The organism is Gordonia tangerina, from assembly GCF_021556435.1.
Taxonomy (GTDB): domain Bacteria; phylum Actinomycetota; class Actinomycetes; order Mycobacteriales; family Mycobacteriaceae; genus Gordonia; species Gordonia tangerina.
This window is the reverse complement of sequence record NZ_JAKGCU010000027.1, coordinates 1-57,671: the sequence shown is the minus strand read 5'-3', so window position 1 is coordinate 57,671 and position 57,671 is coordinate 1. Positions and strand designations below refer to the sequence as shown.

At 67.5% G+C, this 57,671-nt stretch carries 45 protein-coding genes and 1 pseudogene (1 of these 46 running past the window's edge); 22 read left to right on the top strand and 24 right to left on the bottom strand.

What is annotated here, in order from left to right:
* On the bottom strand, window positions 1–503 hold the 5' portion of the coding sequence (msrA, locus tag L1892_RS21060; RefSeq protein WP_235725698.1) for a peptide-methionine (S)-S-oxide reductase MsrA. The gene continues 214 nt to the left of window position 1, outside the view; 503 of the gene's 717 nt are visible here — the first part of the coding sequence; its start codon is at window positions 501–503; its stop codon lies beyond the left edge, outside the window.
* A gap of 131 nt (window positions 504–634) precedes the next feature.
* Here msrA and L1892_RS21055 point away from each other — a divergent pair, with 131 nt between their 5' ends.
* Complete coding sequence (locus L1892_RS21055) at window positions 635–787, top strand: hypothetical protein (protein WP_235725692.1); 153 nt, start codon at window positions 635–637, stop codon at window positions 785–787.
* A gap of 194 nt (window positions 788–981) precedes the next feature.
* Complete coding sequence (locus L1892_RS21050; protein WP_235725690.1) at window positions 982–1,611, top strand: superoxide dismutase; 630 nt, start codon at window positions 982–984, stop codon at window positions 1,609–1,611.
* An 80-nt stretch (window positions 1,612–1,691) separates the two neighbouring features.
* On the opposite strand, the gene L1892_RS21045 is transcribed toward L1892_RS21050, so the two are convergent.
* The gene (locus L1892_RS21045) at window positions 1,692–2,441 is read right to left on the bottom strand and encodes an energy-coupling factor transporter transmembrane component T family protein (RefSeq protein WP_235725689.1); all 750 of its coding nucleotides are present in this window, start codon (window positions 2,439–2,441) and stop codon (window positions 1,692–1,694) included.
* Window positions 2,438–4,498: an ABC transporter ATP-binding protein gene (locus L1892_RS21040; RefSeq protein WP_235725735.1), complete on the bottom strand. Its 2,061-nt coding sequence runs from the start codon at window positions 4,496–4,498 to the stop codon at window positions 2,438–2,440. The genes L1892_RS21045 and L1892_RS21040 overlap by 4 nt, the downstream gene beginning before the upstream one ends.
* 270 nt (window positions 4,499–4,768) lie before the next feature.
* Between L1892_RS21040 and L1892_RS21035 the strand changes: the two genes are divergently transcribed.
* The 3 genes from L1892_RS21035 to L1892_RS21025 all read left to right on the top strand — a co-directional run bounded on the left by L1892_RS21035 (window position 4,769) and on the right by L1892_RS21025 (window position 7,235).
* On the top strand, window positions 4,769–5,293 hold the full coding sequence (locus L1892_RS21035; RefSeq protein ID WP_235725684.1) for a peptidase: 525 nt from the start codon (window positions 4,769–4,771) through the stop codon (window positions 5,291–5,293).
* A gap of 457 nt (window positions 5,294–5,750) precedes the next feature.
* Window positions 5,751–6,119 carry a VapC50 family PIN domain-containing toxin gene (locus L1892_RS21030; RefSeq protein WP_372475357.1) on the top strand — a complete coding sequence of 123 codons (369 nt, stop codon included), beginning with the start codon at window positions 5,751–5,753 and terminating at the stop codon, window positions 6,117–6,119.
* A gap of 408 nt (window positions 6,120–6,527) precedes the next feature.
* Complete coding sequence (locus L1892_RS21025) at window positions 6,528–7,235, top strand: TMEM165/GDT1 family protein (RefSeq protein ID WP_235725683.1); 708 nt, start codon at window positions 6,528–6,530, stop codon at window positions 7,233–7,235.
* A 14-nt stretch (window positions 7,236–7,249) separates the two neighbouring features.
* On the opposite strand, the gene L1892_RS21020 is transcribed toward L1892_RS21025, so the two are convergent.
* Genes L1892_RS21020 through L1892_RS21010 form a run of 3 tightly spaced genes read right to left on the bottom strand, consistent with a single transcriptional unit; the run spans window position 7,250 to window position 9,453 of the window.
* Window positions 7,250–8,347 carry an MAB_1171c family putative transporter gene (locus L1892_RS21020; protein ID WP_235725681.1) on the bottom strand — a complete coding sequence of 366 codons (1,098 nt, stop codon included), beginning with the start codon at window positions 8,345–8,347 and terminating at the stop codon, window positions 7,250–7,252.
* Between the two features lie 2 nt (window positions 8,348–8,349).
* On the bottom strand, window positions 8,350–8,859 hold the full coding sequence (locus L1892_RS21015; protein WP_235725680.1) for a M78 family metallopeptidase domain-containing protein: 510 nt from the start codon (window positions 8,857–8,859) through the stop codon (window positions 8,350–8,352).
* Window positions 8,860–8,889: 30 nt separating this feature from the next.
* Window positions 8,890–9,453 carry an XRE family transcriptional regulator gene (locus L1892_RS21010; protein WP_372475356.1) on the bottom strand — a complete coding sequence of 188 codons (564 nt, stop codon included), beginning with the start codon at window positions 9,451–9,453 and terminating at the stop codon, window positions 8,890–8,892.
* A gap of 275 nt (window positions 9,454–9,728) precedes the next feature.
* Between L1892_RS21010 and L1892_RS21005 the strand changes: the two genes are divergently transcribed.
* Window positions 9,729–10,679: a hypothetical protein gene (locus L1892_RS21005; RefSeq protein WP_235725677.1), complete on the top strand. Its 951-nt coding sequence runs from the start codon at window positions 9,729–9,731 to the stop codon at window positions 10,677–10,679.
* Between the two features lie 4 nt (window positions 10,680–10,683).
* On the opposite strand, the gene L1892_RS21000 is transcribed toward L1892_RS21005, so the two are convergent.
* On the bottom strand, window positions 10,684–12,480 hold the full coding sequence (locus L1892_RS21000) for a TM0106 family RecB-like putative nuclease (RefSeq protein ID WP_235725730.1): 1,797 nt from the start codon (window positions 12,478–12,480) through the stop codon (window positions 10,684–10,686).
* Between the two features lie 166 nt (window positions 12,481–12,646).
* On the opposite strand from L1892_RS21000, the gene L1892_RS20995 reads away from it, so the two are divergent.
* Complete coding sequence (locus L1892_RS20995; RefSeq protein WP_235725675.1) at window positions 12,647–13,357, top strand: DUF6474 family protein; 711 nt, start codon at window positions 12,647–12,649, stop codon at window positions 13,355–13,357.
* A gap of 5 nt (window positions 13,358–13,362) precedes the next feature.
* Window positions 13,363–14,205 (top strand): hypothetical protein, encoded by an 843-nt coding sequence (locus tag L1892_RS20990; RefSeq protein WP_235725674.1) that lies wholly within the window; start codon window positions 13,363–13,365, stop codon window positions 14,203–14,205.
* Window positions 14,206–14,216: 11 nt separating this feature from the next.
* Here L1892_RS20990 and L1892_RS20985 read toward each other — a convergent pair whose 3' ends face one another.
* The 8 genes from L1892_RS20985 to lysX all read right to left on the bottom strand — a co-directional run bounded on the left by L1892_RS20985 (window position 14,217) and on the right by lysX (window position 26,197).
* Window positions 14,217–15,053, bottom strand: a complete 837-nt coding sequence (locus L1892_RS20985) for an alpha/beta fold hydrolase (protein ID WP_235725673.1) — start codon at window positions 15,051–15,053, stop codon at window positions 14,217–14,219.
* 104 nt (window positions 15,054–15,157) lie between these two features.
* Window positions 15,158–17,287, bottom strand: a complete 2,130-nt coding sequence (locus L1892_RS20980; protein ID WP_235725668.1) for an ArnT family glycosyltransferase — start codon at window positions 17,285–17,287, stop codon at window positions 15,158–15,160.
* Window positions 17,288–17,487: 200 nt separating this feature from the next.
* Window positions 17,488–18,288, bottom strand: coding sequence for a cyclase family protein (locus L1892_RS20975; RefSeq protein ID WP_235725667.1), 801 nt, complete (start codon window positions 18,286–18,288; stop codon window positions 17,488–17,490).
* 12 nt (window positions 18,289–18,300) lie between these two features.
* Complete coding sequence (locus L1892_RS20970) at window positions 18,301–19,503, bottom strand: PQQ-dependent sugar dehydrogenase (protein WP_372475354.1); 1,203 nt, start codon at window positions 19,501–19,503, stop codon at window positions 18,301–18,303.
* Between the two features lie 146 nt (window positions 19,504–19,649).
* Window positions 19,650–21,203 carry a succinic semialdehyde dehydrogenase gene (locus L1892_RS20965; RefSeq protein ID WP_235725666.1) on the bottom strand — a complete coding sequence of 518 codons (1,554 nt, stop codon included), beginning with the start codon at window positions 21,201–21,203 and terminating at the stop codon, window positions 19,650–19,652.
* Window positions 21,204–21,213: 10 nt separating this feature from the next.
* Window positions 21,214–21,738 carry a ribonuclease E activity regulator RraA gene (gene rraA / locus L1892_RS20960; RefSeq protein ID WP_235725665.1) on the bottom strand — a complete coding sequence of 175 codons (525 nt, stop codon included), beginning with the start codon at window positions 21,736–21,738 and terminating at the stop codon, window positions 21,214–21,216.
* Between the two features lie 125 nt (window positions 21,739–21,863).
* Window positions 21,864–22,772 (bottom strand): alpha/beta fold hydrolase, encoded by a 909-nt coding sequence (locus tag L1892_RS20955; RefSeq protein WP_235725664.1) that lies wholly within the window; start codon window positions 22,770–22,772, stop codon window positions 21,864–21,866.
* A gap of 5 nt (window positions 22,773–22,777) precedes the next feature.
* Entirely contained in the window at window positions 22,778–26,197 is a 3,420-nt protein-coding gene (gene lysX, locus L1892_RS20950) for a bifunctional lysylphosphatidylglycerol synthetase/lysine--tRNA ligase LysX (RefSeq protein WP_235725663.1), read from the bottom strand.
* A 58-nt stretch (window positions 26,198–26,255) separates the two neighbouring features.
* Here lysX and L1892_RS20945 point away from each other — a divergent pair, with 58 nt between their 5' ends.
* Window positions 26,256–26,483 carry an RNA-binding S4 domain-containing protein gene (locus tag L1892_RS20945; protein ID WP_235725659.1) on the top strand — a complete coding sequence of 76 codons (228 nt, stop codon included), beginning with the start codon at window positions 26,256–26,258 and terminating at the stop codon, window positions 26,481–26,483.
* 12 nt (window positions 26,484–26,495) lie between these two features.
* Here the strand turns inward: L1892_RS20945 and L1892_RS20940 are convergent, their stop codons facing one another.
* Window positions 26,496–26,648, bottom strand: a complete 153-nt coding sequence (locus tag L1892_RS20940; RefSeq protein ID WP_235725657.1) for a hypothetical protein — start codon at window positions 26,646–26,648, stop codon at window positions 26,496–26,498.
* 289 nt (window positions 26,649–26,937) lie between these two features.
* On the bottom strand, window positions 26,938–27,828 hold the full coding sequence (locus L1892_RS20935; RefSeq protein WP_235725655.1) for a cutinase family protein: 891 nt from the start codon (window positions 27,826–27,828) through the stop codon (window positions 26,938–26,940).
* A 164-nt stretch (window positions 27,829–27,992) separates the two neighbouring features.
* On the opposite strand from L1892_RS20935, the gene L1892_RS20930 reads away from it, so the two are divergent.
* Entirely contained in the window at window positions 27,993–28,427 is a 435-nt protein-coding gene (locus L1892_RS20930) for an SRPBCC family protein (protein ID WP_235725653.1), read from the top strand.
* A gap of 23 nt (window positions 28,428–28,450) precedes the next feature.
* Here the strand turns inward: L1892_RS20930 and L1892_RS20925 are convergent, their stop codons facing one another.
* The 3 genes from L1892_RS20925 to gltB form a co-directional block, all read right to left on the bottom strand.
* Window positions 28,451–29,662, bottom strand: a complete 1,212-nt coding sequence (locus L1892_RS20925) for a TetR/AcrR family transcriptional regulator (RefSeq protein ID WP_235725652.1) — start codon at window positions 29,660–29,662, stop codon at window positions 28,451–28,453.
* 204 nt (window positions 29,663–29,866) lie between these two features.
* A complete protein-coding gene (locus tag L1892_RS20920; RefSeq protein ID WP_235725650.1) occupies window positions 29,867–31,321 on the bottom strand; it encodes a glutamate synthase subunit beta in 1,455 nt (484 codons plus the stop codon).
* Window positions 31,314–35,900, bottom strand: coding sequence for a glutamate synthase large subunit (gltB, locus tag L1892_RS20915; protein WP_235725649.1), 4,587 nt, complete (start codon window positions 35,898–35,900; stop codon window positions 31,314–31,316). The genes L1892_RS20920 and gltB overlap by 8 nt, the downstream gene beginning before the upstream one ends.
* A gap of 359 nt (window positions 35,901–36,259) precedes the next feature.
* Between gltB and L1892_RS20910 the strand changes: the two genes are divergently transcribed.
* The 10 genes from L1892_RS20910 to L1892_RS20865 all read left to right on the top strand — a co-directional run bounded on the left by L1892_RS20910 (window position 36,260) and on the right by L1892_RS20865 (window position 51,158).
* Window positions 36,260–37,261, top strand: a complete 1,002-nt coding sequence (locus L1892_RS20910; protein ID WP_235725648.1) for an alpha/beta hydrolase — start codon at window positions 36,260–36,262, stop codon at window positions 37,259–37,261.
* A 319-nt stretch (window positions 37,262–37,580) separates the two neighbouring features.
* On the top strand, window positions 37,581–38,894 hold the full coding sequence (locus L1892_RS20905) for an aromatic ring-hydroxylating oxygenase subunit alpha (protein WP_235725647.1): 1,314 nt from the start codon (window positions 37,581–37,583) through the stop codon (window positions 38,892–38,894).
* A gap of 9 nt (window positions 38,895–38,903) precedes the next feature.
* On the top strand, window positions 38,904–39,965 hold the full coding sequence (locus L1892_RS20900; protein ID WP_235725645.1) for an FAD-binding oxidoreductase: 1,062 nt from the start codon (window positions 38,904–38,906) through the stop codon (window positions 39,963–39,965).
* 13 nt (window positions 39,966–39,978) lie between these two features.
* On the top strand, window positions 39,979–41,241 hold the full coding sequence (locus tag L1892_RS20895; protein WP_235725644.1) for a sarcosine oxidase subunit beta family protein: 1,263 nt from the start codon (window positions 39,979–39,981) through the stop codon (window positions 41,239–41,241).
* Between the two features lie 34 nt (window positions 41,242–41,275).
* Entirely contained in the window at window positions 41,276–44,587 is a 3,312-nt protein-coding gene (locus tag L1892_RS20890) for a sarcosine oxidase subunit delta (protein ID WP_235725643.1), read from the top strand.
* Window positions 44,580–45,146: a sarcosine oxidase subunit gamma gene (locus L1892_RS20885; protein ID WP_235725642.1), complete on the top strand. Its 567-nt coding sequence runs from the start codon at window positions 44,580–44,582 to the stop codon at window positions 45,144–45,146. The genes L1892_RS20890 and L1892_RS20885 overlap by 8 nt, the downstream gene beginning before the upstream one ends.
* Window positions 45,147–45,179: 33 nt before the next feature.
* Window positions 45,180–46,028 carry a formyltetrahydrofolate deformylase gene (gene purU, locus L1892_RS20880; RefSeq protein WP_235725641.1) on the top strand — a complete coding sequence of 283 codons (849 nt, stop codon included), beginning with the start codon at window positions 45,180–45,182 and terminating at the stop codon, window positions 46,026–46,028.
* 51 nt (window positions 46,029–46,079) lie between these two features.
* Window positions 46,080–48,536: a GcvT family protein gene (locus L1892_RS20875; RefSeq protein WP_235725637.1), complete on the top strand. Its 2,457-nt coding sequence runs from the start codon at window positions 46,080–46,082 to the stop codon at window positions 48,534–48,536.
* A gap of 13 nt (window positions 48,537–48,549) precedes the next feature.
* On the top strand, window positions 48,550–50,286 hold the full coding sequence (locus L1892_RS20870; RefSeq protein WP_235725633.1) for a BCCT family transporter: 1,737 nt from the start codon (window positions 48,550–48,552) through the stop codon (window positions 50,284–50,286).
* 77 nt (window positions 50,287–50,363) lie between these two features.
* Window positions 50,364–51,158 carry an IclR family transcriptional regulator gene (locus L1892_RS20865; protein ID WP_235725631.1) on the top strand — a complete coding sequence of 265 codons (795 nt, stop codon included), beginning with the start codon at window positions 50,364–50,366 and terminating at the stop codon, window positions 51,156–51,158.
* Here L1892_RS20865 and L1892_RS20860 read toward each other — a convergent pair.
* Complete coding sequence (locus L1892_RS20860; protein WP_235725630.1) at window positions 51,128–53,329, bottom strand: DUF2254 domain-containing protein; 2,202 nt, start codon at window positions 53,327–53,329, stop codon at window positions 51,128–51,130. The two genes, L1892_RS20865 and L1892_RS20860, sit on opposite strands and share 31 nt — an antisense overlap.
* 59 nt (window positions 53,330–53,388) lie before the next feature.
* On the opposite strand from L1892_RS20860, the gene L1892_RS20855 reads away from it, so the two are divergent.
* On the top strand, window positions 53,389–54,027 hold the full coding sequence (locus tag L1892_RS20855) for a response regulator (RefSeq protein ID WP_235725628.1): 639 nt from the start codon (window positions 53,389–53,391) through the stop codon (window positions 54,025–54,027).
* Window positions 54,011–55,303: a sensor histidine kinase gene (locus tag L1892_RS20850; protein WP_235725627.1), complete on the top strand. Its 1,293-nt coding sequence runs from the start codon at window positions 54,011–54,013 to the stop codon at window positions 55,301–55,303. The genes L1892_RS20855 and L1892_RS20850 overlap by 17 nt, the downstream gene beginning before the upstream one ends.
* On the opposite strand, the gene L1892_RS20845 is transcribed toward L1892_RS20850, so the two are convergent.
* The 3 genes and pseudogenes from L1892_RS20845 to L1892_RS20835 form a co-directional block, all read right to left on the bottom strand.
* On the bottom strand, window positions 55,294–55,722 hold the full coding sequence (locus L1892_RS20845) for a MerR family transcriptional regulator (protein ID WP_235725626.1): 429 nt from the start codon (window positions 55,720–55,722) through the stop codon (window positions 55,294–55,296). The two genes, L1892_RS20850 and L1892_RS20845, sit on opposite strands and share 10 nt — an antisense overlap.
* Window positions 55,723–55,726: 4 nt before the next feature.
* The gene (locus L1892_RS20840; RefSeq protein ID WP_235725624.1) at window positions 55,727–57,232 is read right to left on the bottom strand and encodes a SulP family inorganic anion transporter; all 1,506 of its coding nucleotides are present in this window, start codon (window positions 57,230–57,232) and stop codon (window positions 55,727–55,729) included.
* A 245-nt stretch (window positions 57,233–57,477) separates the two neighbouring features.
* Window positions 57,478–57,671, bottom strand: a pseudogene (locus tag L1892_RS20835) (IS110 family transposase); the annotation flags it as partial.

Here is a 57,671-nt window from a genome sequence, read left to right as displayed (position 1 = left end):
GCGTCGGTCAGGGTGTAGATCGCCGACCGGTACTGCGTCCCCACATCGTTGCCCTGCCGCATCTCCTGGGTGGGATCGTGGCTCTCCCAGAAGACCTTCAGGACGCCTTCGAGGTCGATCACCTCGGGATCGAACACCACGAGCACCGATTCGGTGTGTCCGGTGCGTGCGCTACATACCTCGTTGTAGGTCGGATTCGGCGTGTACCCGCCTGCGTAGCCGACGGCAGTGGTGTACACGCCGGGCAGCTGCCAATAGATCTCTTCGATCCCCCAGAAACACCCACCGGCCAGAATCACCGCCGACAGACCTCGGCCGAAGTCCCCGATGCCGAGATCGCCGTCGGGGAATTCCGGGTCGATCGCACCCCGGAGCGGGTGGTGCAGGAGCAGATGCTCATCGGCGACCGGGATTCCCTCGGCGCGACCCGGCAGCGCCCGTTCGGGCGAGATCATTTCCCGTTTGTGTGATCGCGAGGAAAGAAGCTGGTCAAGCCATGACATGAGTCCGATCCTACGCGTCGCCGGCGCCGCCACGGGTTGATGGATTTCGCAAGGTCTGCCTATCATGTCCCCCACGTCGGGGTTGTGATCATGGTCACTCCGGCTGGGATCAGCGACGACGAAGGGTGTTCATGGCAACGCACGCGAGTTCTGAACTCCGGCGGGCCCTCGGCTCTCGGCCGAGCACCCCGCGCGCCACCTATGACGTCCGGTCGGCGTGCGTCGGGACGGCCGCGAGCACCCTCGCACTGGTTGCCCTCCTCGTCCTGTTGATGCTGCTCTGAGCTACTTTTCCGGGCCGATTCTCGGCCCGCAGACTTCAACCACACTTGAAGTAGATTGTGCCGCAGTGTTTGCAATCGCCCATGTGGTGGGTAAGGGTGGAAGTACTCGCGCTACCCGACATCGGGCTCCGTTGTCCGATGCCTGTGATCCACGCGCGCAGTGACAAACGAGCAGCACCTCAGAGAGGATTATCGTGGCTGAATACACCTTGCCGGATCTCCCTTACGACTATGCGGCGCTCGAGCCGCATATCTCCGGCAGGATCATGGAGCTCCATCACGACAAGCACCACGCCACTTACGTCAAGGGCGCCAACACCACTCTGGAGAAGCTGGCCGCGGCCCGCGAGGACGGCACCATCGCCGACAAGGTGTACGGCCTGTCGTCGACGCTCGCTTTCCATCTCGGTGGCCACACCAACCACTCCATCTTCTGGAAGAACCTGTCGCCCAACGGAGGCGACAAGCCCGAGGGTGATCTGGCCGCCGCGATCGACGATCAGTTCGGCAGCTTCGACAAGTTCCAGGCACACTTCACCGCCGCCGCCACCACGCTGCAGGGCAGCGGCTGGGCGATCCTGGGTTACGACACCATCGGCGGCAAGCTGGTAATCCTGCAGCTCACCGACCAGAGCGGCAACATCCCCGCGGCCATCATCCCGGTCGTCATGCTCGACATGTGGGAGCACGCCTTCTACCTCGACTACCAGAACGTGAAGCCCGACTACGTCAAGGCCTGGTGGAACGTCGTCAACTGGGCCGACGCCGCGGAGCGCTACGCCACCGCGAGCAGCCAGGGCAAGGGACTCATCGTCCCGGCCTGACGCCCCGTCGGCAGCAGATGTGCAGCGCCGCCCGGTTCGGATCTCCGAGCCGGGCGGCGTTTATCTGTAGGGGGGCCTGCTCAGAGCAGGATCGTTACCGTGATCGCCGCGGCACACGCAACGCCGACCACCGCCAGCACCACCGCATCGGTGCGACCCGGCCGCGACGGGTAAGCCGCCAGCCGGCCGGTACCGCCGCGAGCGGTGATGGCCTCGGCCATCTCCGAACTGCGCCGCAACGCACTCGACATCGCGGCGGTGATCATGTCGAGCACGCCCATTTCCGCCGCCGGATGGCCGCTGCGCGGTGGCGCCGACGGCCGCAGCCGATGCGCTGCCCGCAACATGCGCAGTTCGTCGATCAGCATCGGCATCCCCCGCAGACACAAAGCGATGGCGACAGCCCACTCGTCGACCGGCAGCCGGAAGATACGCAATGGCCGCATCAGGGTCGCGATCGCCGGGGCGATGTCGGCCATCGGCGTCGTCCAGATCACCAGGATCGAACTCGCCACCAACACCAACCCGAGGGTGACCGCCCGCAGGTACACGATTAGCGCCGCTGGACCGAACATCACGTTGAGCAGGCCGCCGGCGATGATCAGACCCCAGAACCACCAGGGCGGCCGCGGGATGGCACCCAACGGGATGCCGGCGGCAATCGCGGTGATCACCACGAACGCCGCCACCATGCCCAGCGACGGCCACGACGGCAGCACCCACGTCATCACGCTGAGCAGCAGCACGACGATGAGTTTCGTGCCCGCCCACAGACGATGAACCATGGAGTCGCCGGGCACCTGGCGCAGCGGGATCGTACGCACACTCATTCGGCAGCCTCCCCGGTTGCACGCTGAAACGACTGCTGCCCGGAGATCCCCGGGGCGTCGACCACCGTCAACGTGCCGTCGGTGAGCCGAACCCGCCGACTGACCACCGCGTCGAGATCGGACAGATCGTGCGAGATGATCACGATCGTCATCCCCTCGGCACGCAGCCGTCCGAGCATCTCGACGATCTCGGCACGGGCATACGGGTCCACCCCAGCGAGCGGTTCGTCGAGGATCAACACCTTGGGTCGCCGCGCGATGAGCCCGGCGAGCACCACCCGACGCATCTGGCCGCCGCTGAGGGAATCGGTTCGGCGCGCGGCCATCTCACGCGGCAAGCCCACCGCCTCGAGTACCCGGGCGACCTCCGCGCTGCCGACCTCGATTCCGCCGGCGGCCATGATCTCGTCGCCGACGGTCTGCTTCTGCAACTGCAGGCGGGCGTGCTGGAACGCCAGTGCGACCTCCCCGACCTTGTCGGTACTCGGCGCGCCGTCGAGGGTCGCGGTCCCCTCCGACGGCCCGATCAGTCCGGCCATCACCCACGCCAGGGTGGTCTTGCCCGAACCGTTTCCGCCGACGATGAGCAGCCCGTCGCCGCGATGCACGGTGATCGACACGTCGTGCAGCGCGCGCACCGCCCACGGCGAACCGGCGAGATAGGTGTGCCCGACCCCCTGCAGCATCAGCAGCGGCTGCGCCGGCCGCGGACCGAACCCGCCGGCCTGCGCCACCGGCGTCGGCCGGGCCGGTTCCTCGACCATGCCGGGGCGCGGCACCCAGTGCGGCGGATGCGGGATCACCCGACCGTTGTGCAAGTGGATGATGCGGTCGGCGGCGGCGGCCTCGGCCCCCCGATGGGTGATCAGCACGACGGTCATGCCGCGCCGGCGCGGCAGATCGGCGAGCAGCGCCAGCAGTTCGTCCCGACCTTCCGGGTCGACCATCGAGGTCACCTCGTCGGCCACCAGCAGAGCCGGGTCACGCGCCAGGGCGGCGGCGATGGCCAGCCGTTGCTGCTGACCGCCGGACAGATCCGACGTCTCGCGATCCCCCAAACCGGCCAGCCCGACCTCACCGAGCAGACCCTCCACGTCCACCTCGGCGCCGAAGGGCAGACCCCACACGACGTCGTCGGCCACCCGCGAGCCGAGCATCTGGGTCTCTGGTCGCTGCAGCACCATCGCCGTGCCGCCGTGGCGTCCGAGACCGGCGGCGCCGGGCCGTGTCACCGAGCCCGTCGTCGGCGCCCGGCCGGCGAGGATCTTGGCCAGGGTGGACTTGCCCGACCCGTTCGCCCCCACCACTGCGACGAACTCACCGCTGCCCACCGATACGTCGACGGCGTCGAGCACCACCGGACCGTCCGGCCGGTAGCGGAACCCGACGTCGGTCAGGTGCAGGGGCAACGGCGCCACCTGCGCCGATTCGGTATCCACGGTGCCCGCGTCCAGGGTGTCCTCGCTCGGGATGTCGGCGAGCCGGGCGATGACCCCGCCGAGCAACCACCAGGCCACCGCCAGCGACATCACAGTCCCCAACGCGCCGGACACCCACATCCACACCCACCAGTGATCGACCATGCTGGTGCCGAGCGAGTCGACGGTGTCGGCCAGTCCGGACAGCCCCGGAACCTGGTTGAGCAGTTTCACCAGGCCGCCGACGGTATTGCCGAGGGCCTCCAGAGCCAACGTGCGCAACGGCACCAGGATGAGCAGCAGCAGCACCGAGATCCCGCCGATCACCGGGGCAGCGACAAGTCCCGCGACTGCGAGGGTGCCGATGCCTCGGCCACGCCGTTTGGTGTCGCCGACGATGCCGCCGACCAGCGCCGACCCGAGCACCGTGGCCGCCGCCCCGGTGCCCGCCATCGCGAAACTGACCCCGGTGGCGGCCACCGACGCCGCGATCAACGCCCGCGGCCGCGTGCGCGCGGCGACCAGGGCCAGCGGGACCGGCGCCAACAATCCGACCGCCGTCGCCAGCGGCACCACAGCGGCGACCACGATCGCCGCGACCGTCAGGCCACCGAAGATCGCGATTGACGCCATCTCCATTGGGCGCAGCGGAACAGACTTACTCACCTCATCCAGTGTGCCTGGTGGGTCCGACGGTCCCGCCGTGTGTCCGCCTCATCACACCCAGGACGCTCGGCCGGTGGCGTCCGAGCGTCCACACCCGGGTTACGTCGTGTAAAAGAACCGTCACAACAACCGTGTTCGAGTTGTCAGCACCGGCGTCGAGGTGGATTCTTCTTCCACAGGATCCGATTTTCGATCCGGGTCCTCGTCCGGGAGTAAGAACCCTGTGGCAGAGGGAGATCAGTGATGACGACTTCCATACCCATCGGCCTGACGCCGTTCCACTTCGAAGGGGAACTCAACGGCATCCTGATCTCGGGTCGGTGGCCCGAGTCGACGCTCGAATGGACCCAGACGCTGGTGGCCTCCGTCCGGATCGCGTGCCGGCCCGGCTTCCTGCCCACCACCACCATCTTCGGGGTCGTCGAAGAGCGTCCCGACGATGCCGACGCCGACGCGGTCGGAATGATGGTCGCGGTGGGCAACGTCGTCGACGACAGCTTCGTGGAGGCGGGCCGCTTCCTCACCAATCCGCCGGCGCTGGTGATGCTGCACCCGCCGTCGCAGACCCGACCGTCGTTGCCGGAGTGCGCCGACGTCGCCTCCGGATGCGTGCTGCTGCCCGGTCTGCCCGAACTCGGTCTCGAACACCGCGCCGGCTGGGCCGAGGCCGAGGCCGACGGCACGGTGGTGAATCTGCGCAACCAGGTCGGGATCGACCCCAACGCCGACCCCGACACCGCGGTACTGGCGATGTTGCTGGCGGCCTGACGAGATCGTCGAGATCTGGCGTCGTGCGTCGGGAAATCGTTTCCTGAGTTCGGCAGGTCCAGGTGGATGCATCGCGAGCCGGTGCTTGGCTGGCGAATACCCGACGTCTGCGTGCCCATGGGTCATCGCCCGGACCCAATCGCTGGACCGAGGTCCACCCGGTCGGACCCGACCGACAAGCGAAGCAGGAGGTCGAGATGACAGCCATCCATGTTCCAGACACGTGGAAACGCAAGATGGGCATGGACATGTCAGAGGAAGGCGAGGACCGGGCCTTCACTTTCGGCGATGACAAGTGGTAGTCAGTGTCACGACTATGGGGTCAGAAAGCCTCTATCGTCCCCTATGGTCGGACGCCATCCCCGAAGAACTCGAGTACCACGAAGCGTGCAAACTCATCGATCGCGGCGCCAATCCGGCTGACGCAGCAGCACGAGCAGCTCACCTCGTCCAGCAGATGGCAGGTGCGTTCAATGACGCCTACGTCGCTGGATGGGAGGTGCTGGACGGCTCTTTCGAACTCCCAGATCCAGATGATGAGCACCTCGTGGCTGCAGCCGTCGTCGGTGGCGCAGAGGCAATCGTCTCCGACAACATCTCAGACCTGCCCCAAGGAAAAGTACCCGGCCATATCCGCGTTGTCAGGCCTGTTCTGTTCATTGCTGACACAGTCGCCGTCTCGGCCGACGCTGCGGTGCGGGCCCTGCGGACAATGATCACCCGGCGCACCAACCCTCCGGAAACCTTCCGGCGCGTGCTCGACGTACTCGAAGAGCGATACGGGATGGTCGACGCCGTCGAGATGATACGAGCCGCTACGAGTTGAGATCCTCCAGCGGACGACGTCGCCGCCGATACGCGCTTACGTCACCCGGCAACGCCTCGCGCAGCGGATGTGTGACTGCCAGGGATGCCCCAGCGGCAGACCTCCTCGTTCGATGAGGCGCCCCGGCAAGCAGATACCAGGGCAGCAGGAGGGGCGCATCGCCGGTTGGGTGGTTGAGCAGATCCCGTCGGTCTCGGTAGCGGGCGGGACACGTACTCAGACGTCCGCGAGCGAGGTTTCACTGATGTGGCAGTCACCCCAGACAGCCTGACCTGCACCGAGTGCCCTACGCCTCACAACACCCAAGAGTTAGGGTCCCCAAACTTATTCTTTTGAGCCTCCTACCTGCATAAATACGGGTCCGCGATCTGTTGCGAGGCCAGGTGTGGGCACCCTAACGTAGCTTCCGTGATCGCTGCCCTGTTGTTGAGTTTCGGCGTGATCTTCGTCGCCGAACTCGGCGACAAGTCACAGCTGATGGCCATGACCTACGCCCTCCGATACCGGTGGTGGGTGGTGCTGCTCGCCATCACCGTGGCCACCACCGCGGTGCACGCGGTGTCAGTGTTCTTCGGACACTTCCTGGGCCTGTCCATCCCCACCGACGTGATGTCGATCCTCGCGGGCCTGGCCATGTTGGTGTTCGGCTTGTGGACCATCCGGGGCGATCACCTCGACGACGACGAGTCCACCAAGGCCGAACGGGTGGGCGCATCGGTGTTCTTCGCTGTCATGTCGTCGTTCTTCCTCGCCGAACTCGGCGACAAGACGATGCTCGCCACCATCACCCTCTCGACCAACAACGACTGGCTCGGCGTGTGGATCGGTTCGACCATCGGCATGGTCGCGGCCGATGCGCTGGCCATCGCGGTCGGCTCCCTGCTGGGTCGGCATCTGCCCGAACGCATCATCGCCCGAGGCGCGGCCGCGCTGTTCTTCGGGTTCGGCGCCTGGCTGCTGTGGGAGGGACTGTCCGACGCATCGGCGGTCACCATCATCGCCACCCTGTCCGCAGTGGTCGTGCTGCTCGGCGTCGGCACCCTCTACCTCCGGCACCTGCGCCGCACCGCAGCAACCGATCCCGCCGATGACGCGGCCGTGCACAGCTCGCGCTGATCGGCGGGCCGGCTTCAGCCCACCGGCTGGGCGGCGACCGCAGCGGACAGTGCCACAAGTGGCGCCGCGTCGGTCTCGATGTCCGCGCCGCCGGGCACGACGTCGCGCACCGCAGCACGCGGCGGTCCCGCCACCGCATACTCCTCGACGGCAGCCCAGATCATGTCCGCGCGGGCGGCGTCGTCGACGACCTCGAAATCATCGGTCAGATACGGGCTCAGCTGGGTGAGCGCGTCGCGGATCTCCACGACGCGTCGGTGCAGGAGCAGAGCCGGTGCCGGCGCCCCACCAACCGGAAGCACCACTTCGGGAACCGCTTCGGTCACTAGCTCCCAGAGTGGTCCAAGCGCGTCGATCTCCCGTCGATACCGGCGCCGAGACGTGATCGCATGCCACCGCGCGCGCAGCATCGGGTAGCTGATCCCGACGAGGAAGGCGACGACGCCGACGGCCGAACAGACCCCGCTCACGTCGAGCAGCCGGCCCTGGCCGAAGGTGCGTGTCGCCGAACCGATCACGAACACGATCTGCGTCACCGCTCCGGCGGTCAGGGACACCAACCCGATCAGCAACAGGACCAGCGATGTCCGCAGATACCCCTCGGCCAGCTGCAGAAACCGCCGGATGCTGCGGACACACGCCACGAATCCGTAGGTGAGGTAGCCGCTGGCGATCAGTACGAACACCGCGTACGCGATGTTGCGGGCGGTCCACACCGACAGACCTTCGGTGCGCAGGTCAATCGGGATGACCAGCATCGTGATCTGCAGTCCGATCAGCGCGACGACCAGCGGCACCGCCTCGATCCCGGCCCGGCGTTCGCGTGACGTCGAGCGCCCGGGGAAGAAGAAGACGATGATCAGCGCGGCCACTCCGACGGCGAGCAGCCCGTAGAACAACACCCGCGCCGCCCCGGTGAAGGTCACCGTGTCGATCGCCTCGGTGACGTCGGCGCCGGAGACCACGAAGGCCAGAGTGAGTGCGGCGATGGCGATGGTCATCGCGATCGACTGCAACCCGCCGCCTTCACGCCGGATCTGTTCCAGGCGCCAGCACAAGGCGGCCGTGAACACGACGGCCGCGACTGTGTTGAGGATTCCGACGGCGATCATGCCTACAACCAGCCCTTGTGGCCGCCGAGAAGACGCTGGATGCCCCGCAGGTCGTCGTTGCGCGCGGTCGTGCCGACCACCTCGGTGGCCTCGGCCGCCCAGCTCAGGATCATCGACGCGAGCATCTCGGCCTCCCACTCGCGGTCGTCGGCGTAGCAGGTCCGACTCAGTGCATCGGCAGAGTCGTCGTCGGCAGGCGCGGTCAGCGCCGACGCAGACACCGCACCCAGGATCTGATGTCCGGCGATGAGATGACCGAACTCGTGGATGATGATCTGCTGCTGGTGCAGCGGCGACGTATTGGCCTGGTAGAAGAAGTAGTCCGCATCGTCGGCGGCCAGCCACACACCGTTGGGCATACCCACCGGCAGCGGGTGGGCGATCAACCGGATCGGGCGTCCACGCCGAGCCCCGTGCCGGTCACACAGCTGGGTGACGTCCAGCGGCAGGTCGAGGTCGAGACCCTTCAGCGTGTCGCGACAGAGCAACCTCAGCGCACGATGACTTCGCATGGCTCCCGGAGCGGTGTACGACCCCTGCGGTCAGTTATTGTGCGGCCCGCCGACGACGCGCAGACGGGCGTCCTCCGGGGTCTCGCCCAGGCCCGCCGCGATGACGTCGGGCGGATCCTTCGGCAGTCCTTGCTGCTCGCGCAGCACCTTGATGAGCTCGTTGACGATGGTGACCGAGTCGCTCGACAGACCGGCGAGGCGGAAGGCCGCCAATTGCACGTTGGTGTCGGCCTGCAGACGCATGAGATCGATCTCGTCGCGGGTGCGCTGCGCGGCGCGGTCTTCCAGGAAGTAGTGGACGTCCACGCCGAATGCAGCTGCGATGCCCTCGACAGTGCGGAACGACGGCGACTTGGCCTTACCGGAACGCAGCTGACTCAGATACGACTCGCCGAGCCGAAAGCCGCGCTCGGTCGATCGGGCTGCGATCGCCTTGGCGCTGTATGCGCGGCCGTTGGGGCCGGGCACTGTACGGAACAGTTCCTCGAGACGTCGCGCGAACAGTCCCGGATCCACTACTGCAGTGTGTTCGGTGTCGACCGCCCCGGTCCGACGTCCGCCGTCAACAGGCATTTCCGCACCTCGTATAGTCATTGTTCTCCCCGGCAAATTCAAAGTCGTTTGAACTTGCAAACATTAAAGACCCGCGTGCATCGTGGATGCAACGCCCGTTGCGATTTGAACGTACCCGACTACCATCGCCCATGCGTATCACCTGTGGCAACGATGTAACGAATCCTCCCTGTGGCATTATTCACACTCGATCGTGAACAAGATGTGGCGTCGCGAACCGGAAGTTGCCGAGAGGTGAACGGCGGGGTTCAACTCACACCATACGTTCGTGCTTACGTAACCGGATCGGGGGTCGGATGACACATCGTGTTCCAGCAGGTACGCAGCGTCGTCGACGTTCGGTTCCGGTGCTGGCGATGCTCGCGACGTTGGTGGTACTCGGGTCGGCTCTCGGCGCCGGGCTGGCCCTGTCCACTCCGGCATCAGACCGCCCCGACCGCGGCTCGGGGTGGGGCGGCGGCAATCACCACGGGCATGGCCACGGGCACGGGCATGGGCACGGTGATGACGATGACGACGAGGATTCGACGACGTCGGCGACCGCGTCGGGGAGCCAGAGCAGCGCAACCACGAGTCCTGCCACGAGCGAATCCACCAGCACCAGCACCAGCACCAGCCAATCAACCAGCACTACGACCAGCGAATCCACGGGGTCGTCGAGCACCAGCGAATCCAGCAGCGTTACCACCAGCGAATCCACGGAACCGTCGACCACCACCGAGACCACCGACGACGGATCGGTCGTACCGCCGCGCTACACCCCGCGCCCGCCCAGCCGAGACGCGTCACCCGACGTCGATCCGGATGCGGCCGGCACCGGTGGTTCCGGTGGTTCCGGTGGATCGGGGCCGCCTGGCACCGGGAACCCGGCACCGGAGGACACCGCTGCGCCGGCGCCGGCTGCGGTACCGACGGTGCCCACAGCAGGCACGGGAGCGGGCGCCGGCGCGAACTCGGCGACCGGTCCGGGCGGGCCGTCGTCGACCGGCGGTTCGGCCGGTGCCGTACCGAACGAGACGACGTCATCTGAGGATGCGGGTCCGGGCGATTCCGCGCCCATCCCCGACCCGGTCTCGGAGATGGCACCGGCGGCACTCGCCGATCCGGTGGTTCCGGACTCCGACGTGGCGGCCTCGCCCCGACGCATCATGATCGGGCTGGCGCCCGGTGGGCTACTTCTGCTCGGGGCGATGGCGTTGTTGGGCAGCGGGTCGTTCCTGGAGGCGCTGCGGTCGTCGCGGCCGTGATCGGTCAGGCGTCGCGGCCGGCGAGCAGCGTGTCCCGATGCGGGACCGCCGCACGCGCGCCGTCGGTGATCCATTCCCGCAGCACCTTGGTCGCGCGCACGTCGTCCTCGTTGTATTCGAGCAATCGTTCGCGTTGCGTGGGGTCCGGCACCCCGCCGCCGAGGCCCACCGCGTCGCGATACCAGTCCATCGACGCCTCGCCGCTGGCGTCGGCGTCGCGCCAGGTGAATCCGGCGACGGGCGCGACGCGCTTGAGACCTTTCCCGTTCGGGCAGATGAAGTTGCGGCCGACAGCCTCGTAGATGTCGACCCACTCGGCCGACCCGATGAAGGCCTCCACCTCGGCGCGCGACGGCACGCCCGGGGCCCCGGCGAACCGGTCTGCGGAGCCGAGTAACCAGCGGTTCTCAGCCTGCTGCGAATAGCAGTACGCCGCAAAGGACTTCCCGGCCTCGTGGGCGGCGTCGCGCTGCGCGGTCAGCCACGTCCAGAACTCCCCGAACGAGCGGCCCTCGTCGGTGGTGGGCAGCGGTTGCCAGGTGACGAACGGCCGGTAGCGGACCTCGCAGGTCGGGTCGGTGGTGTCGGTCAGCAGCGTGCCCCACATGTAGGCGCCGTGTTCGCCGTAGCTCTCCATGTCGACATCCACCTCGACGTCGGCACGCCGCACCACCGGGGTGTCGAGGCGCCGGATCAACGGGATGCCCTGCAACCAGGCGATGGCGGTGAGTATCGCGTCGTCGAAGCGCGCGTTGCCCGGCCATTCGTCGGGAGGCCCGCCACGGTGCGCGGCCAATTGATCGATCGTGGTGATCCCGGCATCGGCGAGAATTCGGCTCTGGTTGGCGCCCACCACCAGGCTCACGTCGCGGCGCTGTTCCAGTTCGGGTCCGCATCGCTCCCACCACGGGCAGCTGCGGCATTCGCCGATCCGGCGGGGTGTGGTCGACACCTGCTGTTCGGCAATCGCCATGCGGCGGGCGAACACCTCGGCGTAGTCGGTGAGTGCCGAGGCCATCTCGTAGACGACGATGCAGTCGGCGTCGAGACCGATCACCCCGGCACGCAGCCGGGCCGGATCCGATGAGGTGGCAAGCCCGAGCTCGGTCAACATCGCAGTCAGCTGAGCAAGTCGGAGCAGGTCACGTCGCTGATTGCGCCCGTTGCGGGTGGGGTCCGCCGACGGGGACCAGGCCCACACCGGACTGGTCACCGTCACCTTGGGGCCCCCGTTGCCCTGCGCAGCACCGTTGCCGTTCGTGGACTCGTTGCCGTTCGCGGCCCCGCCGCTGTTCGTATCTCCGTCCGCGACGGGGACAGTGCCATCGGTGCCGTTCTTCGCGCCGGCGGTGCCGGTCGGTCGCCGCGCATTCTTCGCCGGATAGCTGGCCCGATGGTTCACGACGATCACCGGTAGGTACCCGTCACCGTCGCGGATCAGCAACTCGGCGTGACCGCGTCGCCCGGCCTCGCGATCGGTCGGCAGCGTCGCGTTCCAGATCCAGGCGGCCCCGGCGGCACACGCCGACAGGGTCTGCTCGGCGCGCGCGGCGTGGGTGGCGTCGGGGTCGATCAGCACCACGGTGCCCGGCGCTTGATCGCTGTGTAGGCCACGGATCATCTCTCGGACGGCGGCACGGTGATCGGCCGCCGCAGCCTTGCGTCGCTGCGCCTCCGGCGTGTCGGGTCGCGATCGCGCCAGGTCGGGGTATGCGTGGTCGAGGTACAGCCGGTGCTCGCATCCCGCGAGATCGCGGGGGTGTAACACCACCCTCACCACTGGTCCGTCCTCTCCCGACATCGCCGATCCGGGTCGTCCGCCACGCGCACCCGTCTGGTTCACGTCGGTTCGCCCCTGTCGAGCCTATGTAATGCTTGTACCGATGCAGTCGACGCCCGCTCGGTGTTTCCCCGACCTCGCCGGTCGGCCGGGCCCCGGGGCACCACACAGGAGGTAGGTCCTAGAAATGGGATTGTTCTCGTCCGACGGCAAGACCCGCGCGCAGCGCAAGGCCGAGGCCAAGGCGATGAAGACCAAGGCGAAACTCGAGGCCAAACTGGAGGCGAAGAGCGCGCGCAAGTCGCAGAAGGCGCTCCGCAAGGCCGAACACAAGTTCCGTAGCAAGGAACTCAAACTCGAACGCAAGAACGCCAAGGCCGCCGGCAAGGCGGAAGCCAAGGCCGCCAAGGCCCAGGCGAAGACGGCCGCCGTCGAAGCCAAGGCCGCGGTAGATGCCCAGCGATTCTCTCCGGCGAGCGTTCGGCGGTATCTCCTCGTCGCCCGACTGGTGTCCCCGATCGTGGTGCCGATCGCCTATCGCGCTGCCGTGGCCGCGCGTGGTCAGCTGACCGCTCTGCAGGCCGGTCGCGCCGGAGTGGCCCCCGACGTGCTGCGCCAGTTCTCCGGACACGGCGCGACGCTACACGCCCGTATCGCCACCACGCGGTCGGCGCTGGAGAAGGTCGCCACCACCGACACCTCCGACGACGCTTCGGCCTTCGTCACCGCGATGGTCACTCGCCTCGACAATCTCGCGATCGCCGTCGACGCCGCCGAGGCGATGCCGGCCTCGCAGCGGCGCACCGCGCACCACTCGATCGAATCCGAACTCGAGGGCATCGAGGCCGACATCCTCGCCCGACTGGGCGTGCACGATTCGACCCCCAAGGGAGCGTGAGGGAGATGACCGAGCCGGGACCGGCGGACCGTCGAGACGATGACGGTTCCGACGGGGCTCAACCACAGCAGGCTCCGGCAGACGGCACCGTGCCGGATCCGGCAGCAGCCGGGACCACGCCCGGCGAGCCTGGTCCCGCCGAGCCTGGTCCCGCCGAGCAGAGTCCCGCCGAGAAGGCGGCGAAGAAGACACCGGCAAAGAGGGCCGCCGCAAAGAAAGCTCCGGTGAAAAAGGCCGCGGCGAAGAAGGCTCCGGCTAAGAAAGCTCCCGTGAAGAAGGCCGCGGCGAAGAAGGCCGCCACCCGGGACGCGGCGAAGAAGTCGTCCGCCAAGACGGCTGGGGCCAAGAAGGTGCCTGCCACCACGGACGCCGCGAAGAAGGCCGCAGCGAAGAAGGGCCCGCCGGAGACCACGCCCGTCGATCCTCCCGTCGAGGAACCCACACCGGGGAAGTCGCAGGCCGATGAATCGGTGACCGTATCTTCCGAACAGCAGTCGAGCCCCGAGCAGTCGAGTCCCGAGCAGAAGTCGAACGCAGCCCAGGCCAGGCATGTGGCATCGCGACCGGCGTCGTCGAAGCCGGGGGCCACCAAGCCACCGACGAAAAAGGCGTCGACCGGTCCCGCCGGCCGCGCGTCGACGGCACCGGGCGCCCCGCCGTCGCGGCCGTCACCGGCGGTGGTCGACGTGGTGGCCGAATCCGATGCTCAGCGCGCCACTTTCGCCCAGCTGCGCGCGGGAGCACCCACCGAGTTGCCCACCAGAAACCGCGCCGTGCCGATCATCGCGGCCGGCGTGTTCGGGGCGGTGCTGCTGTTCGTGATCGAGATTCTGCACCGTCGGCGTTGATCGTGGCCGCGTCAGGCGCCGACCCGGTCGACGATCGCGGCGGCCACCTCGGCCGGGCGGGCCTCTGGTAACCAGTGGTCGACATCGTGGATGATCCGGAACTCGTAGGGCGCATCCACATAGCTCGACGTCATCTCCGCGGCGACCCGGCCGAGCGCGAAGTCGCCGTCACTCCAGACGTAGGTGGTGGGCACCCGCACGCGCCCGATGCGGCGGTCCGCGCGGCCCCAGAACGGTATCCCCCGGTACCAGTTCAACGCACCGGGTAACGCGCCCGAGGCGACGATGTCGGAGTAGAGCTGGCTCGCGAACGGCTCCGGCAGCCCCATCCGGGCGCCGCCACCTGGAGAGCGAAAGAGCTTGGACAGGAACCATTCCGGGAGTTTCGGAAGATTGAAGGCGGCCATGTACCAGGACCGCAGCACCTGCCCTCGCGGCATGGCCCGGACGAACGCGGCGGGGTGTGGCATGGACGCCACGGTCAGCGTCGCGATGCGCTGGGGGTGGCCAGCCGCCACCGCCCAGGCCGCCGCGCCGCCCCAGTCGTGGCCCACCAGATCGACGGTGTCGGCCCCCAAGGTGTCGATCAGTGCGACGACATCAGCGACGATCTCGCCCATGCGGTAATCGCGTCGCGCGGGCGGCCTGGCGCGCGGTGAGTATCCGCGCAGATCGGGAGCAAGGGTGCGTAACCCGTTGTCGTGCAATCGTGATGCCACGCCTTCCCACACTGTCGCGCGCTGCGGGAAACCATGCAGCAGGATCACCGGCGGCCCGTCGATCGGCCCGTCGTCGATCACGTCGAAGACGTAGGGGCCGTTGGCGAACTCGGTGATGCGGTCGGTCATCGTCGGCGTCCTTCCCCGGGAATGGCACCGACCCTACCTGCCGAGCGGTGGGCAGCAGATCGCCCGCGGCGCGGTTGCGTCGCGGGCGATCGACTTCCGGTGGGTCAGGTCAGCTGGTACACCGTGGTGCCGCCGACCGTGGTGGCCGTGTAGTTCTGCGCCACCCACTCGGCGATCTCGGAGTTGCCGCCGGGGCCACCCTGACCGCCGCCGATGTAGTAGGCGATCTTGCCATCGTGCACGTACTCGATGAACTGCTCCAGTGTGGGCGCCGGGTCACCGCTCCACCCACCGATGGCCATCACCGCTGTGCCGGTGGCGATCTCGATGCCCGCCGCCGACTGGGAGCCGTTGGTCGCGGCCGACCAGGTGGTGTCGGTGGAGGTCAGCAGTTCCACGAGTTCGGTGTTCGAGGAGATGTCACCCATTCCGCCGGGTCCACCGGCCCCGCCGCGGCCGCCGTCCTGAGTGGTGCCGTCCTGCGCAGCGCTCTGCCTTGCGCCGTTTTGAGTCGTGCCGTCTTGAGTCGTGCCGTCTTGGGCTGCGCCGTTCTGGGTCGCGCCGTCGGGAGTCGTCTGTCCATCCGCCGCGCCGGTCGGCGGGTTGCCACCACCCGAGCCGCCCATTCCGCCGCCCGGTCCACCCATGCCACCTGATTCCATCGAGGTCTGCACCGCGTTCGGGATGGACCCGCTGTGCGGGGTCGCGGCTGTGGCGATCGAGAAGGCCGCGGTGCCACCGAATCCGGCGAGCGCACCGGCGATCACCGCGCCGGCGACCACTTTTCGCCACGCCATCACGCTGCCGACCAGCAGGGCGACGATGCTGATGGCGGCGACCGCGCCGATCAGCCACCGGCACCACACGGGCCCGAAGTCGTTGCGGTTCAGCAAGACGATGGACCAGGCCGCGGCGAGTCCGATCATCCCGGCGAGAGCGAGGCGACCGTCCCACTTGCTACGGCGTCGCCAGGCGAATACCCCACCCATGCCGACGAGCGCGGCGATGGCGGGCGCCAACGCCACCGTGTAGTACGGGTGGATGGTGCCGCTCATGAAACTGAAGATGAGTCCGGTGACCAGGAGCCAACCACCCCAGGCGACGATTGCTCCGCCTTCGACGCGGCTGATACCGCCGGTCGATCGGAAGATCGGGAAGCTACGGACCATCAAGTAGGCCGCGAACACCAAGGCCAGCAACGCAACCGGGAGCAGCCAGGAGATCTCGTTGCCCATCTCCGAACTGAACAGTCGGTTGAGTCCGGTCGAGCCGCCGAACGAACCGCCCGCCTGGCCGCCGCCCATGCCGCCTCCGCCACCGGAGCCACCGCTGATGCGACCGACGCCGTTGTATCCCCATACGAGGTCCATGAAGGTGTTGTCGGTGGAGCCGCCGATGTACGGGCGAGCCGATGCCGGCACCAGGATCGTTGCGAGCACGAACCAGCCCGCCGAGACGATCAACGCCACGGTCGCACCGATCAGGTGGCCGATGCGCCTGATCCAGCCGGTGTTCGCGAACATCAGGTAGGCCAGTCCGAAGGCGGGGAGTACGAGCAGGCCCTGCAGCATCTTGGTGAGGAAAGCGAAGCCGAGCGCGACACCGACCAGCGCCAACCATCGGCCCGAGTTGGTGGCAATCGCGCGGATCAGGGCGTAGCCGGCCGCGACCATCAGCAGCACCAGCAGCGCGTCCGGATTGTTGAACCGGAACATCAGCGCCGCTGCCGGGGTGAAGGCGAGCACGCCACCGGCGATCAGGCCCGCGGCCGTGCCGTGACGCGGGTCGGCGAAGGTGCGGCGCATCGCGCAGTACAGCAGCGCCACAGCGGCCACCCCCATCAGCGCTTGCGGTACCAGCACGGCCCAGCTGTTCATCCCGAACAACCGCACTGACAGCCCGGTCACCCACAGCGAGGCCGGGGGCTTGTCGACGGTGATGAAGTTGGCGGAGTCGAGAGATCCGAAGAACCACGCGGTCCAGCTCTGCGAGCCCGCCTGTGCCGCCGCCGCATAGAACGTGTTGGCGTATCCGCTGGCGGAGAGGTTCCACAGATAGAGCACGGCGGTGGAGACGAGCAGCGCGGTCAGTGCGTACGGGCTCCACCGGACGGCGCGTGTGGGTCGAGGTCGGTCGGCGACGCGGCGGCGACGGCCGCCCGCCGGGGGTGGTGGCTCACCGGGCGTCGATGCCCCCGGTCGTTCCAGCCCGCGTCGCTCCAAGGCTGTGGTCATTCGGGTCCTCCTGTGTCGAATGTGTTGATCCCACACTGGGCCCCGGCCCTCCCGCGCCCCTGGAAGCCGGCTGGGAGAACCCTGTGAACGCCGCTGAACGCCGCCGACTCGGTGGTTCCTCCCCCGGGTATCGTTTCCTCCCCCCACTGCAACCGGCGGAAGTAGCGATACCCGGGGGAGGAACCGACCGGCTCAGCGGATCAGACGAGCGCGAGCACCCGAGCGGGGCCACCGGTGCCGCCGGCGAAGCGGGGCGCGCCCACGACGACGGTGGCGCCGGCCGCCGGCACCGACGACAGGTTGGCCATCGCCTCCACGGCGTATCGGCCTGCACCCAGGATGGCGGTGTGCGCCCCGACTGCGTCCATCACATCGATGCTGAGTGTGTCGGTGCCGATCGCGACGACGCCGCGTTCCTCGACCAACATCGACACCGCGTCGGCGTCGAAGCCTGGTGCATCCACGCCGCCTCCATGTGGCTGCCACCCGCTGTGCAATGCAACCAGGGCACGACGGGGGATTCGTCCGTGCCTCGATTCATAGGAAGCGATGTCCCTCGCTGTCAACGTGGTACGCCGATCCGTTCGCGCCCGTGCCGAAATGTCGATCACCGCCAACGGCGCCACCAGATCGCGCGCGGCTATCCGATCGACGGTGATGCCGTCGCCGATTTTGTGCGCAGGTGCATCGACGTGAGTTCCGGAATGTTCGGAGAACGACATCCATCTCGTCGCATACCCGCGGTTCCCCGGCCCCACGTGCGATGTCGGTAGTGACACCACGGGCGCGCTCCCCGGCCACAGTGGGAAACCGGCCGACAACACGTGTGTCAGGTCGACGACGCGTCCAGTCGGAGCCGCCGCGGCCGGTCCCGCCGCCGCACCGATGGCAGCGGTGCCGGCAGTTCCGGCCGCAGCACCCGCAGTCATACGCAGCGCCGTGCGACGTGAGAAGCGACGGGCTTCGTCATGCGCCGAGCGAACCACTTCGTCGTCACACATTGCGTCTCCTCGTCAGTCCGCGAGCCGCACTCGGAGGATGCGGTCGTCCCCCCCGTTGTCGGTGCTCACCAACAGTGACCCGTCAGCGTCGATGGCCAGCCCTCGAAGACGCCCATAGGTGTCTTGGATTGCCTTGCTGCTGCGGACCACTCGGTTGCCTGCTTCGTCGAGTGTGACGAACAGCAGGTGCTTTCCTTTCTGCGCGGAGATGACGACTGCGCCGTCGAGGGAGCCCCACCCGTCGTCGGGCAGAAAAGCCAAGGCAGGAGTAGCGATCGTCGGATACCCCGAACTCCACACCGGCCCCACCGCGCCGGGGACCCGGGTCGGATCTGTCATGGGCACCGACTCGTCGTAGATGAACGGGGCCCGGTCCGGCTTGTACCCGTAATTGCCGCCGGCGCGCAGGAGATTGAGCTCATCGTCGGCGTCGGTGCCCTGTTCGATCGCATAGACGCGGCCGGTTCCTGGCTGTACGGCAACGCCCTGCACGTTTCGGTGCCCCAGCGTGAACACCGGACTGGCCGGATCAGGGTTACCCGCGGCCGGTTTGCCATCCGGTCGGATGTGCAGAACCTTGCCACCCAACGAGTTCGGATCCTGCGGATTGGTCGGGATCGCATTGTCACCGGTGCCGATCCACAGCGATCCGTCGGCCGCTGCGGTGAGACCGCACCCTGCGTGGCGACCGGAGGCATTGACCGGAATGCCCGTGAGCACGGTTCGTTCGCGCACCATCGTCGTCCAATCGGCGCTGACCCGCCACGAGACGATGTTGACCACCTGTCCGGTGTTCGGCCAGGGGAGAGGCAGATTGGCCACCGATCCGGGGATGCTGACGGCGGCACCGGCGGTGGTTTCGGCCTGACAGGAGTAGACGCGCCGGGTGTCGGAGAATTGCGGGTCGAGTGCCAACCCCATCAGCCCGGCCTCTTTGACCGCGAACAGCTTGGAAAGGTCCGCGCGAACATCTTGTCGCCGACCGTCGGTCATCACCGCCACGAACTGTCCCGTGCGCTCGCCAGTGAGGATGACACCGTCGGGTGCGACCGCGAGATCCCACGGATGGTCGAGGCCAGATGCGACCTGCGACACCGTCAACGGCGGAGCGGCGTCGGCCTGCCCGGCCGTGCACAACCCGGCGACGAGAGTTCCGACGGTCCCGGCGATGATCGCAACGCGGGTCAGGAGGGGGCGTGCTCGTCGGCCGGTCACCGGATCACCGTAACCCGGGAGCTCGCCGTCGCGCCGCATAACGCACGCCCGATCCGAGGTTCCTCCCCCGGGTATCGTTTCCTCCCCCAGCTGCCACCGGCGGAAGTAGCGATACCCGGGGGAAGGACTGCGACGCGCGGGCTAACCTACCGGCCCGGCAGGTATTTCAGCGCGCGCACGGCGTACGGCGTGACGGCGCGGTAGATGCCCTTCGGGATGCCGGGCGCGCGGTCGATGCCGACGAAGCGCTGCTCGGCGACGGTCTGCGGCTCGGTGTACTTGAGGATGCCCTCCTCGCCGTGGCGTCGGCCGACACCCGAGATGCCCATGCCGCCCATTGGTGCGGCGGTGGAACCCCACGCCGCGGCGTAGCCCTCGTTGATGTTGACCGTGCCGGCCCGCAACTGGTCGGCAATCGCGTTGGCTTCGGCGCTGCTGCCGGCGAAGACGCACGCGTTGAGTCCGTACTGCGTCGCATTGGCGAGTTTGACGGCTTCGTCCGTGGAGTCGACCGGATAGATCGAGACGACCGGACCGAAGGTCTCGTCAGCGAAGCAGGTCATCTCGTCGGAGACGCCGGTGAGCACCGTCGGCTCGAAGAAGAACGGGCCGAGGTCGGCGCGACGTCGCCCGCCGGCGACCACCGTGGCGCCCTTCTCAACCGCATCGCGCACGTGGGCCTCGGCGGTGTCGACCTGCGCCGCCGACGCGAGTGATCCCATGTCGGCGGAGAAGTCATAGGTGGCGTCGAGCTTCATCGCCGACACATACGCCGCGAACTTGGTGGTGAATTCGTCGGCGATCTCTTTATCGACATACAGGCGTTCGATGGAGATGCACAGCTGACCCGAGTTCGAGTAGCAGGCGCGCGCCGCCCCTTCGACGGCCTTGTCGATGTCGGCGTCGGCGGTCACGATCATCGGGTTCTTGCCGCCGAGCTCGGCAGAGAAGCCGATCAGTCGGCGCCCGGCCTGCTCGGCCAGCGAGGCGCCCGTCGCCGACGATCCGGTGAACATGACGTAGTCGGTGGTGGCCACGATCGCCTGCCCCACCACGCTGCCCGGCCCGGGTACCACGGCAAACAGCTCACGCGGCAAACCTGCCTGGTACAGCAGGTCGGCGACGGCCAACGCACAGTACGGCGTCTGGCTGTCCGGTTTGATGACCACACCGTTGCCCGCGATCAACGCGGCGACCGCGTCGGAGACCGCCAGGGTGAGCGGGTAGTTCCACGGGCTGATGACGCCGACGATGCCCTTGGGCTGATAGCGCACCCGCACACTGGTTGCACCTGGCAGCATCCCCTTGACCTTGCGCTCGGCCAGCGTCTTGGGTCCGGTGGTGGCGTAATGCCGCGCGGTCAGCGCGACGTCCATCACCTCTTCCTGCGCGTAGATGCGCGCCTTGCCGGTTTCGGCCTGCGCGATGTCCATCAGCTCGGCGGCGTTGCGGTACACCAGATCGGAGAAGCGGTTGAGTACCTCGGCACGCTGCTGCGGCGTCTGGGTGGCCCACCCCTGCTGCGCACTGCGCGCACGGGCGACCGCGGTCTCCAGGTCGTCGGCGGTACCGACGGGGATGGTCGCCATCTCGGCGCCGCTGAACGCCTCCAGCACCGGTCGGGTAGGGCGGGCGCCGGCGTCGTCGATCGCGACGAGCTCGGCCAATCGCCGGAAGTAGTCGGGGGTGGGCTTCGGCATGGCGGGTCCCTCAGCTTTCGGTGGTGTCGGACTCGGCGGTCTCGGCAGGCTCGGCGCTCTCGACGATGACGATCCCGTCGTCGTCGGAGTAGACGATGTCGCCGGGGTGGAAGGTCTCACCACCGATGGACAGCGCGATGTCGCGCTCACCAACTCCGGTTTTGGTGGACTTGCGCGGGTTGGTGCCCAGCGCTTTGACCCCGATCTCCATCTCGCCGATCGCCTTGGCGTCGCGGATCGCTCCATTGACGATGATCCCGACCCAACCGTTGGAGCGGCCGAGTTCGGCGATGATGTCGCCGACGAGCGCGGTGTGCACGGATTCGGCGCCGTCGATGACGAGCACACCGCCCGGGTTCGACTCACCCAGGATCGACTTGAGCAGCGCGTTGTCCTGGAAGCACTTGACCGTGGTCACTCGGCCGACGAACTCACGGTTGCCGCCGTACTGGGTGAACTGGGTGTCGCAGCTGCGCACGAGGTCGCCGATCTCGTCCACGAGGTCGGCGGTCGGCGTGAAGGTCAGTTCGGTCATGGCCACCAGTTTAGGCAGCCATGCAATTAGGTGTGACGGACAGCCACAGTTACCGCAACCCGGCCGCGGTGCGCGCGCTCGCGCGGTAGCGTCGGCGCACGTGTGCACCGGCGGCGATTCCGCTGCTACCCACCCGCCATCCGACCGATGATCGCGGCGACCTCGTCGGGACGTTGGGAGACGACGAAATGCCGGGCCGGGCTGATGACGTCGACGTGCGCCTCGACGCCCGCGGCGGTGATCAGCGTCTGGGCATAGCGCCGTTGTTTCCACTCCCAGAAGTGCCGCCACCCGGGCATCCGAGGCGACGCGACCACCACGTCGATCGGTACGTCCGGCAACTGATGAGTGCGGCGCAAGTCGCGGAGATCACGATCCATCGTGGCGAAGACTGCATTCTCCGCCAGCAACGCCGTCATGAACCGCGGCTGCCCGAAAACCCGGCCGGCCCACCGCCGCTGGTCGTCGGTGAATCCCTCCGGCGGAGGTGGCACGACCAGGGTCCAGACACCTGCGCTGGGCCACCGATGGACACCCATCGCCGCGGTCACCGATTGCGCCACCCGTACGGCTCGGTGGGCAGCCCGCACGCCCCACCTCGCCGGCACCACCCGCCACGGCGCCAGGACGAACGACCCGTCCACCATCACGAGTCCGGCCGAACGCTCCGGATACACCCGCCCGAACGCTTCGACGTACAGCGATGCCAGCGAGTGACCGACGATCAGGACCGGCCCGCCGACGCCTACCGCGTCGAGCACCATCCGCATCCGGTCGACCTCGTCGAGCAGACCCGGCATCTCGTCCGGCGGCCGCGGACTCGACAGGCCGTAGCCCGGGCGGTCGTATCGGATCACTCGAAAGCCCTGTCGGAGCAACCGCACCGTCAACGCATCGAGGTCGAACCAATTGCTGCCCAATGCGGCCATCAGCAGAACCGACAGGCCCTCGCCCTCGTCGATCACATGAAGTCGATGGCCTCCGACGGGGATGACGATCCCCGCGCGGTCGCCACCATCCGGGCCGTCGGGCATCGGGGTCAGTAGCCCTGCGGCTTGGCCAACGGGAACGCCAACGATTCCCGAATCGACTGGCCGGTGATGAGCATGACCACACGATCCACGCCGACACCGAGGCCACCGGTCGGCGGCATCGCGTACTCGAGGGCCTGCAGAAAGTCCTCGTCGAGTTCCATCGCCTCCGGATCGCCACCCGCGGCGAGCACCGACTGCGCGGTCAACCGACTGCGTTGCTCGACGGGATCGGTGAGCTCGGTGTAGGCGGTACCCAATTCGACACCCCACGCCACCAGGTCCCAGCGTTCGGCGACACCCGGGATCGTCCGGTGGGCTCGCGTCAGCGGCGACGTCGATGTCGGGAAGTCAGTGTAGAAGGTCGGGAAGGTGGTCCGATCTTCGCCGAGATGCTCGTAGAGCTCCAGCACCACCTGGCCAGCGTCCCAGTCGGGCCGATAGGCGATGTCGAGGCGATCGCAGATCGCCCGCAGCGTCTCCACCGTTGTCTCGGGTGTCACCTCCTCACCCGCACCGTCGGAGACCACCTCGTGCACGGTGCGCACCGGCCACTGCCCGGAGATGTCGACGCGTTCTTCGTTACCGTCGTCGTCGCGGCGCACGATCACCGGTTCACCGTAGGCGGCGGTCGCGGCGTGCTGGATCATCTCGCGGGTGAGGTCGAGCATCTTGCGGTAATCGCTGTGTGCCTCATAGGCTTCCAGGCTGGTGAACTCCGGATTGTGACTGAAGTCGACACCCTCGTTGCGGAAGTTGCGGCCGATCTCGAACACCTTCTCCACCCCACCCACACAGAGCCGCTTCAGGTACAGCTCCGGTGCGATCCGCAGGTACAGGTCGAGGTCATAGGCATTGATGTGCGTCTGGAACGGTGTCGCGTTGGCCCCGCCGTGGATCTGCTGCAGGATCGGTGTCTCCACCTCGAGATAGCCACGCGCCGCGAGGAAGTCGCGCATCGACTTCACCACCACGCTGCGGGTGTTCAACAACTCGCGGCTGCGCGAATTGATGGCGAGATCCACGTAGCGTTGCCGCACGCGCGCCTCTGGATCGGTGAGGCCGCTCCACTTGTCGGGCAACGGCCGCAGGCACTTGCCGTTGAACCGCCACGCGTCGATGAGGATCGACAGTTCACCGGACCGGCTCCGGCCCACCACACCGCGGGCCTCGATCAGATCACCGAGGTCGACGTCGGAGCCGAAGTCCGGCGTGCCCGGAATCACCGCGTTCGCCTCGACCAGCACCTGCACCTGCCCGGACCAGTCGTGCACGTCGGCGAAGGCCACCTTGCCGAAGTCACGCAGTCGGGTGACACGTCCGGCGATGGTCACCGTGGTGCCTTCCGGTGCCGCGACGGCCTGCGCGATGGTGTGCGTCGGTGCATCGGCGGGTGGGTACGGATCAAACCCCTGCTCGGTCAACCGATCCAACTTGGCCAGGCGCACCCGCACCTGTTCGGGCCGATGTACCTCGATCGCACCCACGACGGACTCGTCGGCCAGTTCGGCGATCAGCTCGTCGAGGTCGACACCGGCGGGAATGGCCGAGCGGCCCTCGGTGTAGTGCCGCGCACGACCGAATCGCGGCAGCCGGACGAAACCCTCGGTGACGATCGCGGCGAGCGCGACCCGCGGCATCATTCGGTTGTCCTCGTAGCACAGAAAGCGTGGCCGCCATTCCGGCCGGTACTTCGCATTGGACTTGTACAGCGACTCCATCTGGAAGAACTTCGAGCCGAACATCAGCACCGAGTAGGTCGCGCGCATCACCGGGCCGGCCCCGATGTCGGCGCCGTGTTCGAAGAACGCGCGGAAGGCCGCGAAGTTGAGGGAGATCTCGGTGACGCCGTACTGCTCGGACTCGCGGGCGAGTTCGGTCACCATCGTCTCGACGAGACCGTTGACCGCACCACGGTCGCGGCGCATCACATCCAGCGAGACGCCGGTGCGGCCCCACGGCACGAAGGACAACATGCCGACCACCTTCTCGTGGTCGGTGCCGGCGTTCTCCACGGCTTCGACGAGCAGACAGTCCCCGTCGAGCGGATCGCCGAGTCGGCCCAACGCCATCGCGAATCCGCGTTCCTCGTCGGTGTCGCGCCAGGCGTCGGCCCGCGCGATCATCTGCGCCATCTCCGACGGCTTCCCGTCGTTCGAGTCTGTGGAGATCTCGGCGTGCCGGCGGATGCGAATGGTGATTCCGGCCCGTTTGGTACGTGTGACCGCTTGGCGGACCGCTTTCATCGCCGGCCCGTTGATGCTGAAGCCACGGGTCGGGATGATCGCCTCGTCACCGATGTTCAGCGACCCGAATCCGGCGGCGTCGTAGGCGGCGGCCCCCCGACTGCTGGTTCCCATAGCGGCCGGATGCCACCCGTAGCGCTCACACAGCGCGAGGAACTCGGCGATGGCCTCGCCCCATGAATCGGGGTCACCGATGGGGTCTCCACCGGCCAAACCCACACCCACCTCCACCCGGTAGGTGACCGCCGCGCGGCCGTTCGGCGCGAACACCACCGCCTTGTCGCGGCGGGTGGAGAAGTAGGCGAGCGAGTCATCGTCATTGAAGGCGGCGATCTGGGCACGGATCAGTCGCTCGTCGTCGGCGGTGATCAGTGATTTCAGCCTGACCGAGCGGAACAAAACCATCGCCGCGGCGATCAGCGCGAGCGCACCGAACAGGCCCAGCAGTCCGTTCACCGGCGCCAGCGCGTGCCGGCCTTCGAATGCGGGTTCCTGATCAACCGACCCGAAGGCGACCACCCGATTGATCGCGTACGGCAGCCGGTCAGCGCGGGTCAGGGTGTGCGGGAAGATCCACACCAGCGCCCAGCCGAGCAGACTGCCGATGACGAGTCCGGCCACCAGCACACCGAGCGCCCGCAGCAACGCGCCCCGACGCACGCGGGTGTAGAACTGCCGATAAGTGAGGATCAGATAGGCCAGTGCGGCCAGATCCACGATGATGCCGATCCAGAGGTTGATCCGGTCGGTACCGGTCACCGACAGATCGTCGGCGAGAGCGGGCACCAGATAGATCGCGTTGCCCACCGCGTACAGCGTCAGATACACCACGCAGATCCACCAGGCGATCCGCTTGCGCATGGACAGGGCGAACGCCATCAGCCCCAGCACGAATGCCCACGCGAAACTGGTGTCCGGCAGGGTGATGACGAAGGTGTCGAGATAGTCGCGCGGCACGTGGATGAGCCGGCGGAACCACGGGAACAGGCTCGACAGCAAGGAGACGGCGGCCATGATGCCCAGCACCGTCCCGGCGATGCGTGGCGCAGCTTGGCCGAAGCCCCGCGGTGAACGGATGCGCTCGAGCAGATCTCGCGACCGCCGCTCGGCGGCCGATGGCTCGTGTACGGGTTCGGCGACGACCTCGTCCGGCGCCGGAGTCCGCGGGATGTCCAACGTCATGGCTAAACGTTACGGGGCGGGCTCGCCCATCTGGCCGAGGTTGGGCAATATGTGGACCGTGGACGGATCCGATATCGACGAGGTGCCCATCCGCGACGAGTCGATCCGGTTGGGCCAGTTTCTGAAGTTGGCCAACCTCATCGACTCGGGCGCCGAGGCGAAAGAAGTGATCGCCGACGGCGACGTGTCGGTCAACGGCGAGGTGGAGACGCGGCGTGGGCGCCAGCTCACGCGCGGTGACGTGGTGGAACTCGGTGGCCAGATCTGCCGGGTGACCCGCGGCTGACAGAGGTGTCCGTCAGGCCTGCAGACGGCGCAGTTCGGCCGGGGTGATCAGGCGTTCCGCCTCGGCGGGAAACGAACGAGCGGATCGCGCACGGCCGAATCGACCGGTGATCGAACTCAGCCTGGCTTGGCGGCGTGGACCGGAGGATGTATTGGACAACCTCATGACCAATCACTTCCCTGCTTTACTACCGTGGACTCGCTCTTCATGGTGTCGAACTCGGCTTACTTTAGTCGGTCGACGGGCTCGGCCCAAGCGATATAGCGCGTTCAACAGACGTTGTCTTCGCCACACTCAGACCCTGCCGCCGGGCCGTCAAGGTAAAGCCGTTGCTGTCTGTACGTCGATCATCGCATCGGAATCGTTACGAATTCGGTAGCGACAGGCGAAAATTTGTGAGCAGAAACACAGCTGGGTACGACCGACGGACGAACCAGACCATCTCACACCCGGATCACGCCAGTCGGGCGAGATGGTTGTGTGCCCACTGGACTGCCGTCACACCCGGCCGAACCTTAAATGTGGCGTAGTTGCTGTGCGCACCCGACTGCAGGAAGCGATTGAACGAGGTGATCTGCTCGCGGGCCCGCGCATTGCTGAGTTCCTCGACGATCTTGCCGGGCCCGCCCAGGGTGAGGAGTTCGGTGATGATCGCCCCGGCTTCTGCCTGGTACTGGCCGATCTGGCTCGGCGTGGGGTCGCTGGTCTCCGCGAGGTAGCCGACGATGCGGGTGAGGAAGTAATCCTGCGGCACGTTGCAGTAGAGGTCGCCGGGCTCGCAGATGGTGAATGCACGCGGCGACACCCACCCCATGCCGTCCAGCCGCGGTCCCCCGCTGCCCTCCCCGCGCAGGGGCGGGCCGACGAGGTTGTCGCGTGCAGATCTGCGCGGATCGGAGATCAGCACCACACCCGCGACTGCGCTGGGGCGGATCGCCGCGCGCCCGGTGCCGACCTCGGAGGCGAAGTCGCCGGCAGCGTCGGCGCCCTGGCTGTAGCCGACAACCGCAATGCGGGTGCGCGGGCAGCGGTTGAGCATGGTCCGCGCCAAGCCGGTGGTGTTGGCGACGGCCTGTGCCTTCGACTTGCCGTACACCGCCTTCTCCCAGGGGAATGCCGTGGCGTCGTAGCCGACGAACTGCACGGCGGTCTCGGCACCGAGGCCCGCGGTGACATCCCCCAGAATCCCGGGGTTCGTGCCGTCGGCCCAGGTACCCGGTATCGCCAGCACGTAGAGCTTCGGGCAGCCTTGCGGTGCGCCGGCCGCCGGAGCCGTGATGGCCACCGTGGCGCCGATCGCCGACACGACTGTGGTCAACCAGATCATCAACGCGCGCAACCGCATCGTCGTCCCTCCCTCACCCGCCCGGTGCCGCCGGAACCGGGGCCCTGCAACCCGAATCTCGCGGGCCCGAGTCTACTGACCCATCCGCGGTCTCGGGTCGCGCCGAATACTCCTACGACAACCCCCACCGACGCCGCGCGTCGATCGCGCAACAAGGAGTGACCATGGTCGATGTCTCCCGCACCTTCACCGTGCCGCGTCCCCGCGACGAGGTCGTCGCCTACCTGCGCGACTTCGCCAACGCCGTCGAATGGGACCCGGGCACCCAGACGTGTGAGCAGATCGGCACGGACCCGGTCAACGAGGGCACCCGCTGGCACAACGAGAGCAAGTTGTTCGGTATGTCGACGACGCTGACCTACGAATTGACCGCGGATGCACCCGATCACCTCGTGTTCACCGGCCGCAACAAGACCGCGACATCGGTCGACGACCTGAGCTTCCGCGCCGAGAACGCCACCTCGACGGTCATCACCTATCGGGCGCATGTGGAGTTCAACGGCCTGGCCCGCCTCGCCGACCCGATCGCGCAACTCGCCTTCCAGCGACTCGCCGACACCGTGCCGACTCAGATGACCAGAGTGCTGGCCTCGCGCTGATCCCGCGTCGCGACCGGAAGTTCTCAGACGGGCAGCGGTGCGTTCAGCACCGCTTTGGCCAGTAGTTGTGCATGGCCAGGCAGGGCCGGTCCACGTAGGTTGTCCACGCGCACCACACCGTTGATCACTGCCAACGCCAATTCCACCAGGGCGTGGGCTTCGTCGGACCGCAGTTCGGGCCGGCACGCCTGCACCAGCCGGCGCCACTCGCCGACGTAGTCCTGGTAGGCCCGCGCCAATGCCAGCAGGGCCTCGTCGTCGAGGGCTACGGAGTGCGACAGGCTGACCGCGATGAGATCCCAGTGTGCCTGCGCGAAACGCGCGTAACAGGCCAGCAGGTCGTCGAGCGCCTGGGCGGCGTCCACGCTGCGCGACAACACCTGTCCCAGCTCCAGCCACATCGCCGCGACGGCGCGGTCGAGGCCGCATGCCAGGAGTTCACGCTTGCTGCTGAAGTGATTGTAGACACTCGGGCCGGCGATGCCGACGACGTCGCCGATGTCATCGAGGCTGACGTTGCTGTACCCGTGCACCGCGAACATGGTGATGGCCGCGTTCAACACGGCCTCGCGGCGTGCGACGGGCAGCAGTCCGGCGCCCGGATCCATCGGCACCGGCAGGTCGGTGACCCGAGGCGCCATGTCGGGTGACGAGTCAGGCCGACGCGCGCATTCCACCGCGGCGCGCACTGCCGCAGACAACACGCGGTCCCGGTCGCCGGGCGGCACCGGTAGCGGCCGATGTCCCGGCCAATTCACCATGGCCAGGATCGACCATGCGGCGGCGTCGGCAGGGACCGCATCCGGCGGCGCGTCCTTCGCGATGGCGGCGGCAATCGTCTCGGACACCTCGACGATGCGCACCCGCAGCTCGCTTCGTGCCACGGGGCCGACGTGGCCCTTGTCGCGGCTCCAGAGCGCGTCGAGGGTTTGGGATTGAGCCGCGATACCGACCACGTTGCGCGCGACCTCGAACGGGTCATCGACGCCACGTACCGCCTCCTCGTAACGACACAAGGCCTGGTCGAACGCGGCGAGCAGGAGTTCCTGTTTGTTGCGATAGTGCCGGTACAGCGCGCTGGGCCCGATACCGACTCCCGCAGCGATGTCGCTCATCGCGACCGCGGCGTACCCCGAGGCGCGGAAGAGTTCTGCCGCCTTGATGAGGATTCGTTGCTTGCGGTCCTTGGGCCTGGTGCGTCGATCCACCACCGCATCCGCGGGCAGAGTGGTCATGGCAATCCTGTCGGTCGTGCAGGTGCCCCCAGCGGTGGGGACATCTAACCACCTTGCCATCAGTTCACCACATCAGGAGCGGCCCAGGGCGCGGTGTCGTCAAATTGTCGACTGCGGCGTCGGATGGCGCTTCAGTGTAAAGCCGCACAATCGAGAAGTGCCGCGGATGGATACCCACCCGCGGCACTTCTCATGCGTCTGAGCTCAGCGCTGCGCCACCTGGGTGGGCACGATCGGCGCCGGCAGGTCCGAGCGGCCGGCGAGGTAGGCGTCGGCTGCCGCGGCCGCCGAGCGCCCCTCGGCGATCGCCCACACGATCAGCGACTGGCCACGCCCGGCGTCACCGGCCACGAAGACTCCGTCCTGCCCGATGGCCGCGAAATCGTCGTCGCGCTTGATGTTGCCGCGCTGGTCGTATTCGACGCCCATCTTGTCGAGCAGGTCGCCGCGTTCGGGCCCGACAAAGCCCATCGCGAAGAGCACCAGGTCGCATTCCAGCTCGAACTCGCTGCCCTCGACCTTCTCGAAGCGACCGTCGCGCATGACGACCTCGTGGGCCTTGAGGGCGGTGACCTTGCCGTCGCTGCCGATGAACTCCTCGGTGTTGACCGAGTAGACGCGCTCGCCGCCCTCCTCGTGCGCCGACGACACGCGGTACATCAGCGGGTAGGTCGGCCACGGCGTGGACTCGGCACGCTCGATCGGCGGCTTGGGCATGATCTCGAACTGGTGCACGATCTCGGCGCCTTGGCGCAGCGAGGTACCCAGGCAGTCGGCGCCGGTGTCGCCGCCGCCGATGATGACGACCTTCTTGCCCTTGGCGGAGATCTGGCCCTCGACGGTGTCGCCGAGCTGCACCCGGTTGGCCTGCGGGAGGAACTCCATCGCCTGATGGATGCCGTCGAGTTCGCGGCCCGGGATCGGCAGATCACGGCCGATGGTGGAGCCGTTGGCCAGGATCACCGCGTCGAAGTCGGCGCGCAACTGCTCGACGGTGACGTCGACGCCCACGTTCACACCGGTTTTGAAGACGGTGCCCTCTGCCTCCATCTGCGCCAGCCGGCGATCGATGTGGCGCTTTTCCATCTTGAACTCGGGGATGCCGTAGCGCAGCAGCCCGCCGATGCGATCGGCCCGCTCGAACAGTGTCACGTCGTGTCCGGCGCGGGTCATCTGCTGGGCGGCGGCGAGTCCGGCCGGGCCGGAGCCGATGACGGCAACCGACTTGCCGGTCTTCTCCGTCGGCAGCACCGGGGCGACCCAACCGTTCTCGAAGGCGTTGTCGATGAGCTCGACCTCCACCTGCTTGATGGTCACGGCGGGCTGGTTGATACCCAGCACGCACGACGCCTCACACGGCGCCGGGCACAGCCGCCCGGTGAACTCCGGGAAATTGTTGGTCGCGTGCAGCCGCTCGATTCCGTCGCGCCACCGGTCGTTGTAGACCAGGTCGTTCCACTCGGGAATCAGGTTCCCCAGCGGGCAGCCGTTGTGGCAGAAGGGTATACCGCAGTCCATGCAGCGGCTTGCCTGCGTCTGCAGTTCCTTCTTGTCGAAGTCGGTGTATACCTCTTTCCAGTCCAGCAGTCGCAGCTCGACCGGCCGCCGGTCGGGCAACTCCCGCTCGGTGTGCTTGAGAAATCCTCTGGGGTCAGCCACGTGCGGCCTCCATGATCGCTTCGTTCACGTCTCGTCCGGATCGCTCGGCGTTCTCGATCGCGAGCAACACCTTCTTGTAATCGCGCGGCATCACCTTGGAGAACTTGTCCTTGTTGTTCTCCCAATCGGCGAGTACCGCGGCTGCGACGGGTGAATCGGTCTCGGCGCGGTGCTCTTCGACGATGCCGTACAGGAACGCGATGTCCTCGTCGTCGAGCTCCTCGAGGTCGACGAGTTCGGTGTTCAGGTTGTCGCCGAGCTTGCCGTACGGGTCGTATACGTAGGCGATGCCGCCCGACATGCCGGCGGCGAAGTTGCGGCCGGTGTCACCGAGGACCACCACGCGCCCGCCGGTCATGTACTCGCAGCCGTGGTCGCCGACACCCTCGACGATCGCGGTCGCACCGGAGTTACGAACGCAGAAGCGTTCGCCGACTACACCGCGCAAGAAGATCTTGCCACCGGTGGCGCCGAATCCGATGACGTTGCCGGCGATGATGTTGTTCTCGGCGACAAATCCTTCCGGTGCATTGCGGGCCGGACGGACCACCAGTCGCCCACCGGACAGGCCCTTGCCGACGAAGTCGTTGGCGTCACCCTCGAGTCGCAGCGTGATGCCCTTGGGCACGAACGCACCGAAGCTGTTGCCGGCCGATCCGGTGAAGTCGATCATGATGGTGCCGTCCGGAAGACCATGCGCGCCATAGGCCTTGGTGACCTCGTGGCCGAGCATGGTGCCGACGGTCCGGTTGACGTTGGTGATCTTGGAGCTGAACGAGACCCGGGTGCCGCTGTCGATGGCTTCCCGGCTCTGTGCGATCAGTTGCTGGTCGAGTGCCTTGTCCAGCGAATGATCCTGCACACCCGAGCAGTAGAGGTCCTGGTTCATGAACGGGGACTCGGGCATCGCGAGCACCGACGACAGATCGAGCTTGCCGGCCTTCGCCGAGCCCCAGTGCGACAGCGCCTTGGTGGTGTCGAGCGCCTCGACGTGTCCGACCGCTTCCTGCAGGGTGCGGAAGCCCAGACGTGCCAGCAGTTCCCGCACCTCCTCGGCGATGAACATGAAGAAGTTCTCCACGAACTCCGGTTTGCCGGTGAACCGTTCACGCAGCAACGGATTCTGCGTCGCCACACCCACCGGGCAGGTGTCGAGGTGGCACACGCGCATCATGATGCAGCCCGACACCACCAGCGGTGCGGTGGCGAAGCCGTACTCCTCGGCACCGAGCAGTGCGGCCACCACCACGTCGCGGCCGGTCTTGAGCTGACCGTCCACCTGGACGACGATGCGGTCACGAAGTCCGTTGAGCAGCAACGTCTGCTGGGTCTCGGCCAGACCGATCTCCCAGGGGGCGCCGGCATGCTTCATCGACGTCAGCGGGGTCGCGCCGGTGCCGCCGTCGTGGCCCGAGATGAGCACCACGTCGGCGTGCGCCTTGGACACGCCCGCGGCGACGGTGCCCACACCCACCTCGGAGACCAGTTTCACGTGAATCCGGGCCTGCGGGTTGGCGTTCTTCAAGTCGTGGATCAGCTGTGCGAGATCCTCGATCGAGTAGATGTCGTGATGCGGCGGCGGCGAGATGAGGCCGACGCCCGGCGTGGAGCCGCGCACCTCGGCGACCCACGGGTACACCTTGTGCGGCGGGAGCTGTCCGCCCTCGCCGGGCTTGGCGCCCTGGGCCATCTTGATCTGGATGTCGGTGCAGTTGGTCAGATAGTGCGAGGTGACCCCGAATCGGCCCGACGCGACCTGCTTGATCGCGCTGCGTCGCCAGTCGCCGTTCTCATCGTGGTGGAAGCGGCGCGGATCCTCGCCGCCCTCGCCCGAGTTGGACCGCCCCTGCAGGCGGTTCATCGCGATGGCGAGGGTCTCGTGCGCCTCGGCCGAGATGGAGCCGAAGCTCATCGCGCCGGTGGAGAAGCGCTTGACTATCTCGCTGGCCGGTTCGACCTTGTCGATCGGGATCGGGTCGCGGTCACCGAAGTTGAAGTCGAACAGGCCGCGCAGCGAGGCCATCTTCGACGACTGGTCGTCGACGAGCTTGGTGTACTCCTTGAACACCTTGTACTGACCGGTGCGGGTGGAGTGCTGCAACTTGAACACCGTGTCCGGGTTGAACAGGTGATACTCGCCTTCGCGGCGCCACTGGTATTCGCCGCCGACCTCGAGTTCGCGGTGAGCTCGCTCGCTGGGCCGGTCGGTGAAGGCCAGCCGGTGGCGGGTGGCCACATCGTCGGCGATCTCGTCGAGGCCGATGCCGCCGAGTTGGCTGTTGAGTCCGGTGAAGAACTCGTCGACGGTCTCCTGCGAGAGGCCGATGACCTGGAACAGCTGGGCACCGGTGTAGGAGGCCAGGGTGGAGATGCCCATCTTGGACATCACCTTGAGAACACCCTTGCCGCCGGCCTTGATGTAGTTCTTCTTGGCGGTGGCGAAGTCGATGTCGCCGAGTACGCCCCGCTCGACCATGTCCTCGATGGACTCGAAGGCCATGTACGGGTTGACCGCGGCGGCACCGAAGCCGACCAGCGCGGCGATGTGGTGGACCTCGCGGCAGTCACCGGACTCGACCACCAGCCCGACCTGGGTGCGCTTGCGCTCGCGCACCAGGTGATGGTGCACGGCCGAGGTCAGCAGCAGCGACGGGATCGGGGCGAGCTTCTCGTCGGACTCCCGATCCGACAGCACGATGATCGACACGCCGTCTTCGATGGCGGCGCTGACTTTGGTGCGGATCTCGTCGAGGGCACGGCGCAGGCCTGCACCACCCTCGGAGACCTCGTAGAGGCCGTGGATGTGTGCGCTGCGGAAGTCCGGCAGGTCGCCGTTGTCGCCGACGTTGACCAGTTTGGCCAGGGTGTCGTTGTCGAGCACCGGTTCGGGCAGCACGATCTGCCGGCAGGACTCCGGTCCCGGGTGCAACAGGTCGGCCTCACGGCCGATGGTGCCGCCGACGCTGGTGACGACCTCCTCGCGGATGGCGTCCAGCGGCGGGTTGGTGACCTGGGCGAACATCTGCTGGAAGTAGTCGAACAGCATGCGCGGACGGGCCGAGAGCACCGCGATCGGGGTGTCGGTACCCATCGAGCCGATCGCCTCGGCACCGGTCTTGGCCATCGGCGCCACCAGCAGGTTGAGTTCCTCGGTGGTGTAGCCGAAGACCTGCTGGCGCAGGGCGACGCGCTCGTGCGCCATGTGCACGTGCGGGAGTGCCGCGACGTCGTCGATGTGCACGAGGCCCTGGTCGAGCCACTCCTGGTAGGGGTGCTCGGCGGCGAGTTCGTCCTTGATCTCCTCGTCGTCGACGATGCGGCCGGCGGCAGTGTCCACCAGGAACATGCGGCCCGGCTGCAGGCGCATCTTCTGCACCACGTCGGCGTGATCGATGTCGAGGACGCCGACCTCCGACGCCATCACCACGAGGCCGTCCTTGGTGACCCAGATGCGGCTCGGCCGCAGACCGTTGCGGTCGAGCACGGCGCCGACGACAGTGCCGTCGGTGAAGCACACCGACGCCGGTCCGTCCCAGGGCTCCATGAGCGCCGAGTGGTACTCGTAGAACGCACGGTGCGCCGGCTTCATCGACTCGTGCCGCTCCCAGGCCTCCGGGATCATCATCAGCACGGCATGCGGCAGGCTGCGGCCACCGAGGTGCAGCAGTTCGAGCACCTCGTCGAACCGCGCGGTATCCGAGGCACCCGGGGTGCAGGTCGGGAAGATCTTGTCGGCCACATCCGAATCGCCGAATGCACTCGCGTCGATCAGCGCCTCGCGCGCCCGCATCCAGTTCTCGTTGCCGGTGACGGTGTTGATCTCGCCGTTGTGGGCGACGCGCCGGAACGGATGCGCCAGCGGCCAGGACGGGAAGGTGTTGGTGGAGAATCGCGAGTGCACGAGTCCGAGCGCGCTCTCGACACGCGAGTCCTGCAGGTCCAGGTAGAACTCACGCAGCTGCGGCGTGGTCAGCATGCCCTTGTAGACGAAGGTCTGACCCGACAGGCTGGGGAAGTAGACGGTCTCACGGCCCGGGCCGTCCGCGCCGGCACCCTTGGTGCCCAGCTCGGCTTGCACCCGCTTGCGCACGACGAACGCGCGGCGCTCCAGGTCCATACCCTCGGCGCCGGCGATGAACACCTGCCGGAACGTCGGCATCGCATCGCGCGCGAGCGCACCCAGCGAGTTCTCGTTGGTGGGCACCTCGCGCCAGCCGAGCAGGGTCAGCCCCTCGGCCTCGACGATCTTCTCGACGCCCTCGGTGGCGACGCGGGCGTCCTCGGAGCCCTGCGGCAGGAAGGCGATGCCGGTGGCATACGAGCCCTCCGCGGGCAGTTCGAAGTCGACGGTTTCCCGCAGGAAGCGGTCGGGAACCTGGATCATGATGCCGGCGCCGTCGCCGGTGTTCGGCTCGGCACCCGCCGCACCGCGATGTTCCAGGTTCACCAATGCGGTGATGGCCTTGTCGACGATGTCGCGGCTGCGACGGCCGTGCATGTCGACGACGAATGCGACACCGCAGGAGTCGTGCTCGTTGACCGGGTCATAGAGCCCGATGGGGCCCGGAGCATGCTTCATAAGTTCGCCTCACTGTGTGCGCGACGCTGCGCACGCATTCACCCTCGTGTCCATTGACGGACACTGTGACGTCTGTCCATGTCGACGCCGCCACCGGCCTGGCGATGCCTCCCGAATCGTTGGGCTGACCTGGGAGGTCCGTGGGCCACGTGGCGGTGTCCGTGTCAGCCCCATTGCTGACGGCGCACCCGGGTCGAGTCGTTCTCCCCGGCACCACCCTGCTTACGCGAAAGCATTGTCAGCCATTTTCTCACGGCGGGTACCCAGTATCGAAATCCGGATAGCACAATCGTGATGATTGCGCAGCGTATGAGCCTGAAATGGTCCTCGGAAACTGCTCACAGGGTTAGCGTCGAGTTGTGAGTGTACGGACAACCGATCAGCAGTGGCGCCCGAGAGGCGCGGGCTCGCTCCGCTCCCGGGCCGTCAACAGCTATCTGGCCCGCGTGGCCCAACCTCTGATGGTCGCCGGGATGGGGCGGTCCGGCCCATCGCCGCGACTGATCTCGGCGATGCGCCCCGGTGTCAACCGGACCCTGGTGGCGATGTCTCCGGTCCCGGCCGGTACCCGGGCCGAGCGTGTGCACGAGTTCGTCTCCAACGGCCAGGTGCGCGGCGAGTGGGTCGGCGCCCACGGCGGCCCGGCGCGACCGGACCGACCCGCCGAGACACGGATTCTCTACTACCTGCACGGCAGCGGGTACGTCGTCTGCTCGGCGCGCACTCACCGTGGGTTGGTCGCCCGACTCTCGCGGCAGACCGGGTTGTCGGCGTTCAGCCTGGACTACCGCCTCGGTCCCGAGTATCGGTTCCCGAGTGCCGGCGACGACGCGATCCGCGGGTACCACTGGCTGCTCGCCCAGGGCTACCGTCCAGAGCAGATCGTCGTGGGCGGCGACTCGGCGGGAGGTCATCTGGCGCTCGACCTGCTCGCCGACAACCATCGGCGGGGTGTCGGCCAACCTCGCGGGCTGGTGTTGTTCTCCCCTCTCTACGACCCCACCTTCGACCTGGCGGTTGCCAACCAGTTGCGGGGCACCCGCGATCCCGTCATCGATGCCGTGTCGGCCCAACGTATCCTGCAGCTGTACACAGGTTCGACCACGCCGGATCACCCCCGGATGCGCATCACTCTCGATGAGGCGATGACGCTGCCGCCCACGCTGATCCAGGTCGGTGGGCTCGAGGTGATGGGCGACGATGCGCGCGCCATCGCACGGGTCATGCGAGCGGCGGGCGCCGATGTGCGACTGCAGGAATGGCCCGGGCAAGGGCACGTGTTCCAGATGTTCCCTCGCCTGGCTCCCGAATCCCGGGTGGCGTTGCGCGAGGCGGCGGAGTTCTTACGCGCAATGGGCTGACCACACCGCCCGGCCCGCCTCGCACCCACCCTGTCGCAACCACACCGGGAACTGACATCCACGGGAGTTACAACCGCCGTGAATGTCAGTTCCCCATGTGGTTGTTCCCGTGTGGTTGTTGTCGCGAGACCTATCGCTTGACACGGCTACCCGCTGGTCGCACACTTGTTGCAGTCGATGCGCGTCGTTGCGTGTCACGCAACATCAGAAGACTCCCCCACGACAAGCCCCTCGGCGGCAGGTCTGCCTGCACGCCGATCCGACTGTGCGCCCACCGATCTCCCGGCCGGGAGGACCGCGCAGAGAGGCCACCACGCCGATGACCGCACCCTTCGTCGGACCGACGACCGCGCCGGGTCCCGCATCCGACGCGGATACGCTGATCTCCGAACGCGTACCGGACCAGAGCCTGCCCGCCTCGTTCTACGTGAGCCAGGAGTTCTTCGATCTCGATCTCGACGAGATCTTCTCCAAGTCTTGGCTTTTCGTCGCGACTGAGGCCGAGATCAGCGAGCCCGGCGACTACGTGACCATCACCTTCGGCTCACGGTCGGTGATCGTCGCGCGCGATGACCTCGGCCGGGTCCGAGCCCATCACAATGTGTGCCGTCACCGCGGCGCGCGTCTGCTCACCGAACCGAACGGCTCCACCGGCACCATCGTGTGCAGCTATCACTCCTGGACCTATGGCATGGACGGCCGCCTCGAGTTCGCCGACGCGCAGGCGCCCGGCTTCGACAAGTCCTGCTACTCGCTGCGTTCGGTCCACGTCCGCACGATCGCCGGACTCGTGTTCATCTGCCTCGCCGACGAACCTCCCAACGACATCGACGAGGTGGTCGGCATCGTCGAGCCGTACCTGGCACCGCACCGCCTCGCCGAAGCGAAGGTGGCCAAACAAACCGACCTCGTCGAGAACGGCAACTGGAAACTCGCCATGGAGAACAACCGCGAGTGCTACCACTGCGGCGGGCATCCCGAACTGCTCAACGTGTTCTTCCCCACCTGGGGCTACAGCAGCACCGACGCCATCCCCAGCCGGCTCGCACCGGTCTTCGATCGCTACCGGCGGGCCACCGCGGCGCAGATCGAGATCTGGGATCGGCGGGGGCTCCCCTACCCCAGGATCGAGCAACTCGACACCCGCCCAACGGGTTTCCACATCGAGCGAGAAGCTCTCGATCTCGCCGGCGAGTCCTTCACCCTGGACGGCACCGCGGCCTGCGGCCGGTTGTTGACCGACATCCCCGAGGCGCAGCTCGGCCGGCTCTCCATGCACCTGCAGCCCAACATGTGGCTGCACGTGACGAGCGATCACGCACTGCTGTTCTCGGTGATCCCCGTCGCCGCGGACAAGACACTGGTTCGCACCACCTGGCTGGTCCATCGCGACGCCGAGGAGGGTGTCGACTATGACCTCGACCATCTCACCGGCATGTGGGAGACCACCAACCAACAGGACGCCGACCTCGTCGCGCTCGCACATCAGGGCATCAGCAGTCCCGCCTACGTTCCCGGTCCCTACGGCCCGTCGGAGTTCCAGGTGGAGGCATTCATCAACTGGTACGTCACCACCCTGCGCGATCGGCTGGGTGTGACAACGCCCCACGTCACCGACGCCGCGAGTGCGTGACCGATCACCATGGCCGACGACATCTTCCTGCAGTGCGTGTCCCGGGCGGAGACCACCCGCGACATGACCACATTCAGTTTCCGCATCGCCGGCGGTGCACCGGAGTTCTCCACCGGATCCGAAGCCTCCGACGACTCACACACCTTCGCATTCGCACCCGGCCAGTTCCTGTCGTTGTCGGTGGAGATCGACGGACGCCCCATCCAGCGGTGCTACAGCATTTCCTCGCCTCCGACCCGCCCGGGCACCCTGTCCATCACCGTCAAGCGGGTCAACGGCGGCTACGTCTCCAACTGGCTGCACGACAACATGGTGGAAGGCATGATGATCGCCGCCACCGGTCCCCTCGGTCGCTTCACCTACACCGCGCGCCCGGCCGAGAAATATCTGTTCATCTCTGCCGGTAGCGGGATCACGCCGGTGATGTCGATGTTGCGCTCGGTGACCGACAGCGAGTCGCCACTCGACATCACATTCGTGCACAGCGCGCGCAGCGTCGACGACATCCCGTTCCAGGAGGAGCTGGAGGATCTCGCGCGCTCCCACACCAACGTGACGCTGGCGTTCGCCGCGACCCGGATGGTCGCCGACGAGCTGCCCGACTGGACCGGCCATCGGGGCCGTATCGACCGCGCCATGCTCGAACGTGTCTGCCCGGACCTCGCCGACCGAGAGGTATTCCTCTGCGGGCCAGGCCGATTCCGCAGTGAGGTACGCACCTCGTTGATGGCGGCGGGGGCAAGTCTGGCCCGCATCCACGAAGAGAGCTTCGGCTTCAGTCTGCCTGCCGCCGAGGACGACTCCGACAACGGCGTGGTCGTGGACTTCTCCCGGCGTGCACGACGGGTGAGGGTTGCGCCGGGGACCACAATCCTGGCCGCCGCCGCGGCAGCCGGGGTCACCCTGCCGTCGTCATGCGGGGTGGGCCTGTGTGGGTCCTGCAAGGTCCGCAAACTCTCCGGCGACGTCGTGATGAACCACCAGGGCGGAATCCGCCCCCGCGAGATCGACCAGGGCAAGATCCTGCTCTGCTGCTCCGAACCCCTGTCCCCCGTTGTGATCGACTACTGAGGAACACCCGACGATGCCCACAGACCCCCGGATCGCCGCACCCGACGCCGCGCTCCCACCCGGCGCGCACCTCCCCCACCACCCCGACTTCCTCTGGCGGGCAGCCGAACCCAAGTCGACCTACGATGTGGTGATCGTGGGCGGGGGCGGTCACGGACTGGCCACCGCCCACTACCTCGCCCGAAACCACGGCATCACGAATGTCGCCGTGCTGGAGCGCGGCTGGCTGGCCGGCGGCAACATGGCCCGCAACACCACCCTCATCCGCTCCAACTACCTGTGGGACGAGAGCGCCGGCATCTATGAGCACTCCCTGAAACTGTGGGAGGGCCTCGAAGACGAACTCGGATACCCGATCCTGTTCAGCCAGCGAGGGGTGCTCAACCTCGCCCACACCGAGCAGGACGTACGCGACAGCATCCGGCGCGTGGAGGCCAATCGACTCAACGGGATCGATGCAGAATGGCTCGACCCGAAGCAGGTCGCCCAGGTGTGCCCGATCGTCAACACCTCGGCCGACATCCGCTACCCGGTGCTCGGCGCCACCTTCCAGCCGCGCGGCGGGATCGCCAAACACGACTACGTGGCCTGGGGCTTCGCCCGCAGCGCCAGTGACGCCGGGGTCGACATCATCCAGAACTGTGAGGTCACCGGTTTCGTCACCGACGGTGACCGCGTGGTCGGGGTCGACACCAACCTCGGCCGGATCGGTGCCGGGACCGTCGCCCTGTGCGCGGCCGGCCACACCTCCACCCTCACCGACCAGCTCGGCTTCCGGGTACCGGTACAGAGCCACCCCCTGCAGGCGCTGGTCTCCGAGCTGCTCGAACCCATCCATCCGACGGTGGTGATGTCGAATGCGGTGCACGTGTACGTCTCCCAGGCACACAAGGGCGAACTCGTGATGGGCGCAGGCGTCGACTCCTACAACGGCTACGGTCAGCGCGGCGCCTTCCACATCATCGAACGTCAGATGGCCGCAGCCGTGGAACTGTTCCCCGTGTTCGGTCGGGCCCGGCTGCTGCGCACCTGGGGCGGCATCGTCGACGTCACCCCGGACGCCTCACCCATCGTCGGCGCCACCCCGTACGAGAACCTGTACCTCAACTGCGGCTGGGGCACAGGAGGTTTCAAAGCGACACCCGGGGTCGGCTGGTGTCTGGCCCACACGGTGGCCACCGGCAGCCCACACGCCATCAACGCACCGTTCGCCCTCGACCGGTTCGTCACCGGTCGACTCATCGACGAGCACGGCGCCGCCGCCGTCGCCCACTGATCCCCGCCACCGCCTCGAGTACAGAGACACCACCATGCAGATGATCCCGTGCCCGCACTGCGGGCCCCGCGAAGAGACCGAGTTCCACTATGGCGCCGCCGCCGGCATCTCCTACCCCGAGCAGCCCGCCGAGCTCGACGACACCCACTGGGCGCACTACCTGTTCTTCCGCCCGAATCCCAAGGGTGCGATGGTCGAACGCTGGTGTCACACCGCCGGTTGCCGCCAGTGGTTCACCCTCGAGCGCGACACGGTGACGTACGAGTTCGTGGATGGCGAGACCCGCCGCCCCAACCGCTGGTCGATCTCGATACACGACTCACTCCGTTCGCCGCTACTCGATCCAAGGAGTAGTTCCGAGCCGCTAGGCGAGGAACGTATCGAGACCAGTCCCACCGCAAGCACTCTCGATACGCCCGACGGTGGGCTGATTTCGATACACCCCTCGCCTAGCGGCTCGGGGCTACTCAATCAGCAGAACGGGACCACGACCAGCGAAGAAGGTACCGACCTCACGTCGACCCCCACCCACGCCGAATCCCAACCCTTCCGCACCGGGACCGGCGGACGCATCGACCGATCCCGTCCCATCGACTTCGTCTTCGACGGGGTGACCTACCACGGCTACGCGGGCGACACCCTCGCCTCGGCGCTGCTCGCCAACGGCGTACGGGTCGTCACCAGCAGCGTCAACCTCGGCCGGCCGCGCGGCATCACCGGCGCATGGGCCGAGGACGCGACCGCACAGGTCGGTGTCGACGCACCCATCGTGGAGCCGATGATCCCCGCCACCACCGTCGCCCTGTGTCCCGGACTCGTCGCACACGGCGTCCCCGGCTGGGGCAAGCTGAGCACCACTGTCGACGACGCACGCTATGACGCCCTGCACCACCATCCCGATGTCCTCGTGGTGGGGGCGGGCGCCGCGGGTCTCATGTCGGCCCTGATCTCCGCGCGAGCAGGTGCGCGGGTGTTGCTCGTCGATGAGCGGGGCGAGGCGGGCGGCGCGACACCCGGCGCCGGATGGGTGAGCGACGCCGTCGCCGAACTGGATTCCTATGATCACGTCACGCGCCTGACCCGCACCACCGCGTTCGGCGCCTACGACGACGGTTTCCTGCTCGCCGTCGAGCACCGCACCGACCACCTCGGTACTGCCGCGCCAACACACATCTCGCGGCAACGTGTGCACCGCATCCGGGCCCGCCGAATCGTCATCGCCACCGGCGCCCACGAACGCCCGATCGTGTTCGGCGGCAACGATCTGCCCGGCGTCATGCTCGCCGGTGCCGGCGCCGAGTACCTGAAGCGGTACGGGGTGCGGGTGGGGCGTTCGGCGGTGGTGTTCACCGCCTGCGACGCAGCCTATGCGGCCGCCTTCGCTCTGGTCGACGCCGGCATGTCGGTACCCGCCATCGTCGACGTCCGGGAGACGGTGAGCACAGACCTACGCGAGAAGGCGCAGCGCCGCGGCGTCCCGATCCTGGCCGACACCACCGTGACCCGCGCGCACGGCACCGATGCGGTCACCGCGGTCGACCTGAGCGACGGCACGTCCATCGCCTGTGACACCGTCCTGGTCAGCGGCGGCTGGAACCCGGCGGTGCACCTGTGGAGCCAGCTGCGGGGAACGATCGCTTTCGACGACCACGCCGCGGCCTTCCTGCCCACCGGCACCGTGGCGAACACCGAGATCGTGGGCGCTGCAGCCGGTCTCACGACCTTGACGGCATGTCTGGCGAGCGGTCGACGCGGTGCGGTCGCGAGCCTGAACGGGCTCGGCCGGCCACTGCCGGAGTTCCGCGCAGTCCCGCGGGTCACCGAACGAACACCGGCGGCGCCCGCCGTCTGCTGGTATGTGCCCGATCCCGACACGGCGGACTCGACCTCGTTCGTCGACCTGCAGCGCGATGCGACCGTCGCCGACATCGCCCGGGCGTTGGGCGCGGGCATGCGGTCGGTGGAACATGTCAAGCGCTACACCACCATCGGCACCGGTCACGACCAGGGCAAGACATCGGGCATCGTGACATCGGGGATCGTCGCGCAGATGCTCGGCATCCCCGTGAACGACGCCGGCACCACCACGTTCCGTCCGCCCTACACCCCGGTCACCTTCGCCGCCCTCGCCGGCCGCGACCGCGGAGACGGCTACGACCCGGTGCGACGAACGCCGATCCACGACTGGCATGTCGAGCGCGGCGCCGTCTTCGAAGATGTCGGACAGTGGAAGCGACCGCGGTACTATCCACGCGGCGGCGAGGACATGCACGATGCCGTGCTGCGCGAGTGTGCCGCGGTCCGAACGGGTGTCGGCATCCTCGATGGCTCCACCCTCGGCGTCATCGACGTCGCCGGGCCCGACGCCCCGGCCTTCCTCGATCTGCTCTACACCAACATGATGAGCACGCTGCCGGTCGGCAAGGTGCGCTACGGCGTCATGTGCGGCGCGGACGGGATGGTCAAGGACGACGGTACGGTGATGCGGACCGCCGCCGACCGCTACACCGTCTACACCACCACCGGAAACGCCGCCGCGATCCTCGACTGGATGGAGGAGTGGCACCAGACCGAGTGGCCGGATCTGCGCGTGTGGATGACATCGCTGACCGACCAGGTGGCCACCTTCCCAGTGGTGGGACCCCGTTCCCGCGACGTCGTCGGGGCGGTGTTCGCCGACCTCGCCGTCTCGACCGAGGCCTTCGAATTCATGGGCTGGCGCGACACCACCTACCGCGGGGTGCCCGTCCGCGTCGGCCGCATCAGTTTCTCAGGTGAACTCGCCTACGAGGTCAACGTCGGCGCGAACTATGCCGATGCCCTGTGGCGGCAGCTGATCGCGGCAGGTGAACCGTACGGCATCACCCCCTATGGCACCGAGACGATGCATGTACTGCGTGCCGAGAAGGGCTACCCCATCATCGGTCAGGACACCGACGGCACCGTCACCCCGCACGACCTGGGGATGAGTTGGGCGGTGTCGAAGAAGAAGCCCGACTTCGTCGGCAAGCGGTCCTTCGCACGTGCCTCGGCGACGGCGCCCGACCGCAAACATCTGGTGGGCCTGTTGCCGACCGACGGCACCACCTGGCTGCCGGAGGGATCACAGATCATCTCCCACCGGACCGACCGCACGCTGCCGCCTCCGCCGGTGCCGATGCTCGGTCATGTGACGTCGAGCTACCGCAGCGCGGAACTGGGCCGGACGTTCGCGCTGGCGCTGGTGAAGGGTGGACGCGACCTGATCGGCACCCGACTCGACGTCCCGGTCGGCGACACACTGTGCGAAGTGGAGATCACCTCAACTGTTTTCGTCGATGCAGAAGGAGCGCGACGCGATGGCTGACACCACCATTCCCGATCTGGAGCCGACCCCGCCGCTACGCGACTGGTCGCAACGGTTCGCCGCCCTCGCCCCGGCGATCCTGCTGGCCGAGACCCCGGTTGCTCAGGCCGTGGTGCGTCCCACCGGGCCCGCGGCGAGTGCGCGACTCGAGCTGCCCGGGGTCTGCCGGATGCGGTCCACCGGCCCGGAGACGACACTCTGGCTGGGGCCCGACGAGTTCTTGGTCTACACGGCCGGCGTCGCACCCCACGCGTTGACCGCAACGGTCGGCGATCGCGCCGGCGACAGCGCGTACGTGGCCGACATGTCGGGTCAGCGCACCCGACTGGTACTCGGCGGGCCCCACGCCGAAACCATCCTCGCCCACGGATGTGCCCTCGACCTCTCCCCGAACGGGTTCGGCGACGACGACGTCGTGCAGACACAACTCGCGCAGGCCGGCGTGATCATGCACCGCGTCCCGGGCGGGTTCGCGATCTTCGTCCGCAGCTCCTTCGCCGACTATCTCGCGGGGTGGCTCGTCGACGCCGCCACCGAGTACGTCGCCACAACCCCCTGATCCACCTTCCATCCCCACCCCGTAGAGGAACCCATGTCCGACCGATTCACCCTCACCCTGCGGTGCCCGTCCCGCGGCGGTGTCATGCACGCGATCAGCTCGTTCCTCTACAGCCACGGCTGCGAGGTGCTCGACCACCAGCAGTTCGACGACCCGATCACCCACACCCTGTTCGTGCGGACCGAGTTCGCGTCGGCCCGCCAGTCCGGCTCGGAGCAACTGTCGGCCGCCTTCGACCATCTCGCCAGCGGGCTGGACGCGGAGTACTCGATCGACGACCAGACTCCACAGCGGATCCTGGTGATGGTGTCGCGGCTGGGGCACTGCCTCAACGACCTGATCTTCCGGTGGCGATCGGGCACCCTCGGCGGCGACCTCGTCGCAGTCGCCTCCAACCACACCGAGCTCGCGCCGATGGCCGAATCCGCGGGGCTGCCGTTCCATCACATCCCGGTGACGCCGGACACCAAGGCGCAGGCCGAGACCGCGATGCTCGATCTGGTGTCGTCCTACGACGTCGACCTGGTGGTGTTGGCGCGCTACATGCAGATCCTCTCCGACGAGACCTGTTCGGCCCTGCGGGGCCGCGCCATCAACATCCACCACTCCTTCCTGCCGGGTTTCAAGGGCGCCAAGCCGTATCACCAGGCGCACCAGCGGGGGGTGAAGTACGTCGGCGCCACCGCCCACTACGTGACCCCCGACCTCGATGAGGGACCCATCATCGAGCAGGAGGTCATCCGTATCGACCACACCCACGACCCCCGGCGACTGGCCTTTGCCGGTAGCGACGCCGAGGCGTTGACGCTGTCGCGTGCCGTGCGCTGGCACAGCGAGAACCGGGTGCTGATGAACGGTACCAGCACCGTCGTCTTCACCTGACCCGCACCCGTGCTACCGACCCAGAACCCCACCCGAGAAAGACAGATTCCCATGGCTGCACCGAAAGTCGTGATCGTCGGCGCCGGCATCGTCGGCACCTCCCTGGCCGACGAGCTCACCGCGCGCGGTTGGACCGACGTCACGGTCCTCGACCGCGGCCCGCTGTTCGCCACCGGCGGCTCCACCTCGCACGCACCCGGTCTCGTCTTCGCGACGAACCCGTCCAAGACGATGACCGAACTCGCCTCGTACACCATCGAGACGTTCTCCTCGCTCGAACACCCCGACGGCTGGTGCTTCAACCCGCTGGGCGGGCTCGAACTCGCCACCACCCCGGAGCGCTGGGAAGACTTGCACCGCAAGGCCGGCTGGGCGGCCGCGCGCGGTGTCGAGCATCGGCTCGTCGACGCCGCGGAGTGCGCCGCCATGTACCCGCTGATCGACCGCGATCTCGTCCTCGGCGGACTGCACACCCCCAACGACGGTCTCGCCAAGGCGATGCGCGCAGTAGAGGCCCAGGCAGCTCGTGCCATGTCGCGGGGTGCGGTGTTCCGCGGCGAGCAGGAGGTGATCGACGTCGTCGAGGCCAACGGTGAGGTCCGCGGCGTGCGGACCACGACCGGAGTTGTCGACGCTGACATCGTGGTGTGCTGCACCGGTTTCTGGGGTCGCGAGTTCGGCCGCCGGGTGGGGCTCACCATCCCGCTGGTGCCGATGGCCCACCAGTACGCGATCACCACCGCCATCGACTCCCGCCGCGGGGTCAACTCCGCTCTGGCCGAGGCGTCGCTGCCGATCCTGCGACATCAGGATCACGACCTGTACTACCGCGAGCACGGCGACCGCATCGGTATCGGCTACTACGGCCATCGCCCGATGCCGTCGGATGTGGGCAACCTCGACTACGAGACGAAGATCTCGCTCGACGAGATGCCCTCGAAACTCATGTTCACCCCTGACGACTTCGACGACGCCTGGCAGCACACCGTCGCGCTGCTGCCCGAACTCGGCAACGGGAAGGTGGAGGAGGGCTTCAACGGCATCTTCTCCTTCACCCCGGACGGCCATTCGATCATGGGCGAACACCGCGACCTTGCCGGATTCTGGGTGGCCGAGGCGGTCTGGGTCACCCATTCGGCCGGCGTGGCGAAGACCATGGCCGAGTGGATGATCGACGGAACCCCCGGGATCGACGTGCACGAGACCGACCTGTACCGCTTCGAGGACGAGGCGCTGCGCGACGACGTCATCCTGGCCACCAGTTCGCAGTCCTTCGTGGAGGTCTACGACATCGTCCACCCGCACGATCAGCGGAAGGCGCCGCGCAACGTCCGCACCAGCCCCTTCCACGACCGCGAGGTGAATCTCGGCGCCGAGTTCTGGGAGAGCGGCCTCTGGGAACGCCCCGCCTGGTTCGAGGCCAACCGGCCGCTGCTCGAGCAGAAGGTCGCCGACGGTCTGCAGATCCCGCAGCGCGATCCCTGGGCCGCCCGGCACTGGTCGCCGATCGCGGTCGCGGAGGCGGCGCACACCCGCAGTCATGTCGCCGTGTACGACATGACTCCGCTGACCCGATTCGAACTCTCCGGGCCCGGCGCGCTGGCCCTGCTGCAGCAGCTCACCACCAACAACATGGACAAATCCGTGGGCTCGGTGACCTACACGCTGATGCTCGACGACAAGGGCGGTGTCCGTTCGGATCTGACCGTCGCCCGCCTCACCGACAACCTGTTCCAGGTGGGCGCCAACGGCCCGCTGGACTTCGACTGGATCACCCGCCACCTCCCGGCGGACGGTTCGGTGACGTTGCGTGACATCACCACGGCCACCTGCTGCCTCGGACTGTGGGGACCGCTGGCGCGCGACGTGCTGGCACCGCTGACCCCGGCCGACCTGACCAATGACGGGCTGCGGTACTTCCGCGCGATGACGACCACCGTCGGCGCGGTGCCGGTGACCCTGATGCGGGTGTCGTATGTGGGTGAACTCGGCTGGGAGATCTACACCTCGGCGGCCAACGGCCGGGCGCTGTGGGACGCCGTGATGGCGGCGGGTGAACCGCACGGCATCATCGCGGCCGGCCGGATCGCCTTCAACAGCCTGCGCATCGAGAAAGGGTATCGCTCGGCCGGAACCGACATGACCATCGAGCACACCCCGGCCGCCGCGGGCCTCGACTTCGCCGTCCGCATGTCCAAGGACGATTTCCTCGGGAAGTCGGCACTGGCCGAACGCGGCGCGCCGAGCAGACTGCGCACCCTGCGGTTGACCGACCCCGCCGCCGTCGTGCTCGGCAAGGAACCGGTGGCGGTGAACGGCGCGGTCGTCGGCTACATCACCAGCGCCGGCTGGTCGGCGACCGTCGGCGCCTGCCTGGCGTACGCGTGGCTGCCCGCGGACCTGGCCGACGGTAGCCAGGTCGAGATCTCCTACCAGACAACGCAGTACACGGCTGTCGTCACCTCCGAACCGGTGGTCGACCCCGAGATGACCCGAATCCGGAAGTGACCCGAGAGGCAGCATGAACAACCACCTCACCGCCCCTGCCCGAGCCCGCATCGACCCCACCGTGTTCGGTGTGACCGCCGCACTGGTGGTCGGCTTCCTGATCTGGGGTCTGGCTGCCCCCGACAACCTGTCCGCGGTCAGCGCCGGCATTCTCGGGTGGATCACCGGCAGCCTCGGCTGGCTGTTCATCCTGTCCGCCAACGGATTCGTGGTGTTCGCGGTGTGTCTCGCGCTGAGCAAGTACGGCAAGATCCCGCTCGGCAAGGACGGTGAGAAGCCGGAGTACCGCACCATCAGCTGGATCGCGATGATGTTCAGCGCCGGGATGGGCATCGGACTGATGTTCTTCGGCTCCTACGAACCGCTGTATCACTTCGTCGAGGCGCCGCCGGGGATGTCGGCAGGCGATGTGCGCACCGCGATGGCCACGACGATGTTCCACTGGGGATTTCACCCCTGGGCCATGTACGCCGTCGTCGGTCTGGCACTGGCGTACAGCACCTACCGGCTGGGCCGCAAGCAGCTGATGAGCGCCGTCTTCGCTCCCCTGCTGGGCGAGCAGACCAATGGGGCCGGCGGCAAGATCATCGACATCCTCGCGATCTTCGCCACCCTGTTCGGGACGGTCGCATCTCTGGGTCTCGGTGCGCTGCAGATCGGTTCGGGTCTGGCCAAGGTCGGTTGGGCCGACAACCCGGGCCCCATGTTGTTGGTCGCGATCATCGCCGTGTTGACCGCCGCATTCGTGGCGTCGGCCGTGTCGGGCGTCGCCAAGGGCATCCAGTGGCTGTCCAACATCAACATGGTGTTGGCCATCGTCCTGGCCGTGTTCGTCTTCGCGGTGGGTCCGACGGTGTTCATCCTGAACCTGATGCCCACCACCCTGGGTGCCTACGCCAATGACATCACCGCGTTCTCGGCGCGGTCATCGGCGACCGTCGACGCCGCCGGGGAAAGCTGGTTGGCCGGCTGGACCATCTTCTACTGGGCGTGGTGGGTGTCGTGGACGCCGTTCGTGGGCATGTTCCTGGCGAAGATCAGCAAGGGCCGCAGCATCCGCGAGTTCGTGATCGGGGTGATGGTGGTGCCGACGACCGTGTCGCTGGTGTGGTTCTGCGTCTTCGGCGGCACCGCCATCCGGGAGCAAACCGACGGCGTGATGGGTTTCGACGCGCCCACCGCCGCTTCCGAGGACACCCTCTTCCAGGTGCTCGATCATCTGCCGCTGACGGGAATCGCCTCGGCGCTGGTGATGATCCTGGTGGCGATCTTCTTCGTCTCGGGTGCGGACTCCGCGTCGTTGGTGATGGGCACACTGTCCGAGCGTGGCGCCCACGAACCGTCCCGATCGGTGACCATCTTCTGGGGCGTGCTCACCGGCGCGGTGGCGGCGCTGTTGCTGGCCATGAGCGGCGATGACGGCCTCAACGGGATCAAGCAGATGGCCATCATCGCCGCTCTGCCGTTCGTGGTGGTGATGATCGGGATGTGCCTGTCGCTCTACCTGGACCTGCGTCGCGACCCGTTGATCGTGGCGCGTTCACAGCTCGACGACCAGGTGGATCAGCACATCCGTGCGCAGGCGGAGAAGATCGGGACCGGCGAGATCGTCGTGGTCGATCCGGTGACGCTCGAGCGGCCACCACGCACTCGCCGGCGGATCCGCCGGCGCATCGACACCACCATCGACATCACAGTGGCCGCGGACGGCGCACCCGTCGGCGCGGCAGACGGGGACCCCCGGCCATGACGGGGCGGGCGCATCTCGCGGCCGTACGCGGCGGGGCTCCGGACCCGACGAACCGGACAGGTACCCTGGGCGCTGCGATGGCTGAGGAGAGTGCGGAGACCGACCGACCCGTAGGTGCCGTCGATCGGGCGCTACAGGTCATGGAGATCATCGGCAATGTCGGCTCGGCCGGCGTCACCGAGATCGCTCTCGAACTCGGCGTCCACAAGTCCACCGTATCGCGCATCCTCTCGTCGCTGGAGGCGCGCGGATTCGTCGAACAGGTGCCGGACGGACGCAAGTATCGCATCGGGTTGACGGTCGTCCGGCTGGCCGGTTCGACGATGGCGACGCTCGACATGACCAAATGCGGTCAGGAAACCTGCGACGCGGTGGCGGCGCAGACCGGCGAGACCACCAACCTCGCGGTCCTCAACCAGTCGCAGGCGATCAATGTCATCGAGGCGGCCGGCTCGTCGAGCGTCGCGCTGCGGACCTGGGTCGGACAGGCGTCACCGGCGTACGCGACGTCCTCGGGCAAGGTGCTGCTGGCCGAGCTGCCCGAGACCGAACTCCGCGACATTCTCTCCGCAGAGCTCGAGCGCTTCACGGAATCCACCATCGTCGACATCGACGAACTGGTCGACGAACTCCGCACGATCAAGCGCCGAGGCTGGGCGATGGCGGTGGAAGAACTCGAGGTCGGTCTGGTGGCGTTCGCCGCTCCGGTGCGCGATCACACCGGCGAGCTCGTGTGGGCGCTCAGCGTCTCCGGTCCGCGCTACCGACTCGATCCCGATAATGCACAGGAGATCGTGACAACAGTCACCGCTGCCGCAGCCGACCTCAGCCGACTGTTCGGCTACCGGGCGGCGGGGTCGACCGGCGCCTGACCCTGCGACGTCGTGTTGATCTGCAACCGGCGGTGGCGTACCCGCCCTTCTTCCGAGCCGTAGCCCTGCCGGTCGGCGGCCTGCGCCAGGCGCCGATCCAGGGGTGTCGCCCAGTCGGCGTCGACCTCCGCGTCGAGCGCGGCCATCCGCTCCCGCAGCGCGGCTTGTTGGTCGGGACCGCATTGTTCGCACAGGGTGTCGTAGAGCGCGCGCAGCCGTCGTTGCACCTGAATCGAGCTCCGACCGAAGTGCCGGACCTGGTCGGTGGCGATACCCACATAGTCGCCCCAGGTGCGCCGATACCCGCCGATGAGGGTCAGCGTGCGGTGCTGCTCCTCGGCCGCCACCCGTGGGGCCAGCATCAGCAGCAGATCCTCGGCGTGATCGATCGCCTGCACCGCCCGGCTGGGGTCGTTGATCGACGGTGACAGCGCCTTGAGCGCGACGTCGGAGATGGCCTGCAACGCAGCGGCCGGACTCACTGACGGACGGTGGGTGTCGCCGAACAGCAGACACGACAACAGCTGTGCGGGACGCACGTGACGATCGTCGCCGACGATCTCGAACACCCCGACGTTGTGTGGCACATAGTCGCCGACCCCCACCAGCAGGTCGACCCGGACATCCCATCGGATGGCCAGGCGCTGGATGCGGTCGAGGTTGATCGCCAGCAGCACACGTCCCTGCGTCGGCGCATCGCGCAGGGTCACCACCTGGGTCACCGGTCGCGGGTCGTCGTCGGTGGCGGTGGTGCCGCCCACGGCTTCTCCGGCCGGGTACGGCTGATGATCGGGATACTGCCGATACACCGCAAGACGTCCCTGCGATTCGATCCACCGCAACAACTGCGTCGAGTTGAGGATGCTGCCGACCTTGCCGATCAGCACGATGAACATGAACGCACTGGCCAGCGCCAGCGCGATCGCGATCGAGGTCGACACGGCCGGGGCGTCGGTCCCGTCGGACACCGTGGTCAGATCGACCGCCACGATCAGGGTGAACGCGAACGTCGACAGGAACAGGCCGACCGATGCGCGCATCACCCGGTCCTGCTGCAGCATCGGGATCACCCGGATGGAGATCTGCGAGGCACCGAACTGCATCGCCAGGGTGACCGCGGTGAACACCAGACCGGTGAGGGTGGCCATCGCGCCGGCGATGACGCCGAGCAGGGTGGCCGTGGTGCCGGCGTCGAGGACGTAGGTGGCGAACGAATCGTCGATGGAGATCGCGATCAAACCGGCCACGATCGCCGCCGACACCATGAACGTCGGCAGTCGCCACGGCGGTTCACGTTTCAGTTCGCGACGGGTGCGGCGCCAGCGCACCGCCGTGATCAGCCGGCCGGGTGCGCGATCGACGGCAACGGGGTCGACGTGTGGTTCGCGTGGCGGTGTCGCCGGCTGCTCCGGCAACCCGAACCGACCGGCGACCGCCTCCTGCGCGACGATCTTCGCGCGCACGATGGGTTCCCGGTAGCGCATTTCGCGGTCGGCCGCCTTCTGCTGTTTGTGTGGGCGGTTGCCGTATCGCCACCGCGCCCACGGGGAACGGGGTCGGGCCACCCGGATTGCCCCGAACAGCAACAGGAACGGGAAGAACAAGCCGATCAACCCGGTCCACACCTTGCCCTTGAGCAGGGTGATGACCGCAAAGCAGACGTTGATCGTCACCGCCAGGACCACCCCGGCACGGGTTGAATTGTCGGTTGCGTCGCGGAATTCGCCGACCACATCGTTGGCACCGAAGGGGTGCACGCCCATCAGGAACAGCAATCCGATCGCGATCGCCACGAACACTGCGTCGATCGAGGTACGGCCCTCCTCCGACCAGTACACGTCGCGCAGGTGCAGCAACAGCGCGAACTCGTCGAGCACCAGCGCCGCACCGATTCCGAACAGCGCCGCGAGAATACAGTCGGCCACCGGCGTGCGGAACGGGTCGACGGCGAAGAACCCGAACCCGGACAGCAGCATCAGCATCATGCCGAAGAACACGTGATGCACGTGCACACCGCCGGGCGTCACATTGCCCGGCCACCAGCTCACCTCGGCGCGAATCATCCGCACGCTGAACCGGATGAACAGGAAGGTGAGTACGAACGCGATCAGCAGGAAGAACAGCGGCAGCCGACCCGTCTCGACGATCGTGCGATCGAACCAACCCGCCATGGGGTCGACCCTACTGCGATATCGTCCGCCCGCAGGGCTTCGGCGCATATCCTGAGCCGATGGATCGGCTGGTGACCGCGGTGGTGATCGACGACCACCCGTTCTTCCGGGATGGAGTCTCGCGTGGGCTCACCCAGAGTGGGCGGGTGCGCGTCGTCGGGGAGGCGGCCGACGGTGCGAGTGGGTTGGACCTCATCCGCCGCGAGCAGCCCGACGTTGCGGTCGTGGACTATCAGATGCCCGGGGTCACCGGAGTGGATGTGGCTCACGCGGTGACTCGCGACGGCCTGCGCACCCGAGTGCTGTTGTTGTCAGCGGTGACCGACGGCCCGATCGTGTTCACCGCCCTCGAGGAGGGCGCCTGCGGGTACCTGTCGAAGGATGCCGACCGCGACGAGATCGTGGGCGCGGTGACCCGGGTCGCGAACGGCGAGACGGTGGTTCCGCCGCAGCTCGCGGCCGGTCTGGTGGGCGAGATACGGTTGCGGTCGCAGCCCGACGTGCCTGCGCTCTCCGAGCGGGAACGTCAGGTGCTCGACGGTTTCGCCCGCGGCAAGTCGATCCCGCAGGTCGCCGCGGAGCTCTACATCGGTGCGGCGACGGTGAAGACCCACACGCAGCGCCTGTACGAGAAGTTGGGGGTCTCCGATCGCGCTGCCGCGGTCGCCGAGGCGATGCGCCGTGGCCTCCTCGAGTAGCCCGCCACCGCGCCTCGGCCTCGCCGAGCTCGCCGAGGAGCAGCGAATCGACACGATCCTGGTCGCGCATGCGCTGCAGGGCATTCGGATTCAGGTGCTGCTGCGGTTGCTGCTCGCGATCTTCGTGGTGCTGTCGGTGACGGTGGAGCCGCCGATCTATTCGACAACGCTCTGCGTCGCACTGGCCGCGGCCTACGCCGGATGGTGCGCGTTGGGTGCCATCCTGGCGCCACGGGTCGGTCTGCTCGCTATCCGGTTTTCCTGGCTGATCCTGCTCGTCGACTTGTGTGCGCTCGTCGCGGTCACCGCGGTGGCCAGTGGTTCGGATCAGATCAGTTGGACTGCAGACGTTCTGGTGACCGGTTTCGCGATCGTGCCGATGATCGCCGCGATCAGCATGCGTCCACTGGTGTGCGCGGCGGTGGTGATCCCCACGGTGGTGGTCTATTTCGCGGCTCAGGTGATCGCCCGCATCCCCAACGGGCGGCCATGGTCGGTGATCGCGCTCGAGACCCTCGTGATCGTCGTTCTCGCGTTGGGCGCGGTGCTGCTGTCGCGGCTGCAGCGCTCCCGGGTGGAGACCATCGGATCGCTCGCCGCGCAACGTCGTCGGCTACTCGACGACGTGATGCAGATCGAACAGCGTGAGCGTCGCGACCTTGCCGAACATCTGCACGACGGCGCGTTGCAGTACGTGCTGGGGGCACGTCAGGAGCTGGCTTCGCTCGGCGAGGGCCCGTACGACGCCGAGAGCATAGCGCGGATCGACGGGGCACTGCGATCCGCTGCGCAGCTGCTGCGGTCCACCCTGGGCGAACTGCATCCGGCCGTGCTGGATCAGGCCGGCCTCGCCGTGGCGCTGGCGGATCTCGCGCGCTCGGTCGAGCAGCGCTCCACACTCACGATCGCCGTCGACGCTGTCGGATGGCCGGACGACCTCCGCTCACCAGCCGACCCGCTTCTGTTCGCCACCGCGCGTGAGCTCCTCACCAATGTCGTGAAGCATGCCGGGGCGACGAGGGTGGACCTCACCGTCGAGATCGATGACGGACGCGGGCGGCTCGTGGTGCTCGACGACGGTGTCGGCATCGACGAGGCCGCACTGTCGGATCGCGTGGCCGGCGGACACATCGGGCTGGCGTCGCGACGGGTGCGGCTGGGAGGCCAGGGCGGGTCGTTGACCGTGCGGCGGCATCCCGACGGCGGCACGGTGGCGATCGCCGAGGTACCGATGAGCGAGGTACCGATGGGTGGGCTACACCTCGGTCATGAGTGAGCGCCCGCCCGAGCCGCGAGTTGCTCGGTGAGTTCCTCGGCGTAGGCCAACTGCCGCGCCAGCTTTCGGCACGATTCCTGTGCCCGTTGATGGAATTCGGCGAGTTCGGCACCGGCGGCTGCCTTGCCGTCGGCGGCCGCTTCCGGGTCGTCGAGGACCGCTTCGGCATCGAGCAATCGGCGCATGTCGTCGAGACTGAACCCGGCAGGCTTCATCCGGCGGATCACCAATAGTCGGTCGATGTCGCCGGGCGTGTAGAGCCGGAAGCCGCCCGCCGACCGTGCCGACGGGACGACGAGTCCCACCTCGTCGTAGTGCCGGATCGTCTTGATGGACAGTTCGGTGCGATGGGCCACCTCCCCGATCTGGAGCAGATCGTCGGCGGCCGCCGGCGTGTCCGGTTTCTCGGTCCCCGTCATGGTGTCAGTGTGCCCCGGACAGATGACCACTGAGCCGTTCGTGACGCTGCGCGCTGCTGTCGTTGAGGCCCACGATCGTCGCCGTCTTGCCCTTCGCCGCGTACTTGGTGGTGATGGCGTCGAGGGTGGCGACGGTGGAGGCGTCCCAGATGTGGGAGTCGCTCATGTCGATGACGACGTTGCGCGGGTCGCCGACGTAGTCGAACTGATAGACCAGGTCGTTGCTGGAGGCGAAGAACAATTCGCCGCGTACTGCGTAGACGCGTGTGTCGTCGTCAGGGTGCGCGACGTCGACGACCTCGGTCAGATGCGCGACCCGGCGGGCGAACAGCACCATCGCGGTGATCACGCCGACGATCACACCGTAGGCCAGGTTGTGGGTCACCACAGTCACCACCACGGTCGCGAGCATCACGGTGATCTCACTCTTGGGCATGCGGCGCAACGTCTTCGGATTGATGCTGTGCCAGTCGAAGGTGCCCACCGACACCATGATCATCACCGCGACGAGCGCCGCCATCGGGATCAGCGCCACCACATCCCCGAGGCCGACGACCAGGATCAGCAGGAACACACCGGCCAGGAGGGTCGAGATGCGCGTGCGTGCGCCGGAGGACTTCACGTTGATCATCGTCTGGCCGATCATCGCGCACCCGCCCATGCCGCCGAAGAATCCGGTGACGATGTTGGCCACACCCTGCCCGACGGCCTCCCGGGACTTGTCGGAGTGGGTGTCGGTGATGTCGTCGACGAACTTCGCCGTCATCAACGATTCCAGCAGTCCGACCAGCGCCATGGTGAACGCGTACGGCGCGATGATGGTGAGGGTGTCCCACGTGAACGGGACATCGGGGATGAGCCAGGCGGGCAGGCTGTCAGGCAGTTCGCCTTCGTCGCCGACGTTGGGGACCGAGAGACTGGCGGCGATGGTGACCGCGGTGAGCAGCACGATCGCCACCAGCGGCGCCGGGATCACCGTGGTCATCCGCGGCATGAACACGATGATGGCGATGCCGATGGCGACCATCGGATACACCAGCCACGGCACCCCGATCAGGTGCGGCAGCTGCGCACTGAAGATGAGGATGGCCAAGGCGTTGACGAAGCCGACCATGACGCTGCGCGGGATGAACCGCATCAGCTTGGCCACGCCGAGCCCGCCGAGCAGCATCTGGAAGACGCCGGCGAGGATCACCGCGGCGATCAGGTAGTCGAGGCCATGGCTGTCCACGAGCGGCGCCACGACCAGCGCCACCGCGCCGGTCGCCGCCGAGATCATCGCGGGTCGGCCGCCGACGATGGCGATGGTGACCGCCATGGTGAACGACGCGAACAGGCCCACCCGGGGGTCGACGCCGGCGATGATGGAGAACGAGATGGCCTCCGGGATCAGCGCCAGCGCGACGACGAGTCCGGCGAGCACCTCGGTGCGCAGTCGGCGCGGGGACCGCAGTGCGGCCAGGACCGACTGCTCCTGCTGGGGCGAGACCACAGTGGTGGTCGACGACATGGACGTCTCCTTCGGCCGCGCACGGCGGCACACGGTGATCGCGTCACCTGACGATGCTGGGCACCGACCGCACCGTTGCGGTCGGCGAGAAAGATGCCGGCGGGCAGACCGCCGGACGCAGCTCGGAACTCTACCCTTCGGGGAGGGTAGAGTTGCAAATCCCCGGCCCCGCTGTGGTGCGAAACACCCGGTGCGCGCCCGCCACAGTCCCCTGCCGCCGATCGAGTAGCCCTGAAGGTTTGATGTCAAGCCGCGGCGGGGGTTTGGTCCTTCCATGCGGTGTCGGGGTCGTAGGGGATGCCGCGGGCCAGGCATCCGTGGAGTATGCCGACGAGGCGGTTGGCGAGTTGGCGTAGCGCTGCGTTGTGGTCGACGTCTCGTGCTCTCTGTTTGCGGTAGTAGGTGCGGGCGCCGTCGTCGTGCATGAAGGCTCCGTGGG

What these genes read in the sequence shown, in the direction of transcription:
- L1892_RS20975 (WP_235725667.1), bottom strand. Translation starts at nt 18,288, where the DNA reads ATGTGTGACGACGAAGTGGTTCGCTCGGCGCATGACGAAGCCCGTCGC.
- gltB (WP_235725649.1), bottom strand. Translation starts at nt 35,900, where the DNA reads ATGAAGCATGCTCCGGGCCCCATCGGGCTCTATGACCCGGTCAACGAG.
- L1892_RS20955 (WP_235725664.1), bottom strand. Translation starts at nt 22,772, where the DNA reads ATGCCCGACGGCCCGGATGGTGGCGACCGCGCGGGGATCGTCATCCCC.
- L1892_RS20990 (WP_235725674.1), top strand. Translation starts at nt 13,363, where the DNA reads ATGACCGAGCCGGGACCGGCGGACCGTCGAGACGATGACGGTTCCGAC.
- L1892_RS21045 (WP_235725689.1), bottom strand. Translation starts at nt 2,441, where the DNA reads ATGAGTGTGCGTACGATCCCGCTGCGCCAGGTGCCCGGCGACTCCATG.
- lysX (WP_235725663.1), bottom strand. Translation starts at nt 26,197, where the DNA reads ATGACGTTGGACATCCCGCGGACTCCGGCGCCGGACGAGGTCGTCGCC.
- L1892_RS20925 (WP_235725652.1), bottom strand. Translation starts at nt 29,662, where the DNA reads ATGACCACTCTGCCCGCGGATGCGGTGGTGGATCGACGCACCAGGCCC.
- L1892_RS20845 (WP_235725626.1), bottom strand. Translation starts at nt 55,722, where the DNA reads ATGACGGGGACCGAGAAACCGGACACGCCGGCGGCCGCCGACGATCTG.
- L1892_RS21015 (WP_235725680.1), bottom strand. Translation starts at nt 8,859, where the DNA reads ATGCGAAGTCATCGTGCGCTGAGGTTGCTCTGTCGCGACACGCTGAAG.
- L1892_RS20890 (WP_235725643.1), top strand. Translation starts at nt 41,276, where the DNA reads ATGCAGATGATCCCGTGCCCGCACTGCGGGCCCCGCGAAGAGACCGAG.
- L1892_RS21040 (WP_235725735.1), bottom strand. Translation starts at nt 4,498, where the DNA reads ATGGAGATGGCGTCAATCGCGATCTTCGGTGGCCTGACGGTCGCGGCG.
- purU (WP_235725641.1), top strand. Translation starts at nt 45,180, where the DNA reads ATGTCCGACCGATTCACCCTCACCCTGCGGTGCCCGTCCCGCGGCGGT.
- L1892_RS20930 (WP_235725653.1), top strand. Translation starts at nt 27,993, where the DNA reads ATGGTCGATGTCTCCCGCACCTTCACCGTGCCGCGTCCCCGCGACGAG.
- L1892_RS20870 (WP_235725633.1), top strand. Translation starts at nt 48,550, where the DNA reads ATGAACAACCACCTCACCGCCCCTGCCCGAGCCCGCATCGACCCCACC.
- L1892_RS20860 (WP_235725630.1), bottom strand. Translation starts at nt 53,329, where the DNA reads ATGGCGGGTTGGTTCGATCGCACGATCGTCGAGACGGGTCGGCTGCCG.
- L1892_RS20840 (WP_235725624.1), bottom strand. Translation starts at nt 57,232, where the DNA reads ATGTCGTCGACCACCACTGTGGTCTCGCCCCAGCAGGAGCAGTCGGTC.
- L1892_RS21035 (WP_235725684.1), top strand. Translation starts at nt 4,769, where the DNA reads ATGACGACTTCCATACCCATCGGCCTGACGCCGTTCCACTTCGAAGGG.
- L1892_RS20980 (WP_235725668.1), bottom strand. Translation starts at nt 17,287, where the DNA reads ATGACCACAGCCTTGGAGCGACGCGGGCTGGAACGACCGGGGGCATCG.
- L1892_RS20900 (WP_235725645.1), top strand. Translation starts at nt 38,904, where the DNA reads ATGGCCGACGACATCTTCCTGCAGTGCGTGTCCCGGGCGGAGACCACC.
- L1892_RS21020 (WP_235725681.1), bottom strand. Translation starts at nt 8,347, where the DNA reads ATGATCGCCGTCGGAATCCTCAACACAGTCGCGGCCGTCGTGTTCACG.
- L1892_RS20995 (WP_235725675.1), top strand. Translation starts at nt 12,647, where the DNA reads ATGGGATTGTTCTCGTCCGACGGCAAGACCCGCGCGCAGCGCAAGGCC.
- L1892_RS20875 (WP_235725637.1), top strand. Translation starts at nt 46,080, where the DNA reads ATGGCTGCACCGAAAGTCGTGATCGTCGGCGCCGGCATCGTCGGCACC.
- L1892_RS20885 (WP_235725642.1), top strand. Translation starts at nt 44,580, where the DNA reads ATGGCTGACACCACCATTCCCGATCTGGAGCCGACCCCGCCGCTACGC.
- L1892_RS20985 (WP_235725673.1), bottom strand. Translation starts at nt 15,053, where the DNA reads ATGACCGACCGCATCACCGAGTTCGCCAACGGCCCCTACGTCTTCGAC.
- L1892_RS21055 (WP_235725692.1), top strand. Translation starts at nt 635, where the DNA reads ATGGCAACGCACGCGAGTTCTGAACTCCGGCGGGCCCTCGGCTCTCGG.
- L1892_RS21000 (WP_235725730.1), bottom strand. Translation starts at nt 12,480, where the DNA reads ATGTCGGGAGAGGACGGACCAGTGGTGAGGGTGGTGTTACACCCCCGC.
- rraA (WP_235725665.1), bottom strand. Translation starts at nt 21,738, where the DNA reads ATGACCGAACTGACCTTCACGCCGACCGCCGACCTCGTGGACGAGATC.
- L1892_RS20865 (WP_235725631.1), top strand. Translation starts at nt 50,364, where the DNA reads ATGGCTGAGGAGAGTGCGGAGACCGACCGACCCGTAGGTGCCGTCGAT.
- L1892_RS20895 (WP_235725644.1), top strand. Translation starts at nt 39,979, where the DNA reads ATGCCCACAGACCCCCGGATCGCCGCACCCGACGCCGCGCTCCCACCC.
- L1892_RS20940 (WP_235725657.1), bottom strand. Translation starts at nt 26,648, where the DNA reads ATGAGGTTGTCCAATACATCCTCCGGTCCACGCCGCCAAGCCAGGCTG.
- L1892_RS20905 (WP_235725647.1), top strand. Translation starts at nt 37,581, where the DNA reads ATGACCGCACCCTTCGTCGGACCGACGACCGCGCCGGGTCCCGCATCC.
- L1892_RS20965 (WP_235725666.1), bottom strand. Translation starts at nt 21,203, where the DNA reads ATGCCGAAGCCCACCCCCGACTACTTCCGGCGATTGGCCGAGCTCGTC.
- L1892_RS21030 (WP_372475357.1), top strand. Translation starts at nt 5,751, where the DNA reads ATGGCAGGTGCGTTCAATGACGCCTACGTCGCTGGATGGGAGGTGCTG.
- L1892_RS20855 (WP_235725628.1), top strand. Translation starts at nt 53,389, where the DNA reads ATGGATCGGCTGGTGACCGCGGTGGTGATCGACGACCACCCGTTCTTC.
- L1892_RS21010 (WP_372475356.1), bottom strand. Translation starts at nt 9,453, where the DNA reads ATGACTATACGAGGTGCGGAAATGCCTGTTGACGGCGGACGTCGGACC.
- L1892_RS21005 (WP_235725677.1), top strand. Translation starts at nt 9,729, where the DNA reads ATGACACATCGTGTTCCAGCAGGTACGCAGCGTCGTCGACGTTCGGTT.
- L1892_RS20935 (WP_235725655.1), bottom strand. Translation starts at nt 27,828, where the DNA reads ATGCGGTTGCGCGCGTTGATGATCTGGTTGACCACAGTCGTGTCGGCG.